Source organism: Leuconostoc gelidum subsp. gelidum KCTC 3527, assembly GCF_000166715.1.
Lineage (GTDB): Bacteria > Bacillota > Bacilli > Lactobacillales > Lactobacillaceae > Leuconostoc > Leuconostoc gelidum.
In genome coordinates this window covers 57,672-115,342 of record NZ_AEMI01000003.1, presented here as the reverse complement: position 1 = coordinate 115,342, position 57,671 = coordinate 57,672, and the positions used below count along the sequence as shown (strand labels likewise).

Genomic DNA, 57,671 nt, shown 5'->3' with positions numbered 1-57,671 from the left:
CATTTTTCAGCCATTGCCCATCTTGATGATAATTCGTGTTTTTATTGTTTTCATAGTTAACTTCAACCAAAGGATGCTTTGCTTTTTTGTCAATCACACCACTTAATTTTACTGCCCCACTTTTCGAGACATTGGCCCTAATAATAGTATTTGAATTCTCTTGTTCAACCAAATAACGGGTCATATGTTGCTCAGCTTTATAACTGCTACCATATCCATGCAAAAAAAGCGTGGGGACAATCGTACTTTTAGTGACATTTTCAGCTGATTGAGTCACCCTTTTGTTAGTATGAGCATAGCCTATTAAAAAAATGAGCAATACAAGTACTGCTAGTATTAAAATTTTCTTATATTTTGTCAGCATTATGATTATTCTTTCGCCTCACATTTGTCATGCCTCATTTAGCAAAACAACATGCTCGCCTTTAACTTTTAAAGTGTTCACATGCATTTCGCCCCAGGCACACAAGCCATCAAGTAATTCTCCCAGTGTCTCTCCGTATTCACTTAATGCGTATTCTACTTTCGGAGGTACTTGATTATATGACTTCCTATCTACAATGTCAGCCTCTTCCAATTCGCGAAGTTGTTGTGTCAGCATTTTTTGACTTATGCGTGGGATTTTTCTACGCAATTCACTTGGTCGTAACGCAGAATGACGTAAATTACAAAGTATAATCGGTTTCCATTTGCCACCAATCACTGCCATGGTCGCTTCTACGCCGATATTATAAATTTTGTCTGCCAATTTTTGTCGCCTTTCTCTTGCTATATCTAAAAATAACATTTAAGTATGTATAGTACAAAAAAGTATGTACTATGCATAAGTACTTTTACATTATAAACTATATACACGAGGAATAGGAGGCAGGAATGATATGATTAATTCATTAACAGATACTGTGCTACTTAACAACGGGAAAAAAATACCAGGTGCCGGTTTAAATCGCGATGATATTTTTATTACTTCAAAAGTTTGGCAAAATCCTCGCTTTCAACCACAATCTTCAAAATTTAAAATTAGATTATTTAGAGCTATCCCTGATTCATTGGCCGGGTAATGACGCATTTGAACATACATGGCACGCTTTAGAGGATTTGTATATAAAAGGAGAATTCAACATAACAGAACAAGATACAGGTTTTTCAATCATAAATCACATTGGTATCACTGTTAGTAATTTAGAAAATTCAATCATATTTTATGAAGCATTAACAGGAAAACAGATAACCAATAAAGATCAAATTGGCGGCAAACGCATGGCCGAGACACAGGGCTTGGACAATACATTAATTAAATTTGCCAATCTTCATTTAGGTAATGTCAACATTGATATTCTAGAATACGTTGAACCAAAACCAAGCCAAGCGCATTATTCAAATGAACAAATCAGTGCCATGCATATGTGTTTTGAAGTTGATGATATCGATGCTGCGGTTGCTCGCTTAAAAGCCATTGGTATCCATCCCGACGGTAAACCCATCTTTTTTGAAAAACAAGATGGATTGAAAAATGGATTGGGTACCGGCGTCGCTTATTTCACTGATCCTGATGGCACAAATCTTGAATTAATTGCACCAAAGGGCCCATTTACTCGCGGATAATCATGATATGTTAGTTTAGACAACATTAAATTTTGTCTATTTTATAAAACGATTAGCAGTTATTCTTCTCATATCAGAGGCGAATCGTTAATCATAGTAAAACAGGTGTTTAGTAACCAATAAGAGCCATTTATTCTATGATTTTTATTCACAGTTCTAACATTATAAAACCCGATGACTTGCACATTATGTGCAAGTCATCGGGTTTTATTTGTTGAATCGATCAAAATAAATCATCTGCTACGTTCGTGAACCGCATTAAATACGACGATACTTAAATTCAAACCAGCAATAATGAATAAACTCGTCATCATGTTTGCTAAGTGTTTCGTCGCAAATAACCCAGTCACGATTGGCATTAAGAAAAATGCCACACTACCAAAGAAAAAATAAAGGCCTGTTAGTCGACCGGAAAATTTTGAATTGTGTGCAATTAATTGACTCAATCCTAATTGTAGTGACCCCCCAGCCGCAGAAATACCAAAAATAAAACAACCCAAACTAGCAAGGCGCATCTCTTGGCTTGAAACGATCACAGCCAATCCCACTATTGTTCCAATAGCCGTTAGGACAAGTAACCTGGCTTCGCGTATCCACTTTTGATTAGTAATTAAAAATAACAATCCCACACCAACTAATGATCCAATACTATAAAAAGTCATTAGCAAATGTGAATTAACCGTTGTAAAAGACTGCACAACATGAAAGTATCGCGTGACCCACTGCGTAAAATGAAGCATCAACCACATCGAACTAAAACCATAAATTAAGAAAAGTATTTTTGTGATATCCCACTGCCATTTAACTTTATTTTTAATGACTTTTGACGTTGCTTGAGTTTTCAAAGTATAAAATTTTTCAGATTTAATAGACAACATGGTACTCAGATTCACAATCAAAATAGCTGTTGCTAACCAGTATAACCAGCCAAACCAAATCTTTTGATTAATTAGTGTCACTAATATGATAGGCAGCAAACCTTCACCCAATGAAATCATAGCTTTTATTAAGACATTACCACTCGATTTACCGTGATTAATCTCTAATAATGTTGGATATGCAACTGCATCTAAGGCTGCATTCGCTAATCCTGCCAAAGTTGTCACAATAACCGCCAAAAAAATAGTATGTGTTAATGGTAATAATGTAAAAAACAAAATATACGTGATCGCTGCGATACTAAGCAGTTTTTTTCGATCTAAATGATCTGATAGTTCTCCTAAGATAGGATAAGCGATGAGTTTTCCAATACCAATTGACGACACAACAGCAGTTGTACTGGCAATAGAACTCTGCCACAATGTACTCAATTGTTGGACAGTCTGTGCTAAAATGATTAACGCAAAACCTTGTACGATATAGCTTAAATAAATAACTAATCGCACTTTAAAATGGCTGACCTGATATTCAGCCGTTGTTCGCTGCTTTATTTCTGTCATTTAAACTTCCTTTATTAACTTCATATACTTAATTTTTATACAAAAAACGATTGTCAAAAAATTATATATTCAATATGATTTTTTTGACAATCATTAGTAAGATATTCGGTTATTCTCTTTCTTAATGTATCATGTTTCATTGGATCATAGCGATATTGTACATCAGTCCAATGATCAGAACTGTATAACCAGACCGGCTTTTCCAATCTTTCTCGTTTTTCTGTTGCATATCTTGGAAAGACATGGGCGTGAAGAAAATTATCTGTATTCCCTAATATATCATAGTTAATTCTGTCAGCATGACACACGTCCAATATCGCATCACCCAAGATACTCATATCTCGTAAAAACGACTGTCTTTCATCTATATTTAACTCATTTAAGGATGACACATGGCGTTTTGGTAGTAGAACAGAATAACCAGGTAAACATTGTACATCGCCAAAAACTGCGTAACCGCCTTCTAATTCTGTCATAACCATTGGATTACTACCATTGATAGCCGATCCAATACGATCTTCGAACCATTGTTTCATTAATTTTCACCAATATTTTCAGTGACAATGAGACTTGTTTCACGTGAAACACTATCAAGTCCTACTGAAATTCTGACCACAACTTAACAATGGCTTGCACGCCTTCATCTCCATGTGTTTGACTTAACTTAGCAAAAAGTTGCTCTGCCAACTGCGCACCGGGCAAATCAAGTTGCATATCAGCTGCTGAATCAAGCGCGATTCTAAGGTCTTTTAACAAATGTTTAACATAAAATCCGGCAGAAAAATCACCTGACATCACACGTGGCATATAATTTGTGACTGACCATGAACCTGCTGCACCACTACGCCACACATTATAAGCATCCGTCATGTTCAACCCAGCTGCTTTTGCGTAAACCATTGATTCTGCCATTGTAATGACTGTCGCGGCAACACCAATATTATTACTCATTTTCATGTGTTGCCCTTTACCAGCCGATCCTGCTAACACAATTTGCTGCCCAATGTCTTTGAATATTGGTAAAACTTGATCAAAAGTTGTTGATGATCCACCAACCATGATAGATAAAGTGCCATTTTTAGCACCTGTATCGCCACCAGAAACGGGCGCATCTATCACTTGAACGCCAAGTTCCTCACCCTTTTTAGCCAATTTTTCGGCTAATTTTGGCGTGGACGTTGTCATATCAACTAAAATAGCACCAGTTTTAGCACCTGCAAAAATACCATCTTCTCGCATCCAAACATCTTCAACATCTTTTGGATAACCAACCATCGTAAAAGTAATCTCTGAAACTCGCGCAACATTTGCTGGCGTATCAGCCCAAACAGCACCATGAGAAATAACATTAGCGGCCTTGGATTGTGTACGATTATAAACAGTCACTTGATGACCAGCATGTAATAAATTATTGACAATGCCTGTTCCCATGACACCAGTTCCAATAAAACCAATCTTCATTTTGTCACCTCAAAATTTCGTTTTCAGTGTGCCCACCATTTGCCATGATCACAGCATCATCTAGCGCAATTTCAACCATATTTTTGATAGCCGTATTCGTATAAAATGCAATATGTGGTGATAAGTAAAAGTTATCTAATTGAATCAGACGCTGAATATTTTCCGGCAACTCCGCAACTGTCTGTTTTTGATCCATAAATTCATTCTCATTTGGCGTCACATCAAATGCAGCACCATAAAGTTGCCCAGATAGCAAAGCTGCTTCCAAAGCAGCCATATCGACAATGCCACCACGGGCCATATTAAGCATAATCGTGCCTGGTTGAACCTTCGCAAAAAAGGCTTGATCTGCCAATCCTTGCGTTTCAGCATTTAACGGCGTATGAAAACTAATCACATTGGCACGTGATAAGGCATCATCCAAAGTTGTATATTCGACGAATGCTTCATTTTGGGCATGATAAACAGGATCCACAGCCAGCACTTTGGCACCCAATGCATGCAAAATTTGTGCAAATGCTGTCCCAATACGACCAACACCAATCACTGCAACTGTTAATTGATAAATTTCTCTTGCTTGACCACCTGCAGCCCAAGTATAATCACCCGTTGCCATCGCGCGGTCAAATCTTTTGTTGTTACGTAAGATATTAAATAATTGTGTTAGTGTATATTCGGCAATCGCTCGGGGTGAGTATGCAGCGACATTTGACAGACGAATGTTGTTACTAAAAGCAGCTGGTAAATCAAACACGTCATACCCAACTTGGCGTAAGGCAATTTGCTTGATACCATAACTAGCAAGTTTTTGATAGATAGGAGCTGGCACATCAGTTGTTTGTTGTGTCGTGACAGCGTCAAATCCCTGTGCCTTATCAACATTATCTACCGATAATGGTTCAAATAGCGTCACGACTTCATGCCCTGTCTTAGCCGCCCAAGCATTAACGTAAGACACTTCTTTATCCACACTATTGTACATTAAAATTTTCATCATATACTCCTTTTATTTATCCTAACACTAACGTTATCATACACTTTAAATTAAAGGCTTGCTTCTCATTATTTTACTTTTCCTAAGAAATACTTCTTCTTGCCACGGCGTACCAAAACAAATTTGCCATCATAATGCGCTGATGGCGAAATTTCAGTAGCCACATCTGTTATTTTTTCACCATTAATTGTAATTGCGCCATTATTGACATCTTCACGTGCTTGTCGCTTAGACTGATCCACACCACCATCAACCAAAAAGTCAATAATGTTCTTGCTTTCAGCGGTAATATCAAAACTAGGAACACCACCAAAAGCGTCAGCAATTTGTGCCGCTGACAATGTTGCAACATCACCACTAAACAGTGCTTTTGATAATTGTTCAGCGTCAGCAACAGCTGTTTGACCATGAACAAATTTGGTGACTTCTTGTGCCAAACGACGTTGTGCTTCACGTGCGCCAGGGTTAGTATCAATTGCTTTAGCTAATGCATCAATTTCTTCACTGTTCAAAAATGTAAAGTATTTCAAATATTTGACGACATCAGCATCGTTTTGATTCAACCAGAATTGATAGAATGTATAAGGCGATGTCTTTTCAGGATCCAACCAGATTGCGTTTCCTTCGGATTTTCCGAATTTTTTACCAGTTGAATCAGTCATCAGAGGAATGGTCAAACCAAAGGCTTTTGCCGCATTACCTTCAAGTGAGTGAATCAAATCAATACCCGATGTGATATTCCCCCACTGGTCAGAGCCACCAATCTGTAATTTCACATCTTCTCGACGCCACAATTCATGAAAATCAATGCCTTGCAGTACTTGATAAGTGAATTCTGTAAAAGAAATTCCTGTTTCCAATCGTGAAGCCACAACATCTTTTTTCAACATCACATTAATCGAGAATAGCTTACCATAATCACGCAAAAAATCTGTTAGCGTTAGCTTTCCGAGCCAGTCATTATTGTTAACAATGCGTGTGTCATTATCACCGAAAAGTTTTGTAACCTGTGCTGTAATACCCTTTTCGTTTTCAGCCAGTTGTTCTTGCGTGAGTAGTTGACGTTCTGTTGTTGGTCGCGGATCACCAATCGCACCTGTCGCGCCACCTATGATAATCACTGCCTTACCACCAGCATTTTGAAAGCGCTTCAATACCATAAATGGAATTAGATGACCTAAATGCAATGAATCGGCCGTTGGATCTGTTCCAACGTAGGCCCCAATTTTGCCACTTGCCATTGCCTCCAGTAAACCCTTTTCATCAGTGATTTGATTTAATGCCCCACGCCACTTAAGATCTTCTATAAAATTCATGTTTTTCTCCTTATTTGTCAATAGATAGCAAAAACCGCCCTATAAATTAATATAGGACGGTTTTAACCGTGGTACCACCTAAATTGTAAGTCATCGGACCTACCACTTAAAATGCCTTATCGCGGCATACGTCATATTTTTTTCGTTGTGTAACTCGAGACAGCGGTGGGTTAGTTTACAGCAACCACTAACTTTCTTTGACGCATCCATCTGCCTTTTTAGCAACTCATGATGTTTTCATTATACCAGATAATATCAATTAGAGGTGATTTCTCCAATTTTTATCAAAATTAACTCTCTCGCAACATCTCAATCTTTCATAGGTGTTAATTCGACATAACTACCACGTTCAACGCCAGAAAAATTAATGCTTAGCAAGCGATGATGTTCAAGTAAGATAATAGCGGTTGAACGCTTTAACGTTGATGATATCATGCCACCTTGCCCATCACCGCCACCATTACCATTTAGAAACTTACTATCAACCGTAATTGTTGCTGGTCGAAATTTGTCGCGTTGTATCGTTTGACGTTTAATATCGTGAATCTTAACTTGATAACGTCCTTCGGGAATTTGTCGATTGACTACATAATTTCCCGGTGTTGAAATTGTATAAACATCATTCCGTTTCATCAAAGGTTTAAATTCAGCCGGTTCAAATTTGACTGCCTCACCTTGACCAACATTAAATGTTGTTGTTCGATCAAGGGCTAAACCAAGATAACGATCGCCACGCTGACCATCAGATAGCACAGGTGTATTCGCTAAACGATCGGATAGTATCGTGATATCGTAGATCCCAGTAGTTAAACCGAGTTGCGTAATACCTTTTACACCACCCACGTTTTCGATGACACTTGATATTGCAGTATTTTTACTTTGACCCAATAACTGTCGTGGCCCTTCTGGCATAACGTGATTTTTAATAATCGGCACTAACTGCCACAAAAAAACACCAAAACCACAAGCAATAATAGCTGTGATAATCCATTTTTTATACATCTGACACAATCTCCCCATCGGACAAATCAATAATTTTATCAGCTAATAGCGTTAAGTCTTCTAAATTATGACTGGCTAATATAATCGTTGCCCCACGTTGCGCTTCTTCTGCCAAAAGTTCACGTATTTGTATCACACCTTTTTGATCGATTGCATTGGTAGGCTCATCCAATAAAATTAAACTAGGTTTTTCAAATAAAGCCTGTGCTATAGCACCACGTTGCTTCATACCTAAGGAAAACTTTGCAACTTTACGTGAATCATTTGTTGTCAAACCAACACGTGCAATCGTCTGTTCAATATCATCATCAGTAGCAACTTTTTTTATTTGCGATAATAATTTTAAATTTTTGGTTAATGAGAATTCAGGAGCCAAATTATTATTTTCAATCAGCAAACCAAGACTTGGTGGAAAATCAATGTTTTCACCTAATACCTCACCATCAACCACGATACGCCCAGAACTCACTCGTATTAAACCAGCTAGCGCCCGTAGAAACATCGTTTTTCCAGCACCGTTTCGACCACGCAAACCATATATTTTACCAGCTTCAAAAATATATGACACATCTTTTAAAATTGTTTCTTTTTTTATCTTAACCGTTATATTTTTTACTTCTATCATTTAGATTACCTGTTTTTTTCTGTATATATAGCCTAGACCCGCATATAATCCTGTAATAATCATTAGCATGATGATAGTTTTACATGTATTTAACTCTGAAAATCGGCCAAATAAAAATAATATGGGCAGCAGTATCGGTGTTTTGACAAACAATCCAAATCCTATCATGCCAACCATCATAGCCAAACCACTAACACTACTGAAATAAGATTCAACTATACGTTGTAATAGATGCCACATCACATAAAAACATATGACACCAAGCCATCTATAATCAATGCCTGTTTGTTTTGTCAAAAAAATCTGACTAAGAATAATGGCAAATGTGGTAACAATAACAATAATTGTAGAATGTAAATAGCTTTTGATCATCACTTGTAAACGATTTTTATGTCTCACAAAATAGTTCAGTCCCTGACCTGTTTGCATACGCTCCTCCCAACCAACAATTAGTATAAATGGTGTTAATTGAGATACTAGTAAAGCAATCTGTTGTACATAGGTGATAGTCGATTGATTCATCAAATATATTGGCGTTTCATGCGTCAATTGTTGCCCAATAACAAAAAGAGTACTCAAAATAAAACATATCACTATTTGATATTTCGTTATTTGTACCATTGCAGCCACTTTGCTTTCGATTCACCAATAAGGTAAATACCAATAATTACAAATATCCAAATCCCCATCATAAAGTAGGGAATAACTATCGTCACATCTGGCCATTCTCCAATCATGCTCACAATCGCATAATATTGCCAAGGTAATGGCACTGTCAGGCTTGTCGTCGCCATTACCACAATAGAAATAAGCGTTGCTACAATTAATGCCAACCATCGTTTATTCGTGCCATTATAAATCACCATCATCAAGATATGCATCATGGTTAACGACAAAAAAGCAGTAACTAATTGGAGCGACCATAGCAATAAAAAAATATTGAATTGATTGGCAGTCATTGTAATAACTAGTACTCGTATCATACCCATAACACCAATAATTATCACAAAAATGATCGCATCTCGTATACCTTGTCGCACATTTTTCCTAAAAATAGCGACGCGATTTTTTTGTCGCATTAATTTCTGCAAGTCTATTGTTATATTTTTAATTGTTATGGCCAAGAAAAGTGGTACAAAAAGTGTCCACCACACCAGTGCATCTAAATAACGACTGGCTTCATAACGCGACCAGTCTCCAAAATCATATACCATCCCAAATTTATACCAAGTAAAGAAAAATATACAAAAAATAATGGCAGTCACACCTAACCATCTTATAATTTTTTTACTCATGATATGTGCCACCTAACAAAATAACGATAAACTAAACTATTAAACACGATAGCCCCAATTGTTATGACCACATAACCTAGAATAATGTGATTTAAATAAGCTGGTATCAATGGTTGCATTAACTTATTGATACTCAGACTACCACCAGCCCAGAAAGGTAAGTATATGGCCAATGTGAGTAACACAAGTTGATATAATTTTGTAACGATTAACCCTAGTGAAACCAAAACCGTTCCAAATATAATGAACAACCAAGTATTCCCCAAGCTATACAATATATCAGTCATTAAGAGATGTTGCCAGCTCCAGACGCCCCAATGCCAGATTAGATCTGATTTTAATGGCATGATCACCTCTGGACCTATGGGATCAGCATAGCTTTTTGTAATCACTAACCTACTACCAAGAACAATAAGATGATTAAGTAATAATGGACCAATGAATAATAGACCACTTGTCATACCTGAACCAATATATAATTGTTGCAAATATTTCTTATATCCCAGTCTTGCCATAATAGCAACATCAAATCCTGATTTTTGATCGCTGATCTGATTGATGGTCACACCACCTAATATAAAAAGTGGCAAAAGACTATACATCGCTGTGCTCAAAAAACTAAATGCACTTTCGCCATTGCCTACAAGAACAAAGGTCATACGTAATATCGTATGACCTCTGTATAATCCATAATTAAACGGATGTATTCCTAAAAAAGTTAACACCATAATAGATGTTGTTATTATTAGCAATACTTTATAGGAAAGACTAGCAATAATTCGCTTTAAGAAAAAATTACTAATCATACTGTTTTCTCCTTAATTCATGTTGAATAATACAAAATAGTATAACATTTGCAATTCATATCCTATGCCCATTATTCTATGTCGACAAATTTATCATTATATGTTAAACGCTCATCTATTTTTATGATACAATAAGTGCTTATTGTTATAATTAAACTTTGATCGGAGAAATATTTATGAAATTCAATACTATCCAACACATTTTACAAACTATTCGAACGCGACATAACCTCACACAAGTTGAATTTGCAGAGAAAATATTCGTTTCACGTCAAACCATTTCTAATTGGGAACGCGGTATTAGCACCCCTCCCATTACAGCACTTACCATTATTGCCAAAACCTTCAACACGCCACTACCAGAAATTGTGTCTGCCTTAGAAGGGCAACAAACTGACAAGGCTCACACTGCTGAACGCCAACTGCTTGTTGATGCTTTTTTGTCTTTGCTATACCGTCACAACGGCGTGTACTGTGACATTGATCTCATTATTCAAGAGACTGGTATTGCACATCAACATGCAATCAAATTATTTAACTCACCATCAGCCATACTCCAATACATTGCAAAACAAGTTGATGCTCAAGTCATTGCAGCCTTGTCAACCAGTACAGCAACAGATCCTTTTGAGATGATTGCTGATTATGTTTTACCCGTATTATATGACAATAACCATACTTTAAAGATTCTCTACACTGGTCACTATGCCAATGGCGAATGGCTATATTTCTTAAAAAAAGTCTACATTAAGTGGGCAACCCCATTCTTTGAAAATTACAATCTCGGCACGGCACCAGTGAGTCGAGAATTCGCCATTGATCTCACAGTTAAGACCACACTGGCAATTATATCTACTTGGCTCACACAACCAATACCCACTAAACCCGCTGATTTCCGCCAGACATTCCTCCATTTGACACACACCCCCATTGCACAAATTGTTTCACCATAAGCAACCTAACATCTAATCACAGTAATACCTATCTTAACTTTGGCACACTTTATACCAATTTAACCGCCGTTTCCTAAACTCAAACCAACTAAACACTATATGATCTTAAATTCGGTCTTTTGGTTGTTGTTCATTTTGGCCTGCTATTAACAGGTTTAACTTGCAAATATCCCTTTTTCTTGTTACCATTACTTTACTATTAGTGGGAGTAATTCAAACAATATGCTAAATAACAGAAAAATTAAAAAAATCGCGTGGTCACGTGTCACAACACATTTTAAGGCAGCATTTTTACTATCATTAGTTCCGATGATATTCACTGTATTTGGTGTGATGTCGAATCACAATTCTCGTGATGTCACTTTTTCACAAGATTTGAATCCAACAACACAAAAAGTAACCGATACAGCAAGCAATATGGGGCACCTTTTCCAAGACAATTGGCTTACCATTACAATTGTGAGTCTCATTGTTTTGATTATTGTTATAGTCATTGGCATATTGATGACAGCCATCAGTGATTTCTTTTCTGAAAGTTCGGTTAGTGGCTTTATTGATTGGCACGAAACTGATAAAACACCCGATTCACCAATTAAAGCTGGTTTTAACTTGTTAACTAGTACTGCATTCCAAATTGCTTTTCTACGTGCCGTTTATACGTTATTGTGGACATTGCTGTTCATCATACCTGGGATCATCAAGAGTTTTTCATACTCACAGGCGTTGTACTTATACCGTGATGACCTACGCGCTGGGCGTGATATTCAGTCAACCAAATACTATATCGCGCAATCTCAAAAATTAATGACCGACTATAAAGGCCAATTATTCATGATGTATCTCAGTCTTATCGGCTGGTACTTCTTAGGTTTTTTCACTTTTGGTCTCGCCAATTTATTCACTTTACCTTATACACTGGCTATTCAAGCCGAATTTTACATCGCATTACGTGGTGAACAACCTACAAAAACAACCGTATTATAAAAACCGAGAATTGAAATTCTCGGTTTTTTTGTGTCATACATACTAAAACAACTTGTCAATGACGCAATATCCACATTTGGTCATTATAGCCCTGGACAAATGTTGTTACTTCAGTTAACTTATCATGTAATATAACATTTCCAAATCGTAACAAAGCATTAGGATAATGACGTAGCTTACGATTGGTAAAGTCTTGACGAGCTTGTTGACAGCCCAAATCATAATCGTTTGTTTGTTGTTTTATTTGCTCTCCAAAATTGCTATACGCACCAGACTCATACTGCTTTTTAATATACGCATGCAAATTAATCATTGTGTCACCTCGTCTGCTGACAATCTAGGGACATGCTTCTTATGTTGCACAATAACTATAACCATAAATGGTATTACCATGAGTGAACAACTCAGTAAAAATTTCAAAAATTCGTTACTAAAATTCTGCTTCAAAATCATTTTCTGTACGATGCCAAACAAATAATATCCCGGGGAAAATTTTTGGACAGCCGTGATTGCTACTATAACGTTTCCAGATAACCATGTATCAAGACGTACCATGAGCATCCCAAAGACCATACTCAATGGCATACTGAGCGCATCAAGTGTTCGACTATCCACAAAAATACCTAACAAGAAGCCAATAGCACTCAAGTAAATACCCATCAAAGAAAACAATATAAGCATAGTAGCAATATTTAAATTGAACGCCAACGACTTCATCAATAAACCAGCCGCTATAATCACAACACAAATGGCAAAGTTTAAAATAATTTGTACTGCCATTTGATCCATTAACCAACGTCGCATACTGTAGTTTGATGTGCGGGCCTGCAGCTGATAAAACTTTCTAGTGTGACTAATTTTTTTTGAAAAAGTTACCACCGCATTTCCAGCAATGCCAATTGCACATGCAGCACTCACCCACAAGTAGGCGTTTGACATCGTGAAGAATCCCGATGATTTGGCCATGCTAATCATCATACTATACCAAGCCAGTGGAAAAATCAGTGTAAACAACAGGAAACGCTTATTACGAGATGTTTCTTTAATATCCAACCAGATAATCATCCTATGCTACCCAACTTCCTGATTATTAATACGATACCATTGCTCAATTGTCTGGTTGTTGGCATGTATTGTTGCAACTGATACATCTTTGTCAATCACACCATTTTTTAACAAAACAACTCGCGTAAAATATTTATCGATTTGATTAAAATCATGCGTAATCGTTATCACACTGCCACCAACATGATCTAGATAGTGCCAAAAGAAATCAATTGATTCCAGATCCATCCCCACTGTTGGCTCATCTAAAATTAAGAGTTTTGATGGTTTAAGTAAACTAATTAACAATGCCAATCTTCTTTTTTGACCACCAGATAATTGGCTAATAATAACTTGTGACTGCCCATTGAGATTAAATTTTTTAATCATTTCAGTCACAAATATTGGTGAATATTGTCTTTGAATTTGAGCTGATAGCATCACGTGTTCTCGCACTTTTAAGGATTCAATCAATACATTCTCTTGTGACATCACACTCAGATCATCACTTGGATTAAAAAAACGTCTCACTTGTCCGCCATCAGGTTTAACCAAACCAACAATTGTGTTAATAATTGTCGTCTTTCCAGACCCATTAGCACCTAACAAAGCAATGCGATCACGACCATACACTGACAAATTAATGTCTTTAAGCACTGTCTTTTTGAATTTCTTACTGATATTCTGTAACCGGATAATCAGTTCTTCATTGCTCTGTTGACCTGATAATAAAAAATCCAAGTCAACTGCTAAAATCTCTGCCAATGAAATCAATTTATCAATATCTGGTTCAGCATCACCATGTTCCCATTTAGATACGGACTGCCGAGACACATATAATTTCTGAGCTAAAGCCTCCTGTGACAAACTCTTTTTTTGTCTCAGCAAGCACAATTGTGATTTAAAAACATTTTTCATATGCCATTTCTCCTATCATCTTTAGATTGCACCACTTATGAATTTGATTATACATGAAATAGCATTTTTTGAAATCTTATAACTAATATTGCTGTAACCCTTTATTTGCTGAGATTGCAACTGTTGGTTGCAACGCGTATTTGACAAGAGTGATCACGCAATTGGTAAAAATGTATAGCAATCGGTTGACACATTGAACACAAAACCTTATAATATTTTATGTAAGCGTTTACATAAAACTAAATAAAGAAAGGTTTCATTATGAATTCTACTAAAAGCAGACTGCGTTCTTTCAAAAACGCATCTTATCTTCAAAGTTCTACAAGTATGTTACTGTTTTTTGCCTCTTGGGGCATCTGGTGGAGTTTCTATCAACTCTGGTTAACATCCCCAACAAGCAACGGCGGTTTAGGCTTATCTGGCGCGCAAGTGGGTACAATTTTTTCAGCTAATTCTTTATTCAGTTTGATACTTATGTTTGTATACGGTGCAATTCAAGATAGGCTGTTTATAAAAAGATACTTACTAATCTTTAATGCTATCATCTCAACTCTAATCGGCCCTTTTTTCATCTGGGTATACGCACCACTTTTAACCAACCATTTTGTGATTGGCATGTGGGTTGGCGCTATTGTCTTATCTACAGGATTCTTGTCAGCAGTTGGTATTTTAGAAGCTGTTACAGAAAGATTCAGCCGTGTTTTTTCTTTTGAATATGGCCAAGCACGTGCATGGGGATCTTTTGGATATGCAATTGTTGCTTTACTAGCAGGGCTTCTATTTGTCATTAACCCCCAATTGAACTTTTGGTTCGGATCTATTTTTGGCATTCTTTTGCTTGCCAACCTTATCTTTTGGGTGCCTAAAGAAGAACGTGATGCTAAACAAGCCATCTCAGACTTAGCACGCGAAGATTCAATTCCAAAATTGTCAGATATGCTACATTTACTCAAATTACCAGAACTATGGCAAGTTATCATCTTTATTATCTTCAGTTGGACTTTTTATACGATATTTGATTCGCAAATGTTCCCTGACTTCTATACAAAGTTATTCTCAAGTCCAGCTCTGGGTCAACATGCATATGGCACCCTTAACAGCATACAAGTATTTTTTGAAGCGATTATGCTAGGTGTTGTTCCAATTATAATGAGAAAAATTGGTGTCAAACGTACATTGATGATTGGTGTAGTTATTATGTTTATGCGTATCGGCCTCTGTGGTTTTAATACGAACCCGTACACTGTTTCTGCTATTAAAATGTTGCATTCATTAGAGGTACCAATGTTTACGTTATCAATTTTCCGCTATTTCACACTACACTTTAACACAAAATTATCTGCCTCATTATATATGATTGGGTTTCAAATTGCTGCTCAAATAGGTCAAGTTATTTTATCCACACCATTAGGAATACTACGAGATCATGTTGGTTATCAAAACACATTTCATGTGATTTCGGTCATGGTTTTATTAGCTGGTATTTATGCTTTCTTCGTTCTTAAAAAAGATTCTCAAGATGTTAATGGTACGCCATTAGCCAAAATATAATCATAGTCAAAACCAATATTAATTTTCATACAAAGGAGTCAACAAAAATGACAAAACAACTAACCGAAGAAAACTTCATTCCTATAACTAATACACGTTACAGGCCAAATTATCATGTTGCCCCAACAAATGGCTGGATGAACGACCCCAATGGCTTCGTGTATTTTCAGGGCTATTATCATATTTTTTATCAACACTATCCTTATGCTGCACAATGGGGACCAATGCATTGGGGTCATAAGCGTAGCCGCGATTTAATTCACTGGGAAGATTTACCAATCGCGCTTACGCCCGGCGATTCTGAAGATACTGATGGTGTATTTTCTGGTAGTGCCATCGTTAAGGACGGCCGTCTATGGCTTGTTTATACAGGTCATCACTACTATGGCGATAACGATCCAGAACACTTCTGGCAAAATCAAAACCTAGCTTACAGTGATGATGGTATTCACTTTACTAAGTATGCGAATAATCCTATTATTTCACAGGCTCCAGACGACAGTTCACATCATTTTCGAGATCCAAAAATATGGGAACATAATGGATTCTATTATATTATATTAGGTAATCAGTCAAACAATGGCTTCGGACGCGCTATTTTGTACCAATCAACAGATCTTTTTGAATGGCAGTATTTAGGTGTTTTAGATCAATCACAGTCTATCGCAGCTGAGGGAGATATGTGGGAATGTCCTGACTTTTTCACATTGAATGGCAAAGAAATTCTCCTAATGTCACCTATGAATATTCAACCACAAGCATATAAATTTAAAAATTTATACCAAACTGGCTATTTTATTGGTCAGTTTGACTATACGACGCAAAAATTTGAGCGAAATCACTTTCAAGAACTAGATCACGGACATGACTTTTATGCCTCACAAACAATGCTTTCCCCCGACGGACGACGCATTGTTATTGGTTGGGCCGACATGTGGGAAAGCAAGTTTAATGAAAAATCTGATGGTTGGACAGGTTTATTAACATTGCCAAGACAATTAATTTTAAATGATGACCATCTTTCTATGCAACCTGTTGCGGAAACGAGTAGCTTGAGACAGGAGACACTATGTCAAGGTACCTTATCACCAACAACAACATTATCTCAGCATAACAGTGCTATTGAAATTAAAGCAACATTAGCTACTAGCACTGTCTCCCTATATGTAAAAGATGTCTTAAATAATGACATTATCTCGCTTCATTTTGACAAAGATACACATACTTTTGTCCTTAACCACATAGATCACCCAAATGATCCAAGATACGCCTTTGTAAATGAACTAGATCAACTAGACTTTAATATATTTGTGGATCATAGTGTGATCGAAATATTTGTTCAACAAGGTGAAGCAGTATTTACAGAAAGATTTTACATCACTGGAACACCTGTCATATCGTTGGTCTCGGATGATAATAGTACCATATCAGGTCAATTCACAACATATCGCCTTGATAGTCAGACGATTTAATATTTTAATCCACACTTTTTGTAGTATACTTTAATTGAAATGACATGCTTATCAATATGTTGATAAGCATTTTTTTAATTAATTATAAATGGAATGTAAAATAATGAGCTATAAACTTGAAGATGTCGCAAAATTAGCGGGTGTATCAAAAACAACTGTATCACGCGTTCTAAATAATCGTGGCTATTTAAGCCAAAAAACAATTGATAATGTATATCAGGCAATGTCCCAATTAAATTATCAACCAAACGCTGCCGCCCAACAGTTACAAAAGAAAAAAACACATATTATCGGATTACTTTTCCCTGCAATTGCGCATCCTTTTTTTGGTGAGCTCGTGGAATTATTGGAAAAAAAGTTATATCTCAAAGGATATACAGTAATTGTGGGCGATTCAATGTATGATGAAAAAAAAGAAGAGCACTATCTCAGACAGTTGCTCTCTCATCAAGTTGATGGTTTGATCGTGGGAACGCACAATTTTAATATACAAACCTATAATAAATATAGTGGGTTACCCATCGTTTCAGTTGAACGTATTCTAAACGATGAGATTCCGACTATTTCCGTAGATAACTATCATGGTGGTGTTTTAGCCACACAATATTTAATTGATCAAGGTGCTAAACACATAGTCCATACCAGTGGTCACACTTACCCAAATATGCCTAGTAGTCTTAGACATCAAGGTTATATCGATACAATAAAAAAACATCATTTTACACCGCATCATTGGGAAGTAGAATTTGAACTATCCCATGGCGAAAAAGACATTATCTTTTCTAGATTATTAGACGAACATCCCAATGTCGATGGTATATTTGCTGGTAATGACGTTGAAGCTGCACAAATTTTATCCTTAATTCAACGAAAGTATACAAACGCCAATAATCAGCCATTGGTGATTGGATTTGATGGCACAAATTTAATACGCACTGTTTTACCAAACATGCCAACAATCGTTCAACCTATAAATGATTTAGCAGATACTGCCGTGACTGTTTTAGAAAACCGTATGATGAATGTACCAACACAATCTACTTATATGCTAGATGTGACTCTTTATGAAGGGATTAACCAAAGCTAACTAGGTTAAGCAATATTGATAGGCTGCAATAAACATCCTTTTTACCTAAACTTCGGCGAGGCTGTGTCATGTTTAGTCGTTGGCTTCGTGACGTCAACTAGCATGGTATTTGGGTTGCGGTACATTTTAAGTATAGCTTGCCCAACGGATAAATTATGATAATCAGCTATGTTTTTTAAGCTGACAATCTGTTGTAACTCATCAGGATGATTTAATTGATGAATCAGTGCACTACCAAATTGACCGCTTAACTGTGCAGGTATATCTAAAGGTGATTGTGTTGAAACCACAGAATAAATACCATACTTACGTCCCTCACGCAGTATTTTAAACAAACCAGTATCATTAAGTTGTTTTTGGTTCTCTGGCATATAACGATGTGCTTCATCAAGAAAAATTGTGATTGGAAAACGAATCGTACTAGCCATTCTGATGGCCAGCAGCTTTTTGAGTAGGAGTGATAATACTAATCGGCTAACATCACTACCCGTTTTCAACTGACTGACATCAATGACAAGTGTGCGTTGCTGGCTCCGACGTTCAGAAAATAACTTTAAAATATAAAATATATCTGTCTGTGTTGCCCGAGGTACAATATGATTGTGGTGCATATTGAACACGCGATTTAAAGTAGGCTGTCTCACACGAGATTGCCCACTTAATAGATCCCCCCATTGTGATCTTACCGCTTCATGGTCAATTTCTTGGCCTAATAAATCATAATCTGCCTTTGAATCACCAAATGGTACAGCAAACTCTTGAATAACTTGTGTCATCAACAATGTCGCATCATAATCACGTCCAAAAACTGATAATTTTTGTTGCTCCTGATCAAATGTCGTTAGTTTTTTATTGATTTTGATATAGGTGCCATTATTTTTGATGACATTTTTCTGAATCTTAAGTGATTCAATTGCCATAGCTAATTTTGGGATTAAACGATCGTTTTTGATACCTAATATGTTTCCAACATCTTTAGCTTCTAATTCTGCAAAATCTAAATTAGCATCTTCTCCCAAAGTATAGGTAATGGCATGGGGTATTTGACTATATTCACCTGTTGCATCAAAAATAATACTCGTTTGCTGAGATTGCTGTAACGATTCGACCAAAGATAATAATGATGTCGATTTGCCATTACCTGTCGCACCAACAATCATTAAATGGTGAGATAATAACTCATTGGGATCAAGGGATAGTGGTTTATTCGTCCCACTTTTTTTCACAAAGTTGTTTAAAGCAATATGATTTATCACAACGTTCACCTCTTGCTAGTTTATTTATTATACCTGCCTCGATCGTACATCTTGATATGATAACTCATATACTCATATTGTCACGACGGTCATAGTCCAAGTATAAGCGTGATAGCTCTGTTAAAAAAGGTACCATATTTTTAGAAAGCGGTTGATTGGATGATAAGAAAGATAATTCGTGCTTTAAATCAATAGCAATCATTTCCTCATCTAACCCGCCACGTAATGCCTTATCGGCTATACCTAAAATTTCCTTTTCCATTTCGCTAAGTGTAGCATCTGTTACTAATACAGACATATTGTCCCATAATTGTTGTTTCTGACTATTCATAATTCTTCTCCTACTTGATATACGCCACGTTACAGGCCCAAAAAGAATCGGCCTGGTATGCTGATGTCAGGGTTTTCAAGTTGACGCCAGAGTAGCAAGCCATTTTCTGATAAAGTTTGCTTGATCAATAATCCTCTCAAATCACGTACAACTTCTTTCTGAACTTTGTTTGCATTGACATTTTCCTTAATGCTAATACATGCGTGATCAACTATTTGTTGTTCATTAATTTCGCCATCTTTAAATGCCATTAACACAGCTAATAACTGTTCTTTTTCCATAATTCCCCCTTCTTCAATTAAATATCTTCTTCAATAAAAAAACCTATACCTCACCATCTCAGACGCTACTTTCAAACACCGCCATCAGATTTTAAGTATAGGTAACCCCTAGTGAGAACTTTGTTTCATTTTTTGTCAGCCCCTAACACACATTATAGCAAAAGCAAATAGCCAAATTTACACAAGTTTTTTGATTTTTTTGGCCAATATATATTATTGACTTTTTTCGTAAATATGTTAGTGGTGATTTGGTGTTCTTTATCTGTATCGTTTCAATACCCATATCTTAATTGATTGAGTTGAGATATTTTTTTCATCGTTTGTTGCGCGTTTTCTGGTAACACGATATGATTTTTTATCATAACATTTGATACATCAAGATTCATTCGGCTAAATACCAAGGGTATAGATCCTGATTCGTTTTTAATTTCATTAAAGTACACAGCTAGAACTTGTTTTAAAGCATCATATGCCGTGCCGTCTAGTTCCTTGAGTAGCTGTATTATAAGTTCTAACGCAACTTTCCCTCGTTCTTGTCCACCTGTATACCATTTTATCTGTGTCATAATCGTTGCCCCTTATTTAGTAGTATGTGATTGATTGAAATTCATTTGGATTTCAATCAATTTGTTCTTATCGTAGAGACCGTATTATTCTATCAAATTTTTGTATTTCTAACGTATTTCCTTTTCATGAGTACGATGCTAACAAAAATTGAAAAAATAACTACCTTATCAAAATCAACAATCAAATAGTCATGCGATATAATATTCATTAATACTTGAATCGTACCAATTATACTAAAGACCAGTACAAAATTTTTTACAAAGAATGCCTGTCTACTAGTCATTCTTTCCCCAACTTTTTCAAATAAGTTATACATACTTTTATCCCCTCATATTTAATATTACTATATGTATAAAGTATATCATTTTTAATCTTCTATTAAAAATCACATTTCATTAATATTTTTTGATAACCAATTATTTTGATCTGAACTATTTGGTAACAAATTGTTCAGACACATATTCTGCATATAATTTATGACTATCTAACAGCTCCTGGTGAGTACCAGATCCTGTCACTTCGCCATGCTCAATAAAGTAAATTTTATCCGCATCAACAATTGTTGACAAACGATGTGCGATAACTAGTGTTGTTCGGCCTTGCATTAACTGCTCAAGTGCACGTTGCACCATTGCTTCTGATTCCGAATCCAAGCTCGCTGTTGCTTCGTCTAACATCAAAATCTTTGGATCTCGCAAGAAAGCACGCGCAATAGCCAAACGCTGACGTTGTCCTCCAGAAACTTTTACCCCACGCTCACCAACTTGAGTATTTAATTTTTCCGGTAGTTGATCCACAAAATTATCCGCATAAGCTAATCGTAAAACTTCCCACAAACGTTCGTCTGAAAACTGTTGTGGCAATCCATAGGTTAAATTATCACGAATTGTGCCAGCCATAATTGAAGAATCTTGTGATACAAAACCAATTTGCGAACGCCAAGAATTCAATGAAATATCTTCAATGTTGTAACTACCGATATTCATATTTCCTCCAGTAGGTTCGTAAAAACGCTCAAGGAGCTGGAAAATCGTTGATTTGCCGCCACCTGAAGGCCCAGCGAACGCTACTATCGTATTAGGCTTAGTTTCAAACGAAACATCATGCAAAATTGGCTTCCCTATTTCATATTCAAAATCAATATGATTAGCTTTTAAAGTTAAGCCTTCAATGTCAACTATCTCACCTTTATCGAGTTCTTCAATTGGTTCATCAAGTAATCTAATCAAGCGATACGTTGCCCCTTGTGTTTTGGCAAGCGTCGAACCAAATGTACCAATATTAGCCAAAGCTGGCATAATTTGGAACAAATACATGATAAAACTAAACAACGTCCCCATTGTTGATTCACCTTTAGCAACGCGTAATGAGCCAACGACTAAAATCAAGGCAAATAAGCCCATCATCACCATGGTCATGATGGGTCCCATCACACCATCAATAATTGCTTCTCGACGACCAAATTTAAATAATTTTTCAATTTGGTCAATGCCATGCTTCAAAACATGCTGTTCAGCACCTGAAGATTTTACTAACCGCATTTCGGCAAGGGTTTCTTGTGATCCCCCACTAAAATCAGCCATTGCATCTTGCGTCCCTCGACCAACTTTTGATCCTAAAATCATCACTGGTGTGACTAATAACGCTGTAACTGGTACAGCAATAAATATCCAAATTGCCATGTGCCAATCCGTTGTAAACATTAAGACGACTGCACCAACCATTGAAATCATGCTTGTTAGAAAGTTAGGTAGTGTATTTGCAACTAGTGTTTTCACTTGTGATGTATCATTTGTTAAACGAGAAGTTGTTTCACCGGATTTTACGTTATCAAAATATGGTGTTTTAAAAACAACCAATTTTTGCCAAATAATTTCACGCAGATTGCGCACCAATTGCTCTCCAGCGACACCTGTCAAAAAATTCCCGATAGCAGATACAATCGCACCGCCAATAAACAGTGCCAAAACAATTACCACAATCGTTTGGTCAATATGAACATTTTGTAAATCTTTACCACTGAATGTATTAATTAGTTGTCCAGAATATTTTGGTGTCATTAAGTTGGCTGCTACACCAATAACTGAAAGTAAAAGTCCTGGAATCATGAGTTTAAATTGTGGATGTGCTATTTTAATAATTTTCCAAAGACCAGAAATCTTTGCTTTAGGCTTCTGTTTCTCCTTGCCCGTACCAAATGTCCGTTTCGCCATTATCTTCTCTCCTTCAATCTCATCCAAATCGATTCACCCACGACATACTGATTGTAAAGTAAATTCAATTCATTGTTATCTATTTCCAATACGCTCATTTTCATTAAAAATCTTCATGCTTGTCACGATCAAAAAAACTTCGTAGTTGATGCTCTTCTATTCGTTTACGGTATGCCGTTTGGTCTTTACGAAACTTCTGTAGACGCGTTGTATCAACAAAATGGTCAAAATGGTGTTGTAAATGTTTGTCCATTTTGCTACGCATGTTGGTCAAGTATGCATCCGACATAACATGTTGATTTAATTTACGTAAACTTTCACCAAACTGTTCGCGTTCATCATCATCAAAAATTTCGAACAATTCTGCTTGAAAATCAATCTGCTTATTGTCTAATAGCTGTAAATGTTTTTGTCCTTCAGAAGTGATTTTGACACGCACGACACGCGCATCATTTGTATCTTTCACACGCTGAATATACCCATCGTTTTCTAATTTTTTAATAATTTGCGTCACCGATGCTGGTCGTATAGCCAAAATATCAGCAATGACACCGGCTGTTAAGTCATTGTCTGTTTCCGCTAAAACCCGAAGTAAGCGCCGACTATTGTCTGGACGCTGATTCCCACGCTGACCGTACAGACTGCGTGCCACAAACCAAATCGCTGGTTGATGAACTAAAGTTGTTAATTCTTCAAATATTTCTCTATCGTCCATAGTATTACTCCTTGATATTTAGTTAGTTTTAATTTTTATAACTAACTAAATGATACGACTTTTATTTAGTTTAGTCAAACATAACTAAATAAATTTCCCCATGTATCAGGCAGTTTTCATCACAACAATTTTTCTAAAGTAAAATTGTTTTAACAAAATAAAGCGCAAAATACTTATAAGTATTTTGCGCTGCTTATTTATCGTAATACAATTACTGCACAATGTTTCAAGTACTATTTGTTGCACAAAAGAATAACGGTTTTAATTAGTAATGGCCATTATTCAACGCCTTTTGTTGAGGAAATCATATCTAATTGTTTCAATCTTTTGCCTATCATGACTATTGTTGACAGAGATGCAGCAATAACGATAATAGAAGCTAATATAATACTAGTATGAGTAATATATGGATAGTAAATAATCTGACTAGTATTAAATGTTGTCACATATTTTGACAGGAACCAATATCCAAATGGCATGCCTAAGAGCCAACCAATTGTCGTAATGGTGAGGTTCTCAATAATTGTTAAGTTTCTTATTTTTTTACGTGAGAAACCTAATATTTCCAGTGTTGCATAACTTCGAGATCTTTCTGTGAAACTTAGAGAACCTAAATTGTATAGAATAACAATGGTCAAAAGAATGCCAAAAACTTGAACCATAAGGAAAATGCTATTTAGATTGCTAACCATAGCTTCTGCATTTTGTTTTTGCTCTGTTAAACTAACAACTTGAGTTACAGCAGAACTATTTGCTATAGATTGACTAAGATTAGTTTGATGAGTTAAAATTGCCGTGGCTTTAAATGGCATCCCCTGATTTTCCCAAGTTTGTTGTGTTAAATAAATTCCTTGAGGCGCATGAGACTTTACAATACCCTTCACTTTTAACTTTAAAGTTCTATTACTGAATGATGGACGTAATTTTATTGTGTCATTAAGTTTAATTTTAGCTGCCTTCGCAATACCTTCACTAACATAAACACCTCCGTTATCGATTTTTTGATGCGTGAGTGTTTTTAAATTAATTTGTGACCCTGGACTCAGTATTGTCAATGGACGATCAAACTGCGCATTTGGTGATAAACTAGTATAAACAACTTCGATTTTCGATCCATTAATTTGATTTGTAATTTGATTAATTTCGGATTGACTGGCCATATGACTAAGATTAACTTTTTTAGTATAGGTATATTCATTACCGTAGGTCTGATTAACTTGATTAAGCATAGCATTTTTGGTACCAAATCCTGTCATTACCAAGGCTAGTCCACCAATAACGCCAATTAACCCCATTATCATTTGTACTTTATTACCTAGATTATCTCTAATAGACCAGCGGTTACCAAAGGGAATTTTATGCCAAACATGTGGCAAATTTTCCATCCAGACGCGTTTTCCTATTTTAGCGGTACTACCTTTACTAAAGGCTTGTGCCGGCATGAGCCCTTTATTGACTTGTGCCGCTAACAGCGCCGACACAATACAAATCAGAATGACACCTAAGGCCACGTAAATTGGTGTCATTGTATAAGCAATTTTCCAATCGGGTAATGAGAACATAGGTTTTTGTGACTGCATGACAAAATTAGACAATAATGGCGCACTTAATATGCCTGCTATAGCCCCAATGATACCAACAAATAATCCATACATTGAATAGTAAACTGATAGTATAACATTAGAATATCCTAGTGATTGTAACGTGGACATGTCATGTTGTTGGTCAATAATCTTGCGAATTGTTGTATACATTGCCAATACAGCTAATAAAATGAAAATAACTGAGAACAAAACAGAAAGATTATGGATTTGTCCGACTCGATCAACGGCTGTTGAAATTCCTACATCTGATTGTCTTGTTTGTAATGTTATATACTTATTACCAACAATTTTTCTGATTTGGTTTTCTAATTGAATATTATTTCTGTTTTTAAGATTGATTACATTGTTTAGTAATGGCAAGTGGAATTGTGTTGTTAATGTGTTTTCACTGATAAAACCATAACCATAATTTTGTTCTTGGGGTGAAATAAAATCATTTGAACCAGTGTAGTACATTTTATCGGGCGAATTGATTAAGCCAACAATTTTTAACTTAACTAAACGATCATTATAATTAATACTAATAAAAGATCCTTTGTTCAAATTATTCTTTTTTGCAAATTTTTCATTCAAATATAAACCATTCGAGTTTGAATTGATTTTTTGACCATTTAATTGGTGTATTTGAGAAACATTCTGATTACCAGGTGTATACAATGATAAGTATCGCTTATGACTTTGTAAATTTGTAGTTGCACTAATATTAGTCTGAACTGAAGACTGAGAAATATTATTTAGATTTTTAATTTTAGTTACTTCATTGCTAGTTAAACTACTTGTTTGTAAAGTAGTATCAGCCAAATTAGTTTTTATCGTGTAGCTATTAATATTTTGCTGCATACCATTCCAAGTACCCTCTAATCCAGCATAGAAAAGTATACTTAGAAAAGCCATCAAAAAGACAGAAAAGAATTGTGTCCAGTTTTTAAAAACAGTTCTAATTAACTTTTTAGTTAAAAATCTCATCCCCAATCCACCTCTTCAACTTCTAATGGATTTATATTGTTAGTAATCTTTTCAACTTGTCCATCTTTAATTTTAATCACGCAATCAGCAATCTTTGCTACTAGGGGATTATGAGTCACAATGATTACCGCGGTGTCTTTACTTGTGCTATCTTTTAAAATCTTAAATACTTTTTGGGAGGTTTCAGTGTCTAGCGCTCCTGTCGGTTCATCGCAAAGTAAAATTTTAGGCTGTTTTGCTAGCGCTCGTGCAATTGAAACACGTTGCATTTCCCCACCAGATAATTGATCCGGAAAATTATTTTTTCTCTTTAATAGATCTACTTTTTTTAGGTAGTATTCACTTACATCTTGGTATTTTTTGTCTTTAAGTTGAGCTGAAATTGCAACGTTTTCAAATACGGTTAAATTAGAGATTAGGTTGTAGAATTGAAACACAAATCCAACAATATCTTTTCGGTATTGTGTGAGTTGCGCATCTGATTCAGTATTAATATCATAATTATTATAGGAAACAGTGCCTGTGGTAGCTCGATCCATGCCACCTAAAATATTTAAAGCTGTGCTCTTTCCAGAGCCACTAGGACCTAATATAACGGTTAATTGATTTGCTTCAATGTCAAAACTGACATCATTTAGCGCGTGTGTTATTTCTGACCCATTTCTATAGGTCTTACTAATATGTTTCAAACTAAGCATTGTATTTTCTCCGGTATTCATTAATATGTCCCCCCCATCTTTATCTACATGTATAATATGTTCATACATTTTTCTTTGCGTATATAGGTATAATATATGTATAGCTTTAAAAAAGAAAGTAGGGTGTTTTTTTAAACTTACTTTCCAAAAATAAACCAATGAGGTCAAAATGGATAATCATATTCTTAACGAATGCCCTATTCAACCCGTAGTTGATATACTTAGTGGCAAATGGACATCATATATTTTATGGGAAATTTATAACAAAAATAATCATTATGGTAGTATTAAAAAACAATTACCTGGTATTAGTACAAGAACTTTAGCCGTTAGACTTAAATTTTTAGAAAATAAAGGTATTCTAAGTCGTACCGTATTCAATACAAATCCACCAACCGTAACTTACGATTTAACCAATAAAGGTTTAACTCTTGCACCTATTCTAAAATCAATGAAAACATGGTCAGAATTGTATCAATGATGAATTTGTTTAACCAATAATTATTTTCATATTGTTGTTAATAAAGTCAATCCGAAGGAGCTGAACTATACAATTTTGAATTTAATAATAGAAATGAATATGTTCAAAATTTTACTTTAAATACCAATTCATTTTTAGATAATCCTACCGTTTCCTATCGTTTAAATTCAGCTTGTATCACTAGTGAATTATTTGGAGATTTACATTGTGACTGTAAGTGGCAACTAGATGAAGCGATTAAGTTAGTAAAAAAACAAGGATTTGGAATAATTACGTATCACGCTAATCATGAAGGAAAAGGTCATGGATTGCGTGCTAAACTATCAACATTTAAATCAAATGGGAAAGTTAACGCAACATATCAAAACGTTGGAAAAAATAAAGAAGATGTTCGCAATTTTTCCACTGCCGTTGAAATTCTTAAATATTTTGAAGTTACTAACGTTGAATTAATTGGAAACAATTATAGTAAAAGAAACTATTTAACAACACATGGAATTATTGTTAAAAGTCAAACACCGCTCATCTACAATTTGGAAGTACACGGAAGCTACTATAGGCAGTCGAAATCCCACATATGCGGCGGGCTCACGATATGAAAAATTTACTAATTACGGTTTGGATGGTTCGAATAAAACGATAATTTGTCTTTCAAACGCACTTCCCAAGCTTTGAAGACTTACTTCTCAGAATCTTAAATTATATTCATTGGTTCAACACTGAAAGAATCAGAACAAGTGTCTAGAAAAACATGTACCAAATATTGACTTAGTAGCAATATAAGGGTGGGCATAATTATGCCCAGTAGAATCGAATAGTTTTTCTCTTATGACTTTAATTAATATTTCTTTGTTAATTTCATTATTCATAAATTTTATATACTTTAATGTTTGTTTCATTACATTATTATCATTAAATTTATTGTTCTGTCGACGTATTAAAAATACTATGATTATTTTTAGAATGAGTTCGTTCATTTATTGATACCAAACTTGTTGATTTAAAATATTTTCTATCCGTTTATAGTTCCCCCTTCATTGCTAACTTTTGATAAATTTATAATTAGAATTATGGCTTTAATAATTATTAAAATTTGATTATGATTAGTTTTTGTGTTACGTTTTAATCACCAAATAAAAAAATATGGAATATGAATTTCGATAAATCAACTATTTCTTTTGATGAACTTATTACAGAAAAATTAGATTCTATTGTGGGAGGATACTTTGTTCAATGGGCGGATTCTGGATCCATTGTTCCGGGTCGTGAAGTAACTGGTGGTGAAAAATAAAAAATATTTAAATCGTATATTTTTCTACTTACAACCCCTCATTTTTTATGAGGTTGTTTATCGTTTTTTACCTTTACTATCTCAATTCATAATCAAAAGCCTTCATCTTTCACTATTTAACGATTCACTTTCCTGGCTAATCAATATTTTTCTCTGCTACTTATGTCCAATAGGCATTGGTTATTATATATTTTTTCAAAAAAATTTTTTTGAAAAATTGGCAATAGGAAAGCTGATTATAACCATTTTTTTGGGTTCGATAACAATTTACAGCTTTTATTGGACATTCAATAACATTAGCTTTAGCTCATCTGCTAATCAAACATTTGTAAACAGTACATTATCCAATCCTTCAAATTTTGCTATTCAGTTACAAATTTTAAAAAGCGTGTTACTTGCCCCTTTCTTAGAAGAACTTTTTTTTAGAGGCATTATAATGAAAACCTACTTCAAAAATTCAAATTTTGGGCTTGACATCTTAATATCATCATTACTATTTGGATTAGCACATTCGCATAATAATTTTATTGAAGTAATTCCTTATATTGCTTTTGGAATTGGGTTATCTTTGACATTTCGAATCACAAAGAAATTGCAATATCCGTTGATAATACACATCATTAACAATGTAATTTCTTCTCGGGAGCTATTGTCACTATATTTTTTTTAACTACCATTTCACTTGGACAGAAGTTTAAGCAATAATTGGTTGGTATATTAATTTTTGTAATCGATATCTTATCTCAAATTTTGACCAAGTAAGTAAATAAAAATAGACCAACTCATTTACTTCTGAACATGATAACCATAACGCTAAATTCTAGATATATTTCTTTTATCATAAACTAGTACTCCTAGATAAAATAAAATACTACTAATTACATTATATGAACACTTGTTCCTTGAATAAAATAAAAAATCAGTGCGTACATTTTTCTTGTATTCACTGATTTTTATCATGAATATTTATCATTACTAAACTACCTAATTGCTAACACAATTCTTCCAGCATCCCAATCCATATTATAATCAACACTAAGATTATTCTAACTGGATTCAAAGATTCTAACAGAACCTTTGATTTTCCAATTATAAGTATCGTAGGTATTAACTTGATCTGCTCGTTAGTCAATAGCTCGAACCTTTTTTGTCTAGAGCCGAATCGATTATTCAATTTTCATTTTGCAATTTGCAATTTGCAATACTGATGCATCCATTGTTGAACGAATTAATGTGTTTAACCACATCTAAAATAAGATGGTCAATCGATGAAAATCAAAATTGATAAATCATTTCTCGCTTTAATAATGAGTTAAAATTTTCACATTATCGTATGAATATCTCATTTTTTAATAGAAATGTGCTATGCCATGCCAATATTATCACAATTAATTTAATGTCCATACTCCAATCATTAACATCTCCTAAATGTTTGGTGAAGTTTGGACGTTGATTGTAATCAAGCGACGAATGCAATTCGTCTTGCAATAGTGGCTTCAGTAACGGTTGCACAATTAACAAATGGGTCTTACCATGTTATTTCAGATGTTCACCTGACAAAACCACCGCAATTGCTTATCAGATTGTGCGTGATACAATTTCATTTCCTTCTTTTAGTCTTGCGATCTCTTTCTGTATCGCATTAAATTCAGCACAACTAAAAGGCTTACCATTGACATCAATGCCAACGATTTTGGTTTTTTTTCATCCAGCCAGTAACAGTTTGAACGACAAAATGATATTCATTAGCCAAAGCGTTAGCAGAACGTCCCTCGTTATAGAAGGCAACAATTAACGATTTAAATTCAAATGAGTATTTTTTAACTGTCATAAAAAAGCGCCTGGACTTAATTATCTCGGATTATGCCCTAGAAATAAAACAATCCAAATTTTCAGTATGCGAACAAAAGTTTATTTGACCTAGAGTTAACTCTAACGTGTATACTATGGATAAACTGGAAAAGAGGATATATAATGACGAAGACATTAGTGAACTACCAAACCTTGAAAAATTCTTTTAACCAAGAGGTCTCAACACAATTACAAATGATTGATTCTGTTTCTAAAAATGGGAAATCTTTAGTTATTCAAACCGATCCTATTACGGTTGAGGTAGAAGTAAATAATAACGATGTTGAAACTATTACTATTACATCTAAACTATTAAATACACCATTGTATGACGAAATTTTTATAGCGTTAGAGAAAAGTTTAAATTGTTCGTCTGTTAAATTCTATAACGCCTATAAAAGTGCAATAAAAAACGGCACTGTTGTTACTGCAGAAAACAACAATATTAAAGTGGTTCATGATGCTCGCAATGGCCAATTAAACGTCAAAATAAGGAAAGAAAATTAAAGATGACATATCCAGATGAAGTAGTGACATTTACTATTGGACAGGTTGCCAATTTAAAAAAAATTAGTACGTACACATTAAGATATTATGATGAGAAGGGGCTATTACCAAAAGTTATGCGTGACCAAAATGGTACACGTCACTTTACCAGAGAAGATTTGCAGTGGCTTGATATGATTAAATGTTTAAAAAACACCGGTATGACCTTGGAACAAATCAAATATTTTGTTGATTCAACATATCAGGGCGCAAAAACATTAGAACAACGAATTGAATTGTTAAAAAATCAGGTAGAAAAAATAAAATTAACAATTTTAGAACAACAAAATTATATTGAACAAATTAATAAAAAAATTAAAATTTTGACTAATGAAAAATAAACAAAGGAAGATATAAAAAATGAACAAGGGACGTGTTGAAGCTTATACCGATGCCGTAATAGCCATAATATTGACTATTATGGTTCTAGAATTTAAGACCCCTGAAACTGCACAATGGGAGGAAATAACAAAACAATTACCTTATTTTTTAGCATATATTGTTAGTTTTGTTTTTATAGGAGTAGCTTGGTATAACCATCACTACATGTTCACACTCGCTAGTAGAATAACCAAAAAAGTATATTGGGTTAATAATTTATGGCTCTTTAGTATGTCACTATTACCAGTTGCTACTGGCTGGGTAGGAAAATTTCCACAAAATGCTAATCCTGAATATTTTTATCTGTTTATATTTACCTTTTGGAGCCTAACATATCGTTGGCTGTCAAATACAATTAGAAAAACATCAGATCATCTTAATACGACAGTAAGTCAAAAAATTGAAAAAATGTTACCTTTTCGATTTCTTAACTCTTTATTTTTTCCGTTATCTGTTGGAATAATTGCTACTGGCATTTATTTTTACCCTTTACTTGGCATTACAACAACTTTTATAGAATTAATTATATTAGGATTTTTAACTTCTCCTGATAGTGATAAGATAAAAAATGTATCTTAAAAACACTTTAAAAAGCGACATAACTTAAAAGTTATGTCGCTTTTTGTAGCTTATTATTCACTAGAAATGCGTGTCGAACGAATAAAATTGATCATTATCGAACTCATAATCTGCGGATGAATCCAATGCAAAAAATGATGCCCATTCATTTTAACTGCCACAGAATTTTTACTCATATTAAAATATGGATTTCCAAAATTTAAATAATCATTAACATTCAAAGTAGAGATAAATGATAACGATGGTATATTGTCAGGCAACTTAACACTTTGCATCTTTTTAACACTGTCTTCCGAAACCTCAGATTCTAAACCAGAATATAATTCAGAATCACATCCTTTGTATCAACCACGTTTATCGTACTATCATCTATTCCATAAGGATTCATACTCAGGATAGAATATATCAGACAACAATTCAATAGATGGTAAAAAAATACATCCTTTAATTTGTTAGGCTTGTGGATAACTTTTTACATCTATTATGTTTTCTGCGTGTCAAGTTAACCTACTATTAGGGCAACCAGAGTATATGCTTATCCAAAAAACCTGATATTGTCATACAAACCGTAGAACCAATCACTACGATTTAACTGCTTTAACAGAACTTTACCGTCATCTGATGATTTATCATACATTGACAACTTTTGGAGAGCGTTTGTAATTGTTTTTACTTCCTTGTACCATAACGAATTTGGTTCGTTCATTTTATTAACAGTATCTGATATTATCTTTTTTTCCTCACTATTTAAATTTGGATGTTCTTCTAAAAAGTTTAGTAAATATTTTCGTTTATCTGTTTTAAACATATTTCCCCTTAATTTTCAATGTATCATTTGGCTGAATAGTTTTTACTCAAAATGATGTCAGCACCCTAATTTTTTAATGTTTATCTTTAGCCATTCAACGAATATCTTGATGCCAAAAATCGCGCATAACTATAAACTGTCATTTTTTACCTCATTAAATGACACTATACCAACCCAAGTATATCATGACATTAAAAAGAGCAAATTATCCTATATAAAATATTCATTTTGAGAAAAAAATTTGTAATGAAAATAAAATTTCTATAGTGATCGTTTAATAATTAATTCACTAGATATATTTGTTTGTTGTTGCGGATATATGTCATGTTCTATCATTTCAATTAAATTAGACACAGCAACTTTTCCCATTGTGGTTGCATCTTGTCGTATAGTTGTGATTGGCGGGTTAATTAATTCCGAAATAACCCAATCATCAAAAGCTGCTATGCCAAGCTGTTCTGGGAAAGATATGTCAAAGGAAATTAATATTTTTACAATCTTCAATAGTAAATCGCCCTTTATAACATATATGGCAACTTTGTCCTGCAGAAGATTCGTTTTCTCCATTAATAGGTCGTAAATATCTGAATCTTTCATATCGTGATGCATTTCAATAATATCAAAATCTATATTTTGTTTTAATGCCACATCCTGTGCAGCCTTAATTCTAGATATGCGGGAGTTATTATCGTCCACTTGCTCACTTATGACTAGTATTTTTTTATATCCTTTTCGATAGATGTATTCTGTCATAATATGGGAGTATTTATAGTTGTCGGTTAGAACTTCTGGCCAAATAGAGGGCCTAATGCTTCTGTCAACAATGATCGTGTGAGTACCATTAGATTTTAGATAATTATATTGCGTGGCATCCTTGTTAATTGGTTGTAAAATAATACCATCAACTCGCATATCTAGCAATTTATTAATTTGTTGCTCTTCTCTACTAATAGAATTACTTGAGGTCATTAAGATAATCTGATAGTTTTTATTATGAGCTATTTCATCAGCGCCATTAAATAATAAAGAAGAAAACATATTGGTCATATCTGCTACAACCATACCAATTAAAAAAGTTCTTTTTTGTGCAAGAGATTGTGCCTGAGAATTAACACGGTATCCAATGGCCAAAATAGTCTCTTCTATTTTTTGCTGTGTCTTAGCAGACATTCTTTCTGTATGCCCATTTATATATCTGGATACAGTTGTTTTTGACACCTGAGCAAGATCAGCAACATCACGCATGGTTTTATTATTTTTCACTTAAATATACCTATAATTGATTATATATTATTGAACATTCTTCTATATTCATTTTATCACATAAATGTTTCATCCTAATTATTTGACTAAAAAAGACCAACAACGTTATTAACGCTGCTGACCTTTTACATGGATGATGCCATAAAATTTTAATTGATTCGATTAACTGGCCAAGTTGGATTTTCGTTAGAAAGAACTTTGACGACTTCTTTTGCTGAATCAAGTGCCATTCTATTCATAGCATTAACTGTATTAGAAGCTATGTGTGGTGTTAACAACACATTATCTAGCGTGTACAAATCATTAGTTAAAGGTAATGGTTCTTGATCAAAAACATCTAAAGCAGCACCACTAATATCATGATTTTTTAGTGAATTAATTAGTGCTTCTTGATCTACTAATGCACCACGACCAAGATTAACAAGGTAGCTAGATTTTTTCATGCTTTTTAAAGCAACGCTGTCAATAAAGTTATTTGTGTCATCAGTAACTGCCATATGCAATGTGATAATGTCTGCATCGGATAGTAGTTCTTCTTTACTAACTAGCGTGCCAACGGTTGTCTGGGTAACAAATGGATCGTAAATAATAACCTTCATACCTAAAGCATCAGCTTTTTGTGCCACTTTTTTACCAATGCGGCCATATCCTGCAACGCCAAGCGTTTTTCCAGCTAAATCAAAACCTAAATGATTATTTTTATAGTTAAAATCACCCAGCCTCATTTTTTCGGCAATAGCTGTGATGTTTTTCGACATGTCAAAAATTTCGGCTATTGTTACTTCAGCAACAGTGTCTGCATTAGCGTTTGGCGTTATTGTGACCCAAATTCCTTTGGTTTCCAGAAAAGAATAATCAACGTTATCGTAGCCCACTCCATGTCGCGCAACAATTTTTAAATTTGGTAAATGTTGGACAATAGCATTATTAAATGGATCTGTCATTAATATGATACCGTCCACATCTTTTGCTTTTTCCAAAATTTCATCATCAGAAAATGATGCTAACTCAACAATATTAATATCGTTGTCTTTTAAATATTTTTTACCAACTTCTGCTAGTCCTTTTGGTATAGCGACTGTTTTATTCATAAAATTTTTCCTTTCATCTTTAACGAAGTAAGTAGCCACCATCTACTGGAAGCGTAATCCCAGTAATGTAGTTTGAAGCACTACTTGACAAGAAAATAATAGCACCCATGAGTTCTGATGGATCAGCCCAGTGTCCTGCAGGAATATGAGAAAGAATTTCAGTATTTCTTTCTTTATCTTCTTGTAGCGGTTTTGTCATTGGTGTGTCAATATATCCGGGAGCAATAGCATTTACCTGAATATTAAGAGGTGCTAGGGCATCAGCGTACGATTTCGTTAAACCAATAACGCCGTGCTTACTAGCTGTATATGGGAAAATATACTTGCCAGCACGGAAAGATTGCATGGAACCGATGTTTATAATTTTACCGCCGTTCTCTTTATTCATAACTTTAGCAATTTCGTGTGACAAATAATAAACTGCGTTTAAATTTAAATTAATAACTTTTTCCCAGTCCGCGTCTTTAAATACTTGCCAATCATTTCTGATTTGTATGCCAGCATTGTTAATCAAAATATCGACTTTACCAAACCGTTTGATAACTTCGTTTGCCACAGTTATAGCGGCGTCTTTTTTTGTAATATCTAATTGTAAGAATTCAATTTTACCAGTAAATTCAGAGGCAAATGATGCCATTTCCCTCACGCCTTTATCGTCATATGAGACCACTAATACGCTTGCCCCAGAAGACAATAGCGCTTTGGTGTAGTAAGATCCAAGACCACTCGCACCTCCGGTTACGATGGCTACTTTTTCTGTTAAATCAAATACTTTTTGACTAAAATATTGTTCTTCTTTTTCCATTGTATATTCCTCGTAGTTTTATACTTTTGACGTTTTGAAAACATTGATGTCATTTAGAATATTCTCCATAGTTGACGGATATTCCAATGCGATAGGCAAATCATCAGAAAACAGTTTAATGATTTTTTCCCAATTAATTTCACCATCGTAAAACGGTGTGGTATCGACTGAATCTTGAATTTTTTTATAGTTTTTTAGATGAACAAATCTAGTGTACCTGCTTAGAGAAATTGAGCAGTTATAAACATCTTGATCTGTAAAAATCCAGTTCCCAATGTCATTGACAAAACCGATGTTGATATTATTTTGATTTGCTGTTTCAAAAAAATCATTTAATAGTTCAATATCACTATTAGCACGTGTTTGATCATTTTCAATATTTAATTCTATATTGGCAGGCAATATTTTAGACAGATAGGACAATTCTTTGAACATACTACTATGCCAGTCACCCAATGTCATTTTGAGATGTTTAACACCCATGAATTGTGATTCACCAACATATTGAAACAACTTTGGATTAAGATGTTTGTTCAAGAATAAATTATCTGGTACAGAATAAAAAAATTCTGTGTTTTGTTCTAGATAAATTTTTCGAATTGCTACTAATTCTGAGAAAGTGTCTGCGTTAAATTCTCTTCGAATTTCAATGTTAGAAACTGATAGCTGATTAATTAAATCATTAACGAGTTGGGACTGCGATCTCCCCTTTTCAAATTCATCCTTTAATAGCAAAGTATTTAAAACAATATTTTGTCTATTCATCTTTTATTCCTACTTTCACTTAATAATTATTGTGGTATCGGTTAACCATATGTAACAAATAAAGTATAATACTACTTAAATAAAAAAACAAGAGTAAGCGTTTACAATGTTTATTTAATAATGTATTGACTATTTGTGAATATTGTAATATAGTTTTATTTGGTTCGGTTAACCGCGTCCATAGAAAGGAATAAAAATGGTTAATACAATTATTGGAATATTATTGATTTTAACGTTTCTAGGTTTCGTGTTCTTCGTAATGAGAGGTGGCAATATTATGCTGGGGTTTTTGGTTATGGCCATCCTCTGGACCATAATTGGTGGCATTCCTTTAAAAACGGCAATAGTTGAGATCTTTTCAAAGCCAGCCCTTGATTATGGCTCAACAATTATGGTCATTATTTTTGGTTCTTGGTTTGGCCGTATTTTAGTTGACACAGGAATTGCAGGATCGATTAGTTATGAAACCGTAAAGGTGAGTTATAAACACCCAGTCATCGCATCTATTTTAATTTGTTTAGTGACGTCACTTATTTTTACTAGTTCATATGGTGTAGGCGCTGTAATAGCGCTTGCTGTCATTTTAATACCGGTATTAACCTCTTTAGGGTTACCAAAACACATTGCTGTAGTTGCTTTTTCACTATCTATTGGGTCAGCTATGTATGTTAATATCGTAATCATTAAACAACTACAGATATTTTTTCCAAAGGTTGTTTATGGTGCAAAGTATTTGGCGTTTGGTTTTTCAGCTATGTTTATTCAACTCGCTGTCGTAACGTTGTTTATTTTATTGCATTCACGAACAATTCACAAAAATGAAGCGAAACAAGATGAATCTCAATCACAAAATAAATTCAACGTACCAAAAATTTCATACGTTATGCCTGTCTTTCCTGTTTTCATGAATTTAGTATTTGGATGGGAACCAATTCCTGCATTGATGCTTGCTATAGCTATAGTTTTGTTAATTACAGGGAATTTGAAAACATATAACCAGGCATTAAACATTATTAATAGTTCAATAAAAATTGCCATCACTGATATCTCAGGACTAATAATAATGCTATTATTTTTAACAATGTTCAGTGCAACGGCCGTTAAAAATGCTGCTAAATTCAGTGGTGTATTAAATTCTATTGTTCCCAATAGTCCTACTGTGTTAGCTATAGCTATCATAATATTATCCCCATTAGCTTTATTTAGAGGCCCTCTCATGGTGTGGGGATCTGGTTCAGCAACAGTTGCAGTGTTAGCAGGTACTGGAATTTTTAATCAATATTTTGCTTTTGCTTTAATGTTAATTCCCTCCGTTTCAATCGCGATATCTACATGTATTACGCAGTCGTGGAATTTATGGTTAGTTGAGGACTCAAAAATTCCTGTTAAAAAGTTTTTAATAACAGGTGTGCCCTATGGATGGCTGTCAGCTGCGTTAAATGTGATATTAGCTCTATATATGTTTAAGTGACAATTGAGGATATAAACTTATGAAAGAAAATATAATTTTTGGTAGTTATCAACGAGGCATCTATATGTTGAGGTTTGACACGGATTCAGGCCATTTATCTGAACCGTTTCTCTTAACAGATGTGGATTCAGCAACATATTTTGATATATCAAATACTGGGACTGTTTACACGGCGATTGCAGAAAAAAGCATGGGAGGAGTTGGGGTATTTGATTTAAAAAATAAGACACTTCATAATCTTACGAAGCATCTATCGTTCTCCCCTGCCCCAGTGCACATTAATATTCAAGGCGCATTGTTATTAGCTAGTAACTATAATGGCGGGAGCTTAAATATTTATAAATTGTCATCAAATAATTATTTAGAATTATCGGACACATTTATTAATGCCGGAACAGGCACACTGCCACAGCAAAACACCTCACACATTCACTTTGCCGGTATAATGCCAGATAAACGGTTGATAGTATTGGATTTAGGAACGGACGAGGCTATCATTTTTGATATATCGGAGTCGGGTAAACTATTAAATCGTGTCAATGTATTCAAATTTCCCAATGGTTTTGGACCGAGGCACCTATGCGTTACTAATGATAATCATCACGTTATTGTGCTAGGAGAGCTGTCAAGTGAAGTTGCTGTTTTAAGCTATGTTGAAGGCTCTTTAGTTCTAGAACAATTGGTGTCTACAATTCCTGACCAATGGGTGGGAGAAAATGGATGCGGCGGGATAAAATTATCATTCGATCAAAAATTTCTATATGTTTCAAATAGAGGTCATGATTCAATATCTGTATTTAAATTAGAATATACATCATCTAATTTAAAATTGAATTTGATACAGAATATTAGTTCTTTTGGCATGTTCCCGCGGGATATTTCATGCGACACGAGTGGTGAATATCTATTTTCCGCAAATCAAAAATCAAACTCCATTTCAATGTTTAAAGTGTTGGATGGGCGGTTAGAGTATATAAAAACTAAAAACAATCTAGATATGCCGGTTTGTATCAAGTTTATTTAAGTAGTTAGTTTGGAGCCAACGCGTGAACAAGCCGGCTGATGAAATGGTTTATTGTTCTTGGTATGATAAAGCCTAAGTGTTGGCTAAAGTGGCTTTATTTGGAATAACACATTAGTTAACAATTGGAACACGACGGACTTAAATAACACCTACTAAAATTGGCGCCAGTTTTTCAGTAGGTGTTATTTTTAGAATTAAAAAATCCTGTACTTAATTATCTCGGGTTCTGTTCTCAAAATAAAACAGTCTAGATTTTCCGTATACAAGCATTTCTGTATATATTTAGGTGTCTTTTTATATACTAAGAAGTACTATTTACATGCTAGCTACATTCAAGGCGTCCAAAAAGAGGCCGCTAAAAATCTAAAAAAGTTATTTTGGAAACACTTCTTTTTTAATTTATTTTTTCCGCTATTAATTGCATTTGGTTTAATATAGCCATAATTAAGAGAAACCGAAATAAAGTAACTTAACATAATGAATATTATTTGACACATACAGTAAAAGACACAGCAAAGAACTTTAATTTATCTTACCGAACAGTATAGTACAAAAAAATATTTATTTAACGATGTTTCTATCAATTTTAATTACTTTCATAACCAATCATTTGATGGTAATACATTATTGCTTGTATCCTAATCACGTGATAACTTTTGATAGAAATTTAACGGTAAATTTTGCTGAGCTTATTAGTGCAATTCGTATTTACAAACTTTTTAATAAAAGTTACTATGAGTTAAAGTAATCTTGTAACGTCAAATAATCCACTACTTTCTTGTTTTCAATAACAACAACATCTGTTGTCACATTTTCAATAAATCGCTTATCGTGTGATACTATTACCAACGCCGCTTTGCTGTCATTAATGTATGTTGTCAAGGCCACTACGCCATCATAGTCAAGATAGTTGGTTGGTTCATCTAATATTAGCACGTCAAACGCTGAAATTAAGCACAATATTAGTTGTACTTTTAGCAACTGTCCTCCACTTAATTTATTTGGACTTCGAGTTAACATTTCTCGATTAACTCCCAGAGCCCCAGCAACTTCTAAAATAATTTCCTCGCGAATCCCTGATTTATTCATAAGTTGTGTTATTAAAGGAATTGACGAACACCAATCTTGATTTATATTTTGATGGAAATAGTTCACGTGTACATTTTTTTCATCTAATTTTTGAAATAATTTATCAAGTAGCGATGTTTTTCCTACGCCGTTATCACCAAGCAAAGATAAAACATGTCCAGACTTAATATTGATTTTAAATGGTGAATTTACTAAATAGTTTTCATTAACCTTGACATTGATAAACGACAACTGCATCGATATTTTTCCGGAATTTTGATAATAACTTAGTATCTTTAATCCTATTTTGGTAAATGGCTTCGAATCATAATGATTATCATTGAGCGCTTGTCTCATGTTTTTTGCTGAAGTCGCTAGTCGATTCTGAACTTTGTCATATTTACCAGCCAGACCTTTAGCTTTTTTGTCTGAATTTGATATGCCTCTTACTTTTTTGGATCGTTGAGACTTTTCCTGGAGTCGCTGAACTGATTTGCGTTGTTGATTTTTTTGCTTTTTTTGTACTTCATACATCTGAAATTCTTTATGTCGTTTCTTTTCGTACTCTAGCTGAAAATCCTCAAATTTTTGCTCATATAGTTCAGCCCGACGGTTTTCAATCAATAAGATGTTATCAGTAGTAGAGTCTAGAAAGTCAAAATCATGACTAATCAAGAGTACTATACCAGAAAAATGCCTAATCAATCCAGATAACACCTTAATGCCATTCTTATCTAAATTTGAAGTTGGTTCATCTAGCAATAAAATATCAGGATTAGAAAATACAGCATCTTTTAATCGTTGCAGTTGTAACTCACCAGGACTATGGTAATCTTCCCAATCATTAAATTGCGAGACTATTTTTACTTTGCCCTCTAATGATATCGTTCCTTTTTGGGGTAATAATCTACCACTAATTAAATTTATTAATGTTGTTTTACCGACTCCATTATCGCCAACAATGCCGATATGACCTTCTGAAAGCCTGAAGTTTATATTGTCAAATACAATATTACCTTGATCGAATTGAAATGAGATATTTTTTACGTCAATCATCATGTAAAACCTCCAAGAATCTTTTGTCAGTTAGAGAGTACAACAAACTAACAACCATTAGTCCCGTTAATATAATTAAACTAATCGATTTGACTGGCACTGTTTTTGAAGCAATCGCTGCTAAAGGTGCAGTCACCATCAGTAAGGTAAATATTGTCCCCAGAGTAGTTCCTAGAATTTTGTTATCAATTTTTTCTTGTAGTAGTGTGATAAGAATAATGCCAGTGAAACTGTTAAACAAGCTGTACAAAGCCCAAAAACAAATCAATCCAGTAATCAAGATTTTCTCACTATTAATGAATTCATATAACAATGACAATAAAAATAAAGCTCCACTCTGAATCAGTAGTAACAAACGATAGTGACCTTTGTAATTCATGATCAAAGTATGCTTACGTTGAATAACAAGTGTGGCTATAACACTAGCAACGGAAATGACAATTTGTTGAAGGGAAAAAGCATACTTGATATTTGGTATTTTGTAATTTAAGTATAATGGCTGAATATACCAAAAAGTCCAATACAAAAAATTCATTATCAATGCATATGGAATAACCGTTTGAATTATAGGCTCATGCAATATATTCCTTAGCCCTTTGAAAGTACTGCTAACTGCTTCGTTAAACTTAAAATTTACATCACTATTATTTATCACATCAGGAATTACATTTTTTGCAGTTGAAATATTTAAAATTCCAATTGCAGATAAAATTATTAAAAATATAATTAATATAGTTGATGATTTTAAATCTAAATAAGTTATCATAACTGCCAATAACGATCCTGACAGAATGCTAGAAATTCCAGAAACAGCAGAAAATCCTGCGTTGTTCTTTACTCTTTCACCTTCATTTTTAGCAAATTTATATGTTGATACCTCTACTGCTGATGAATAAAAAACTGAAATTAGCGAATTTAAAGTTGAAAAAATGAGTAATAGCAATATTATACCGTTAATACGCGTTTGAAACAGTGAGAAAAGCAAAATGCCAGTCACACATATACGAATTAAAGATACCCATTTCAAAATTTTAGCTGGGTTCACCATATCAGCAACAGCTCCACCAATAGGTCCACCACCTATCTCGATAATTTGCAACATGCCAAGCAAGGCGACCATATCTTGTCGATGTAATTTTACCGCAAAATACCAAATTAAAAATAAATTAAAAGTTTGTGTAGCGACAGTTACAACACCGTCATTTAAAATTATTTTAATAAAATTTTTATTCATATAAAAGGAGTTCCCCTATACTTTTCACGCAACGCAACGTTTTTGGTTGTACACAACTCTGGAAAGTAAAATGGAACAAATTGATTTGAAATCAGAGGCTGTAACTCAGGAGAGTAAACTCGAGTTGTAAATCCTTTTGAACTGTTGCCAACTGTTAGATAGTAAAACGTTGGTTGTAAACTGTTACTCTTTCTTTCCTCAGAATTAATTCGGACATTCAGCAAACTATTGTCAACTCGGTTCCAAAAATCTTTACTAAATCCATGAGGTATCATTACTTGCGATAAATTATACCAATTTTCACCGCGAAAAGTGTGAATAGCTTCTAAAAGAGCATGGTTCATCGCATTTCTTTCATCAGTATTGGTGCCAAATCCGACAGATAAAAAAGGAAAAGTAGTTGTCTCCAAGACCGCCATAATTGTTGAATATGAAAATTGATTGGATTCCAGTATTTCAAAAACACGAACCGATTTTATAATTTTTTGTTTTTTTAATTTATCAAACACACTAGATTTCACTCGTATTTTTTCAATAATTTTAGACCGTCCAAACCACCAAAACATTTTTGTGTGATGTTCAATAATTTCAGATTTACCTTTATTTAAAGCTGTTATTTTATTGATATCATGAGAATATCCTTCAGAACTAGACCAATGTAGTTGATTTTTTTCATGCAAATCATAATTTGATTTAAATAATACCAATTCTTTTGGAAACAAAACAACATCCGATGGATCACTAACGTTTTTAAGCTCAACATATTGTTTTTCTAAATTATACCAATTTGTATCTCCAATAATTTCTAAATTTCTATAAAAATCTGAATTTGCTTCTCCTCTCATTTTTATTGGAACGTAATTGGTCATATCTCTTTCTTCCAATAATTCAGACAAAGCATTCGAGTATGCAATGTTATCCGTTGTATGAGTGGCCGAAGGTCTGAATGACATATTATTTTTTTCTTTGAATGTTACAAAACCTTCAATTCCGAAATTAGGAACCCTCATTAAATTTATTTCTGACATTTAACACCTCATTTTAAATTAAAAAAATAAAAGAGAAGCGGCTAGTACGACTTCTCTTTGTATAAATATAAGCATTAACTATTAATTAGTTCAACTTCTTTGGTCATTACACTATATTTTTTAAGGAAAACAAGCTCTTGAGATAATAATCCAACAATGTCTTCTGTCAGTTTTGTGATACTGCCATGTCGCAAATATTCATGGACTTGACCTTCCATAAGAAGTTTTTCGTACGGCATCACTTCATATGCATTATATAAATCATAGATCAAATTTGACATTTTTGTATTTGCCGCACTCATTTCCTTGAGAATAAGAACCTCATCATTACTCAACTCAATGTCAGATTGAACCTCATCCAAATTTTTAAAGAAATCACCCAAATTATTATCTAGTGCCACTGAAGCGTTCCAACTTGTAAGTAAGTTTTGTTTTACATCTTCATACTTCGCAAATGCGAGAGTATGTTGTGTTGTTTTTTCTAATGACATAATTTCTTCAACATGAGCATTAGCAAGACTAAAATACGCATTAATTTGAAAAACATTTTTAACAACTGATGCATATGCCAAACGCAAATTTTCAATTTCGTTTTCTGCAATATTACAGCTTTTAGGACGAGCACCTCCACAATTAATTCCACCCATAATCAATAAACCTCACAATCATTATTTTTTCTAAACGTTCAATGATTATAATATAATTCAATTTTAATAAAATGTCAATTAATAATTTTTATATCTCATAAAAATTTCATTAATGTTGATTATTTGCTTTTGTATAAAATTTTAAACTCACTTCTAGGTGGCAAATGTTTGTCTAACTAAATGAGTTCTTTTGGCAAAACGATCACATTTTCTAACTAAAGTAACTATTATTTTGATTGACATTTAGTTTATCCGTCTTCGTACACTCTTCTCAATTTCTTTATTATTCACTAGTGATGCCAAAGCCCTTTTTGAGATGATTCAATTTAAAATTTATCTGACTTGATTTGATAGATCACTACGACCAGTTTGTTAACTAACACAGTGTTAATCTGCTCATAAATATTCCCCCTGCTATATTTAATAGCATTAAAATACTTTACCACATATTTATTGTGAAATAATGTGTTTTAATTTTTTTATGATGAAATTTAACCCTAATATCAATTTGGAGGTCTCGTTAGTGGCTTCCTTTTTTATTTCTACTATCTATATACGCCTATAGCGCATTTGATAGAAATGTATTAAAATTGAATTTATTTATTTTTTCTCTTGTGTTCATCATAAAGTGCAAGAATACTTACTTTATCCTTTGTGATAACAGCAAAGATGAGTCCTACAAAAGCAATCATCACTATAATCATATTTAATACTGTTAGATGCCTATAAAACCAAGTCATGTTAATTTCTCCAAAAATAATCTACTTTTTGTTGTTTAAGAGCAGGTGTAAATACAGACTTTTTGGTTACTTCCTAACAATACCGAAGCTAACTCCACCTGACATTCACATATGAGATTTAACTGTTTTTTCAAACCAATTCTTTTTCAATTTCTTTAACTATATCGGCAGATCTTCCGAAGACAGATACCGAGCGGTTAAATGCTATTTCTAATTTTTTCATCCCTAAACCATTGGTATCTTGTGCCACTTTATTAACAGCTATCGATTCAGGAAGTACCGCAATAAAATCAGAATTTCTAACTAAGGAAATAGTTAATTCACTATAATTATTCTCAAATATTTCAGGGAGTGCAACGTTTAAACGATTAAAAGTTTTAACCACTTGTTGATGAATGGGGCAATGGGTAGGTAGCAATATTAAATTAAATTTTTGAAGATCTATTGCTCTAACGGTCGCACTTTTAATCAAGGATGACATTTTAGTATTTGATTGTGAATAAACAATATAGTAAGGCTCTTCAAATAGTTTTTTTTGCACATAAGGTCCTACAATGTCATCACCAAACGCAGAATCAATAATAATGGCATCCAATCTTCCTTCGTTAAAGGGCATAATTAAGTCAATGCCTTTGTTCGTTACCTCTAACTTTTGTAACTCGTAAACTTTATTTATAAAAAAATCTGGAAAAATAAAAGAAGAGATGCTGTCGAGAACCCCTATGGTTAGGTTACTAAATGAAAAATTTTTATTATTAATTTCATCGATTGTTCTCGTTAATTCGTTCAGCATTCGTGTAGCAAAAACATAAAATATATGACCATCATATGTTAAATCTACCCCTTTGGCACTACGATTAAACAGTTGTGCCCCCACGTAATTTTCTAATTGATGAATTTTTTTACTAATGGCAGGTTGCGTTAGAAGGAGCACCTTACTACTCTGATTGATACTCTTTGTTTCACTGACTTTAATAAATACATTCAACATGTCAAAGCTTATATTTTCATTTCCAATCATGCCCTACCCTCTCTGAATATATAAATTCATGGCCTATAACATATTTCTATATCCCCCTAGTTTATACTGTTAATTCCAGTATAGCAATATAGATGATATATTTTAATCAAGCCAAAGAAGGTAACTTAATTTATCTGGAAAAATTAATTATCATGAGTTTTAGGAAGAAGAATTGAAATGACTAAAAAATATTTATTAGGAATTGTCCTATGTTTAATTGCTGTATTTTCTTGGGGTGGTATGTTTCCTATAATGGCCCCCGCATTGAAAATTATGGATCCATTTTATATTACACTGTTTCGTTATGGCATAGTTGCCATTATCTTTGCTATCATTTTGCTATTTGTAGAGGGTAAATCAGCTTTTAAATCTGACGGCAATTTTTTAAAGCTATGGTTATTTGGGACATCTGCTTTCGCCGGATTTAGTTTTTTAGTATTCCTTGGACAAAAAACTGCCGGCCCTTCTGGTTCTATTATTGCTTCCGTGATGATGGCAACTCAGCCCTTGCTTGGCGTATTAGTAGGCTGGGTTTATCGTGGTGTTAAACCTACAATTGTATCTTTAATTTCGATGATTGTCGCCGTTATTGGGGTGTTCATGGTCGTTACTAAGGGTGATCTATCCGTTCTATATAAAGGTGATAATACTATATTTGCACTTGTACTCATTTTGCTTGGTGCACTATGCTGGGTAATTTATACTACCGGTGGCGGGGACTTTAAGCAGTGGTCAATTCTACGCTATTCAACATTAACTAGTATTTATGGCGTTCTCTCAGTCATTGTTATTCTGTTTGTCGCTACATTGATGGGCTGGCTATCAGTGCCAAGTTTTGAACAAATATCCGGCGTGAGTGGCGCGTTAATTTACATGATTTCATTTGCTGGTGTCATTGCTGTATTTGCTTGGAATCTTGGTAATCGTATTGTTGGACCCATTAATGGTATCTTGTTTATGAACTTAGTGCCCATTACTTCATTTGTCATTAGCATTGTAAACGGCTATAAAATATCTGGTTTTGAATTAGCTGGCGTTTCAATCACTATTCTTGCGCTAATTGGTAACAACATTTATAATCGCGTCGCACAATCTAAAGTATTGAAAAGTTAGATTAAAATTTATGATATCGAAAAAAATAAGCGAACTGTTAGTTATTATAGACTAACAGTTCGCTTATTTTTCCCTATTAAACGGTGAGAATCTTTTCTACCTTCTATCAAAATTTACTAGCATTTTCATGGCGAAACAGTTATCGGCTTATCATTAATTAAAAAATCTAATGTATCAATATGATTTATTAAAATAGCTCAACATTTTTTAATGCCCTATCAACCTCTAACTCAGCAACTGACGATGAGTCAAAACAAGTCCTAAAGTAGCTAAAACGACTAGCGTTGTGCAGAGATACATCCCCTGAAAACCAATCAAACTCACAACAATCCCCCACACCAAAGCACCTAAACCATATGCCACGTCAGTTCCGGATGAAAAGATGGCAGTTGCACGGCCACGCTGTTCTGAAGTCACATCACGTAAAACAACGGCATTCATCAATGGCATTAACAAGGCAAATCCCAAACCATCTAGTGCCCCCGCTAACAATAGTAATTCAATTGTGTCACCAAATGCAATACATATGTAGGCTGCAGCAATCATGACAATCCCAGCTAAAATCAACACAAATGATTTAAAATACAGATACATCCTACCAAACCAAATTCTGGCCAATGCACCTATAACGGCTTGTGCAGTGAAACTCAAACCGACAACAGCTGGCGACAAGTTTTTTTGCTCACCAAATTGAATCAAAAATGCTGCTACTGCAGCATTTGCAAAAGAAACAACAAAAATCAACAAACTAGGCACCCAGATACTTTGTAATCTGATCAGTGCCTTAAACCCAGTTTTTACTTGTTTTGTTTTTTGAACTTGTGTGTCACTATCATAGCTATCTTTGATGAACAAGGTAAGCAGAAATGCTAGGCTAACAAGTAACAAGCTAAAATAAAAAAGTGACTGAAATCCTAAATTTTCAACAATCATTAGCCCAATTGCTGGGCCAATTGCCGCTGGTAAAGTTTGTGAAATACTGAAATATCCTAATCCAATTGATAACTTTTCTTTTGGTATTTTATCAGCCACCAATGTTGCTACTGCAGTTGACTGTGTGCCATTCCCTATGCCTTGCACCGCACGTAATATAATTAAACTCACAATGGTGCTCACAAAAATCAACATTGAAAAATCAATCGCTAATATACCTATGCCAATCAACACCAGTTGCTTACGCCCATAACTATCAATTAACTTGCCAACAGGTATCCGCGCAGCTAAAGCAGCTAGTCCCCAAATGCCAACAACTAGTCCTGACATCACAGCATTCCCACCTAATCGTGTGACATATAAAGGTAAAGTACCCATCTGCGTTGTTACAGCGGTCATGACCAAAAAATTAATGACCATTAGCAACATCATATCTTTAGAAAAAAGGCGTGTTGCCTGTCTGTCTCGTGATATTTTCTCCGTACCAATTGTTTCACTAACACGTTCTTGTTTAGATTGCATCATACTTCTACCAGTTCAACATCATCAAAATTTTTACCGGATAAACGTGCCAAAAACTTCTTTGTCCGCTCATCTTGTGGCGTATTAAATATAGCTTGTGGTGTCCCTTCTTCAACCACTATTCCGCCTTCCATGTAGAGAACACGATCTGCTACTTCATAAGCAAATTGCATTTCGTGTGTGACAACAATCATGGTATGGCCTTCTTGTGCTAATTCTTTCATAGCCGATAGCACTTCACCAACCAACTCCGGATCCAATGCACTAGTTGGTTCATCAAATAATAATAGCTCTGGTTTCATCGCCATGGCACGAGCAATCCCCGCACGCTGTTGTTGCCCACCGGACAACTGCACCGGATAATAATCCGCACGATCAGATAAACCAACTTTTTCTAACATTGCTAGCCCAATTTTGACAGCCTCCTGATGAGGCGTTTTTTTAACACGGACCAATCCCTCAATGACATTCTGCAGTACAGTCATATTATTGAAAAGCGCATGTCCTTGAAAGACCATTGCTGTTTTCAAAATCAGATCGCGCGTGTTACGATGATCTTTTTTCGTAAAATCCTTGGTCACATCGTTAATTTTAATTTGACCTTTATCAGCCTGTTCCAAGGTATTCAAACATCTCAAAAAAGTGGTTTTACCCGAACCTGATGGTCCTAGAATGACAATAACCTCACCCTTGTGAAGCGTGAGATCAATACCTTTTAAAATTTCTTTTTGATAAAAAGATTTGTGCACGTCTTTAATTTCAATAAAACTCATGGCTAGCCTCCTAGTTCAAAACTATATTTTCTGACTCGCCGTTCGTCACAATATCACGTGCATTGTCTAAAGCAGTAATTGCGATGTCACGTACGGCTGCTTGTGTAAAATAAGCAATGTGTGGCGTTATTAAGACATTATCAAATGCCATAAGTGCTTGATAATATGGATTAGCTGTTATCTCAAAAAATTCTTCATCCTCCAGAGCATCAAGTGCCACACCTTTAAATTTTCCTTGCTGCAGATGCTCGATTAATGCATTTGTATCGATGATACTACCACGTGCCGTATTGACTAGAATGGCATCTTGTTTCATCAAACTCAAATTATCAAAATCAAATAAATGGTAAGTTTTTTCGTTGAGTGGGACATGGATACTAATCACATCACTGGCTGTTAATAATGTTTTAAAATCAACACTTTCAATGCCTAATTGTTCAAGCTCTGGTTTATTCGTACGTGAATGAATTAGCACACGGGCCCCCATGTATTTTAACGTTTTTGCAACTAAACTACCTAACCGACCTGCACCATATATGCCAATGGTCAAATCGGTCAATTCTTGTCCAATAAAATCTTTTCTGTGAGCTACTTGCCGTTGATATAAATATATTGGTATGTTACGTAACAACATAATAATCGACATAATGGTAAAGTGCGCCACTGATTCAGGTGAGTAGTTAGGGACATTGGTGATACTAAGATGATATTTTTCAGCAAAAGTAAAATTAATATTATCATAACCCGTTGATTTAACTGAAATTTGTTTCATCCCATTTTGAGCCAGCTGAACATACAAACTTTCATCGGTTAAAAATGCTTTCCCTGGGTAAAACACAACAGCATCATACTCACGTGTTAATTCAATATTGTCGTAACCAATTGGTACAGATAGTGTTTTAACTGTGACATTATTGCTTTTAGCCCAATGATCAATGAAGCTTTTTTCTATATCTGCTACATTATAGAAAAGTATTTTCATATGCAATTTCTCCCTACTTCAAAATACCATTTACTTTTTTACTTTAGCAACGGCTGCTGCTTGTGCAATGCGTTGAATCCCAGTTTCAATTTCTTCTACCGATGGCAATGTGAAGTTCAACCTAAAATAACGTTCATAGCCCTGGCCAGCTGCACTCATAACATTACCAGGAATAACACCTACATGGCGCTGATCTAATGCATCATAGAAAACGCTTGAATCTATATCATCATTGAGTTTAACAGAAATGAAGTAACCACCATCAGGTACAACAAAAGTCATATCTTTTGTCGCATACTTTCGCAATGCACCAACCATGGCATCTGCCTTAACCTTGTATAATTGGCGTAAATAAGCAATATGTTCATTAAAATCATAATCATCAATTAACTGACTAGCAAGATACTGCCAGTATAGATTAGCAAACGAATCAGCCACTTGCTTCACCAATACTAATTTATCAAACACTGCTTTTGGTGCCAGCAAATAGCCCAATCGTGAACCAGGTGCTAAAATTTTTGAAAAAGAACCCGCATAAATCACAATTCCTGTGGTATCCAACGACTTGATTTTAGGAATTGCTTCGATGTCTGAATAAAGCAAATCACCGTATGGATCATCTTCATAAATCATGACCTGATGTTTCTGACAAATATCATAAACCTCTTGTCGCTTCTCCAAAGACATTGATGTGCCAATTGGATTTTGAAAGGTTGGAATCAAATAAAGTAACTTAATTCGATGTGCCGTGTCAGCAGATAATGTTGCTTCTAAAGCCTCAGTATCAATGCAACCGCTAGTCATATCAAATGGTAATCCTTGTGCATGACCACCATAAGACTTAATTGAATTGACAGCGCCAATAAATGTTTGTTCTTCAGTGAGTACTGTATCTCCCTCATTAACAAATATTTTAAATACCAAATCCATCCCCTGAGTTGATCCAGAAGTAATCAAGATATCATTAGAGACAACATCTAAATTTTGATATTGATGTAAGCGCGACTTAAGTTGTTCTCGAAGTTTCGGAATACCTTCAGTCTCACCATACTGCATAAATTCGACTGCATGCTGACGATAAATCTTATCAGAAAGTTTGGCCAGTTTTTCGATTGGAAAAGCTTGATTACTTGGATAACCATAGGTTAATTTAATATAATCATCAGCCGTTTGAACATGCTTAGCCTGTTCGCGCAGAGGGCTTGGGATTAAATTAGACACGCGTGATGCAAACGAATAACGCAATTCTGACATATAACAAATCTCCTTCTAAATTAAGCAATAAATTAATTGACAGTGAAACGGTTCAAAAATGTTTTCGTACGCGCTTCTTGTGGGCTTTCAAATATTTGTTGCGGGGTACCCTCTTCAACAATGACACCATCAGCCATAAAAATAACACGATTACTGACCTCATAAGCAAATTGCATTTCATGTGTCACAACAATCATGGCAACACCAGCATCTTTAACTGCTTTCATAACTTTAAGCACTTCGCCAACTAATTCCGGATCAAGCGCAGCGGTTGGTTCATCGAATAATAGTACTGTAGGATGAACAGCTAAGGCACGCGCAATTCCTATCCGCTGCTTTTGACCACCAGAAAGTTGTGAAGGGTAATAATCACCATGATCCGGTAAACCAATAACCCGTAATAGTTCTTCTGCACGTGCTTCGGCTTGCTGAGTACTGTAGCCATGTACAATGACCATCGGCTCCATGATATTTTGTTTTGCTGTTTTATTTAAGAATAGGGCATAATTCTGAAACACCATCCCCATACTCCGACGTAACTGTAAAACATCATTTGCACTCGCTTGTCCAAAAACCACTTCGTGATCATTAACCGTAATAGAGCCTGAATCTGCTTCTTCCAAAAAATTCAAGCACCGTAGAAAAGTTGTTTTTCCTGAGCCTGAAGGCCCCAAAATTGTAACTACTTCTCCCTCATTGAGTGATAGGCTGACACCTTTAATGACTTCATTATCGTTAAAACTTTTGTGGACATCTTTAACTTCAATCATGATCAAGACCTCTTTATTTTCTTGTCCATACGCACTTCTAGAAAGACTGCACCACGCTCAATCACGATAGTCATCATCCAGTAAATTAACGCCGCTGCAATGTAAGCTTCGAAATACTTATAGTTTGAACTGGCAGCTTGCGTGGCGGCCGAAAAAATTTCAACAACTGATACTAACGAAGCAATGGCTGTCCCTTTAATCAAATTAATAAACATATTAATGATCATCGGTAATGCTACAGGCATCGTCTGAGGTATCAAAACACGGCGAATCGTTTGTAATTGGGTCATGCCCAAAGAACGTGCGGCATCAAATTGTACTTGTTTAACTGATTCAAATGCACCTCGGAATGCCTCACTCAATCCGACTGTAGCCATTAAAGATAAGCCAATAATAGCTAAAACACTCATTGGTAAATCACCATATCGGATATGCCAACCAACTGCTTTAGCAAAATGGTTGAAATTTTGAGATGTAATCAAAAAGATAACCAAAAATACTAAAATAAGGGGAACACCTTTTAATATCGTAATCACTATTGAAAACAATTGTGACAACCCCGGCACTTTATAGTATCTGACTAGTGCCACCACCAATCCCAACATCCCACCAATAATCAAACTAACTACTGCCATGTATATTGTGATCGGTACATAACGAATAATTTGTCCCATAACTTGAAATATAAAGCCTATATCAAAGTTCATCTGAAACCTCCGTTAATCCTTAGGTACGTAATCGCCCTTAAGCCATTGATTACTTAACTTTTTAAGTGTCCCATCCGCTTTTAATTCTGCCATCGCTTTGTTAACAGCTTTGATGAACTTAGGATCCGCGTGCTTATTAAACAATGGGTAGGCGTTAGAATGGTTAACTGCTTTACCATAAACCAAGTTTGTTTTGAACTGACGGTTCAATAAATCAATTGAATACTTTGGCGCAGGATAAACATTAAACTGGCCTGAGTTTAATCCTTGTGCCACTTGTTCCATCGTATAGGTACCGCGTACAACAGAATAAGCATCAGCATTTTTCTTTAAATAGGCATCTGTTAAAGTTGCTTGGTTGGTAGAATTAGTCACATACAATTTTTTACCTTTAGCATCGGCAAATGAATCTAGCACACCAGCAGATTTTTTAGTAGCTAATAATGTATCCCAGACAGTATAACCAACTGTGCCAAATTTAAAGTTCTCTTTGCGTTCGGCATTTTGTTCAACTTGATACATAGCCATTGTTGTTTTACCGGCCTTTAAATTAGTAATCATCGTTGGAAAATCAGACAATGTTAACTTGAATTTATACTGTGGTAACTTTTTATCAATTGCCTGAAGTAATGCAATATCCATACCCGCCGGCTTACCATCTTTATCTAAGTAAGCAAAGGGTTGTCCATCGTTTCCTGAACCAACCTTAATTATTTGCACTTTGGAAGATGACTGACTGCTTGTTCCTGTGTGGCGAAAAAACATAACGCCAATAATAGCAATGATGATGACTCCTAGACCAATCCATAATCCTTTATGACTTCGTGTTTTATCTTTCATAATCGTTCTCCCTATACTTAATCTCTTCTTAAACTTAATGACAGTGTTTTCTGCTTAACTCGTTTTTGGCGTTTCAATGACAGGTATGACTGGATTAGTAGCCACAATTGGCATCTGACGAGAGGAATAGTTACTTCGTTTCTCAATCCAACGGAACAACCTTTCCAAAATAAAACTTAAAATGATAAATATAATCATGGCACTAATGTAAGCTTCTACAGTATGAAATGTTGCAGTACCCAAAGCTTTAGCCTTTCCAACAACATCTATCACACCAATTGTGAACGCCAGTGATGTATCTTGTAGCAAAGAAATCACCATTGTCGCAAAACTTGGCATGGCAATAATCACTGCTTGAGGGAAAATAATTTTAAAATACATTTGCCTCTTGGTGTACCCTGAAGTCAAAGCTGCTTCGCGTTGTGTGGCAGGAACACTTTCTAATGCTGCACGAATAATTTCCGATAAAAATGCTGCCATATTTAAGCCATAGGTGATAAATAGATAGACGAGCGCGTTAACGTCGTCTGCATCAATACCAACATAACCTAGGAAAAACGGTAGCCCGTAATAAACCAAAAACATTTGTATCAAAATTGGTGTGCCACGGATAAACGAGGTAAAGACTGCCGCAATTTGCTTCAAAAATGGTGTATTCTCCATTCTGACATATGCGATTCCGGCACCAACAATCACACCAATTATTGTTGATACCAGTGTTAGTAGTAATGTCACTGGCAAAGCAGATAGTACATCAGGAAAATATTGCCAGATAAGGTGTGGTTGAAAAAAACTATTCATAAAACGCCTCCTACTGCATCAATGAAGATATTATGAAAAATAACTAATCATTTCTAATTCTACTGATTATGTTTATATAGCTATTAACCGGTTAAATAACAATAAAACAATTACAACATTAACTAGAGATTAAAAATAATCATACACGAAATAAACACAATAAACAATAATTACGTTAAATTTGTTCACATTGCACAAATTAAGCAGTTTCAACTTGGTCAATTTTAAGTGTCATCATTGTAATAATTTCTACATCAAAATCAAGAATACAGTGATTATTTTAGTTAAATAAACGATTAAAAAATAAAAACCAATCATTTGGACATGGATTTGTCCAAATGATTGGTTTAGTTTAACTTAATATTTATCAAAATAATGCCTACTTTTTTTCGACATTTTCTTTTAATTTTTGTATATAGCGTTTACCCATTTTTGTTTTAGTTAAATACATATAATACAGAAAATAAGTTATTCCAGCAACACAAATAGATAATATCATCGCCAAAAAAATATTTAACGATCTATTTTTTAAAAAAGCTGTTGCCATTAAAATAAACGATATTAGCGCTATATTTGTAGCACGATATTTCGGTAAGTAAATTTTTTTTGCTTTTTTCATTAATACATTTTCCCTTGTTTTGTCAGAATTAACCAAACACTTAACTAGCAATCATCAAGACAAGTCTTTCAGTACCGTGTGGTGATGTTAATTAGTGCAATCTGACTTAAGGATATTAAAACACTACAACTTTCTGGACATTTATTTTGTCCAAGTTATCGGGTTTACTTCAGTAAAACTGGCGTTTTTTAGTTTGAATAAGCTGTATTGTGTTAAGAATTAAAACGTCTGGCCCCAACCCATAATAAGCCCGCCTCCGAAATTTTTACTTTGAAATTCATGACTATTAATTTTTAGATAAAGTGTGCCAACGTTCTTAGAAAGTTTCTGGCTTACGGCTAAAGGTGTTAATTCTCCTCTGAGGTCTGAAATTATCCTAGAAAAGGATGACTTCTTTTCTAGTTCTTTTTTAGCATGACTTAAAATTTCTCGTTCGTCCTGACTAATATTATCTGCTAATAACTTATTGATATCAGATAGAATGTTGTTTTCTGCGTTTTCTTTCATAAAGAACCAATCCTTTCATTTCTACGGAACCCTAATCCTTCTGCATCTACACTCCATTATAACTCTGCCACCACAGCTTGAAGAGGACTTTTTGTTACTGTATAATAAATAAAATTATTTCATACAACCTAAAAAGCAAATTAACTTATGATTTCTAATAATTAGTTTACTTCTTACTTGATAAATTTAAGATACTACTTATGAGTCCTGCCCATAAAAACATGTCCTTAACTTGGATTTCTTTTTTATTTGATACGTAAACATAAAATAAAGTTAGTATGAATTGTAAAATCATTAATGATACGAACACACTATTTAATGCTTCTATCAAGCAACCCTATCAATAAATCATTCAAAAAAGAAACAAGTTATGACGTTGATGTTAGGTATAACAGAAACTTTTTCATCTTTTTCCCTCCATTTTAGTATCCTATACCCGTTTTCAGAACGTATAATTGAAAACACAGGATTAACATTTAAAACGTCGGCTATTTCTTATTTACTGCTATTTGAAGTAATTATGAACATAATGAGATTATATTATACCCACTGAGATATGCCAGCTGTGTATCAGCTCATATTTTAAAATCTTTAAAAAAATTACCTTTACAGTGTTCAAAAAATAGAAGGGTATTATTATAATTTTTCAGTATATTTATCAACCCGTTTTTTTCCAATACTCGTACATGACAAAAAAAGCATGTCCAAAATATATAAAATTACAGCATTAATAAAAAGAAAGCCAGTCAATACCAGAAACATTTGGATAGAAATGGCTACAGCCATATTTGGTAGTATCGCTGCCACGAATATGGCTATATCTCTTATAGCAACTTTACAAATCATACTTTTTCTCATAACCATCAATAACACCTTTCAAATGTGAGCCCCCACAATCACGTTCATCAACTTGCGGTATGTAATTAATTTTTTTGATAAACATTTATCAATCCTTAATTATAGTTTACCAAATTGCAACCCCTAATTTTTCACATATTTACTCATTATTTGTGCTGCAATATGTTAGTGACTTTTGTTGTTTGTTGTGGTAGGTCCGGCTTTGATAACACGTTCATGAATACAAAAAAATATTTGTTAGCACTGCCATTCGTGCTAACAAATATTGTTCACCATTTAATTAATCTGTTTAATTGACACAACTGAAAAGATAATTCTTATAATTGACAATACTAGGAAAATGACATCTACTATAAAAAGTGGTGCACTTATTGGCCTTTGTAGTATAAGTACTGATAGTATAACTGCCATAATACCAAAGTATATATCATATTTTTTATAAAAATTACGATCTATTGCGATTTTTTTTATTTTTTCCCACTACCTTTTATTTCTGACATACTGTGAACATATGGCTAGTAACCTGTTAATTGTACCATAACACCTTTAATTTTTAGTTCCCATAATGGCACTTCATCAGACGCTTTAACTATGCTCTAAACTAATGATATGAAATCTAAAAAAAATTTATTATTGCTCTGGATTTGCAATGATCTACT

The 57,671-nt window shown here is 34.4% G+C and carries 62 protein-coding genes and 2 pseudogenes (1 of these 64 only partly in view); 18 read left to right on the top strand and 46 right to left on the bottom strand.

All coding sequences use genetic code 11. The features are described 5' to 3' along the window. Both EUI_RS0101570 and EUI_RS0101565 read right to left on the bottom strand, forming a co-directional pair. Window positions 1-364, bottom strand: partial view of an alpha/beta hydrolase gene (locus EUI_RS0101570; protein ID WP_010015607.1) — the 5' end (the start) only. Its footprint begins 494 nt before the window's first position; the window shows 364 of its 858 coding nt (coding positions 1-364); it begins with the start codon at window positions 362-364; its stop codon lies beyond the left edge, outside the window. A gap of 27 nt (window positions 365-391) precedes the next feature. Further along, a complete protein-coding gene (locus EUI_RS0101565) occupies window positions 392-748 on the bottom strand; it encodes a winged helix-turn-helix transcriptional regulator (protein ID WP_010015606.1) in 357 nt (118 codons plus the stop codon). Window positions 749-878: 130 nt separating this feature from the next. On the opposite strand from EUI_RS0101565, the gene EUI_RS0101560 reads away from it, so the two are divergent. Both EUI_RS0101560 and EUI_RS0101555 read left to right on the top strand, forming a co-directional pair. Beyond that, window positions 879-1,061 (top strand): hypothetical protein, encoded by a 183-nt coding sequence (locus tag EUI_RS0101560; protein WP_010015604.1) that lies wholly within the window; start codon window positions 879-881, stop codon window positions 1,059-1,061. A 61-nt stretch (window positions 1,062-1,122) separates the two neighbouring features. Continuing rightward, window positions 1,123-1,605, top strand: coding sequence for a VOC family protein (locus EUI_RS0101555; protein ID WP_029508489.1), 483 nt, complete (start codon window positions 1,123-1,125; stop codon window positions 1,603-1,605). 233 nt (window positions 1,606-1,838) lie between these two features. Here EUI_RS0101555 and EUI_RS0101550 read toward each other — a convergent pair whose 3' ends face one another. The 10 genes from EUI_RS0101550 to EUI_RS0101505 form a co-directional block, all read right to left on the bottom strand. After that, window positions 1,839-3,044: an MFS transporter gene (locus EUI_RS0101550; protein ID WP_010015601.1), complete on the bottom strand. Its 1,206-nt coding sequence runs from the start codon at window positions 3,042-3,044 to the stop codon at window positions 1,839-1,841. Window positions 3,045-3,097: 53 nt separating this feature from the next. Beyond that, window positions 3,098-3,580 carry an HIT family protein gene (locus EUI_RS0101545; protein WP_010015600.1) on the bottom strand — a complete coding sequence of 161 codons (483 nt, stop codon included), beginning with the start codon at window positions 3,578-3,580 and terminating at the stop codon, window positions 3,098-3,100. Window positions 3,581-3,641: 61 nt separating this feature from the next. Beyond that, window positions 3,642-4,505 carry an NAD(P)-dependent oxidoreductase gene (locus EUI_RS0101540; protein ID WP_010015599.1) on the bottom strand — a complete coding sequence of 288 codons (864 nt, stop codon included), beginning with the start codon at window positions 4,503-4,505 and terminating at the stop codon, window positions 3,642-3,644. 4 nt (window positions 4,506-4,509) lie between these two features. Then, entirely contained in the window at window positions 4,510-5,499 is a 990-nt protein-coding gene (locus tag EUI_RS0101535; RefSeq protein ID WP_010015597.1) for a D-2-hydroxyacid dehydrogenase, read from the bottom strand. 68 nt (window positions 5,500-5,567) lie between these two features. After that, window positions 5,568-6,815 (bottom strand): tyrosine--tRNA ligase, encoded by a 1,248-nt coding sequence (tyrS, locus tag EUI_RS0101530; RefSeq protein WP_010015595.1) that lies wholly within the window; start codon window positions 6,813-6,815, stop codon window positions 5,568-5,570. Between the two features lie 309 nt (window positions 6,816-7,124). Continuing rightward, complete coding sequence (locus tag EUI_RS0101525) at window positions 7,125-7,817, bottom strand: hypothetical protein (RefSeq protein ID WP_010015594.1); 693 nt, start codon at window positions 7,815-7,817, stop codon at window positions 7,125-7,127. Next, window positions 7,810-8,442 carry an ABC transporter ATP-binding protein gene (locus EUI_RS0101520; RefSeq protein WP_010015593.1) on the bottom strand — a complete coding sequence of 211 codons (633 nt, stop codon included), beginning with the start codon at window positions 8,440-8,442 and terminating at the stop codon, window positions 7,810-7,812. Before EUI_RS0101520 ends, EUI_RS0101525 begins: the two co-directional genes overlap by 8 nt. Continuing rightward, on the bottom strand, window positions 8,443-9,063 hold the full coding sequence (locus tag EUI_RS0101515) for a hypothetical protein (RefSeq protein ID WP_010015592.1): 621 nt from the start codon (window positions 9,061-9,063) through the stop codon (window positions 8,443-8,445). Next, window positions 9,051-9,737 carry a hypothetical protein gene (locus EUI_RS0101510; RefSeq protein WP_010015591.1) on the bottom strand — a complete coding sequence of 229 codons (687 nt, stop codon included), beginning with the start codon at window positions 9,735-9,737 and terminating at the stop codon, window positions 9,051-9,053. The genes EUI_RS0101515 and EUI_RS0101510 overlap by 13 nt, the downstream gene beginning before the upstream one ends. After that, window positions 9,734-10,543 carry a hypothetical protein gene (locus EUI_RS0101505; RefSeq protein WP_010015590.1) on the bottom strand — a complete coding sequence of 270 codons (810 nt, stop codon included), beginning with the start codon at window positions 10,541-10,543 and terminating at the stop codon, window positions 9,734-9,736. The genes EUI_RS0101510 and EUI_RS0101505 overlap by 4 nt, the downstream gene beginning before the upstream one ends. A gap of 176 nt (window positions 10,544-10,719) precedes the next feature. Here EUI_RS0101505 and EUI_RS0101500 point away from each other — a divergent pair, with 176 nt between their 5' ends. Next, the gene (locus EUI_RS0101500) at window positions 10,720-11,496 is read left to right on the top strand and encodes a helix-turn-helix transcriptional regulator (RefSeq protein WP_010015588.1); all 777 of its coding nucleotides are present in this window, start codon (window positions 10,720-10,722) and stop codon (window positions 11,494-11,496) included. Window positions 11,497-11,718: 222 nt separating this feature from the next. After that, the gene (locus tag EUI_RS0101495) at window positions 11,719-12,480 is read left to right on the top strand and encodes a DUF975 family protein (protein ID WP_010015586.1); all 762 of its coding nucleotides are present in this window, start codon (window positions 11,719-11,721) and stop codon (window positions 12,478-12,480) included. 55 nt (window positions 12,481-12,535) lie between these two features. Here EUI_RS0101495 and EUI_RS0101490 read toward each other — a convergent pair whose 3' ends face one another. Genes EUI_RS0101490 through EUI_RS0101480 form a run of 3 tightly spaced genes read right to left on the bottom strand, consistent with a single transcriptional unit; the run spans window position 12,536 to window position 14,442 of the window. Continuing rightward, the gene (locus tag EUI_RS0101490; RefSeq protein ID WP_010015585.1) at window positions 12,536-12,793 is read right to left on the bottom strand and encodes a hypothetical protein; all 258 of its coding nucleotides are present in this window, start codon (window positions 12,791-12,793) and stop codon (window positions 12,536-12,538) included. After that, window positions 12,790-13,545: a hypothetical protein gene (locus EUI_RS0101485; RefSeq protein WP_010015584.1), complete on the bottom strand. Its 756-nt coding sequence runs from the start codon at window positions 13,543-13,545 to the stop codon at window positions 12,790-12,792. Before EUI_RS0101485 ends, EUI_RS0101490 begins: the two co-directional genes overlap by 4 nt. Before the next feature lie 6 nt (window positions 13,546-13,551). Further along, window positions 13,552-14,442 carry an XRE family transcriptional regulator gene (locus tag EUI_RS0101480; RefSeq protein WP_010015583.1) on the bottom strand — a complete coding sequence of 297 codons (891 nt, stop codon included), beginning with the start codon at window positions 14,440-14,442 and terminating at the stop codon, window positions 13,552-13,554. Between the two features lie 261 nt (window positions 14,443-14,703). On the opposite strand from EUI_RS0101480, the gene EUI_RS0101475 reads away from it, so the two are divergent. The 3 genes from EUI_RS0101475 to EUI_RS0101465 all read left to right on the top strand — a co-directional run bounded on the left by EUI_RS0101475 (window position 14,704) and on the right by EUI_RS0101465 (window position 18,552). After that, the gene (locus EUI_RS0101475) at window positions 14,704-15,993 is read left to right on the top strand and encodes an MFS transporter (RefSeq protein WP_010015582.1); all 1,290 of its coding nucleotides are present in this window, start codon (window positions 14,704-14,706) and stop codon (window positions 15,991-15,993) included. 47 nt (window positions 15,994-16,040) lie between these two features. Continuing rightward, window positions 16,041-17,465 (top strand): glycoside hydrolase family 32 protein, encoded by a 1,425-nt coding sequence (locus EUI_RS0101470; RefSeq protein WP_010015581.1) that lies wholly within the window; start codon window positions 16,041-16,043, stop codon window positions 17,463-17,465. Window positions 17,466-17,568: 103 nt separating this feature from the next. Then, the gene (locus EUI_RS0101465) at window positions 17,569-18,552 is read left to right on the top strand and encodes a LacI family DNA-binding transcriptional regulator (RefSeq protein WP_010015579.1); all 984 of its coding nucleotides are present in this window, start codon (window positions 17,569-17,571) and stop codon (window positions 18,550-18,552) included. A 41-nt stretch (window positions 18,553-18,593) separates the two neighbouring features. On the opposite strand, the gene EUI_RS0101460 is transcribed toward EUI_RS0101465, so the two are convergent. From EUI_RS0101460 to EUI_RS0101415, 8 genes are all read right to left on the bottom strand, one after another. After that, window positions 18,594-19,808 (bottom strand): ATP-binding protein, encoded by a 1,215-nt coding sequence (locus EUI_RS0101460; RefSeq protein ID WP_010015577.1) that lies wholly within the window; start codon window positions 19,806-19,808, stop codon window positions 18,594-18,596. A gap of 64 nt (window positions 19,809-19,872) precedes the next feature. Beyond that, the gene (locus EUI_RS0101455) at window positions 19,873-20,139 is read right to left on the bottom strand and encodes a hypothetical protein (RefSeq protein ID WP_010015575.1); all 267 of its coding nucleotides are present in this window, start codon (window positions 20,137-20,139) and stop codon (window positions 19,873-19,875) included. A gap of 29 nt (window positions 20,140-20,168) precedes the next feature. Then, a complete protein-coding gene (locus EUI_RS0101450; RefSeq protein WP_010015574.1) occupies window positions 20,169-20,420 on the bottom strand; it encodes a hypothetical protein in 252 nt (83 codons plus the stop codon). Between the two features lie 272 nt (window positions 20,421-20,692). Beyond that, window positions 20,693-20,986, bottom strand: a complete 294-nt coding sequence (locus EUI_RS0101445; RefSeq protein ID WP_010015573.1) for a bacteriocin immunity protein — start codon at window positions 20,984-20,986, stop codon at window positions 20,693-20,695. A 432-nt stretch (window positions 20,987-21,418) separates the two neighbouring features. After that, window positions 21,419-23,200, bottom strand: coding sequence for an ABC transporter ATP-binding protein (locus EUI_RS0101435; protein WP_010015571.1), 1,782 nt, complete (start codon window positions 23,198-23,200; stop codon window positions 21,419-21,421). Window positions 23,201-23,303: 103 nt separating this feature from the next. Continuing rightward, window positions 23,304-23,915 carry a MarR family winged helix-turn-helix transcriptional regulator gene (locus EUI_RS0101425; RefSeq protein ID WP_010015569.1) on the bottom strand — a complete coding sequence of 204 codons (612 nt, stop codon included), beginning with the start codon at window positions 23,913-23,915 and terminating at the stop codon, window positions 23,304-23,306. Window positions 23,916-24,193: 278 nt separating this feature from the next. After that, complete coding sequence (locus EUI_RS0101420) at window positions 24,194-26,485, bottom strand: ABC transporter permease (protein ID WP_010015567.1); 2,292 nt, start codon at window positions 26,483-26,485, stop codon at window positions 24,194-24,196. Further along, window positions 26,482-27,204 carry an ABC transporter ATP-binding protein gene (locus EUI_RS0101415; protein WP_010015566.1) on the bottom strand — a complete coding sequence of 241 codons (723 nt, stop codon included), beginning with the start codon at window positions 27,202-27,204 and terminating at the stop codon, window positions 26,482-26,484. Before EUI_RS0101415 ends, EUI_RS0101420 begins: the two co-directional genes overlap by 4 nt. Before the next feature lie 148 nt (window positions 27,205-27,352). Between EUI_RS0101415 and EUI_RS0101410 the strand changes: the two genes are divergently transcribed. The 5 genes and pseudogenes from EUI_RS0101410 (at window position 27,353) to EUI_RS10945 (ending at window position 29,625) form a co-directional block, all read left to right on the top strand. After that, window positions 27,353-27,664: a winged helix-turn-helix transcriptional regulator gene (locus EUI_RS0101410; RefSeq protein ID WP_010015565.1), complete on the top strand. Its 312-nt coding sequence runs from the start codon at window positions 27,353-27,355 to the stop codon at window positions 27,662-27,664. Window positions 27,665-27,783: 119 nt separating this feature from the next. Continuing rightward, a pseudogene (locus EUI_RS0101405) lies at window positions 27,784-28,263 on the top strand (GTP cyclohydrolase II); the annotation flags it as partial. A gap of 86 nt (window positions 28,264-28,349) precedes the next feature. After that, a pseudogene (locus EUI_RS10950) lies at window positions 28,350-28,409 on the top strand (hypothetical protein); the annotation flags it as partial. 405 nt (window positions 28,410-28,814) lie between these two features. Continuing rightward, the gene (locus EUI_RS10550; protein WP_010015562.1) at window positions 28,815-28,955 is read left to right on the top strand and encodes a hypothetical protein; all 141 of its coding nucleotides are present in this window, start codon (window positions 28,815-28,817) and stop codon (window positions 28,953-28,955) included. Next, window positions 28,942-29,625 (top strand): CPBP family intramembrane glutamic endopeptidase, encoded by a 684-nt coding sequence (locus EUI_RS10945; RefSeq protein ID WP_408605575.1) that lies wholly within the window; start codon window positions 28,942-28,944, stop codon window positions 29,623-29,625. The genes EUI_RS10550 and EUI_RS10945 overlap by 14 nt, the downstream gene beginning before the upstream one ends. A gap of 1,008 nt (window positions 29,626-30,633) precedes the next feature. Here the strand turns inward: EUI_RS10945 and EUI_RS10710 are convergent. Next, a complete protein-coding gene (locus tag EUI_RS10710) occupies window positions 30,634-30,786 on the bottom strand; it encodes a transposase (protein WP_010015560.1) in 153 nt (50 codons plus the stop codon). A gap of 143 nt (window positions 30,787-30,929) precedes the next feature. Here EUI_RS10710 and EUI_RS0101380 point away from each other — a divergent pair, with 143 nt between their 5' ends. From EUI_RS0101380 to EUI_RS0101370, 3 genes are read left to right on the top strand one after another with little or no spacing between them, the layout of a single operon-like run. Next, a complete protein-coding gene (locus EUI_RS0101380) occupies window positions 30,930-31,313 on the top strand; it encodes a hypothetical protein (RefSeq protein WP_010015558.1) in 384 nt (127 codons plus the stop codon). Window positions 31,314-31,315: 2 nt separating this feature from the next. Continuing rightward, entirely contained in the window at window positions 31,316-31,693 is a 378-nt protein-coding gene (locus tag EUI_RS09970) for a MerR family transcriptional regulator (protein ID WP_010015557.1), read from the top strand. 19 nt (window positions 31,694-31,712) lie between these two features. Beyond that, on the top strand, window positions 31,713-32,312 hold the full coding sequence (locus tag EUI_RS0101370; RefSeq protein ID WP_010015556.1) for a TMEM175 family protein: 600 nt from the start codon (window positions 31,713-31,715) through the stop codon (window positions 32,310-32,312). A gap of 53 nt (window positions 32,313-32,365) precedes the next feature. On the opposite strand, the gene EUI_RS0101365 is transcribed toward EUI_RS0101370, so the two are convergent. From EUI_RS0101365 to EUI_RS0101340, 6 genes are all read right to left on the bottom strand, one after another. Beyond that, window positions 32,366-32,587, bottom strand: coding sequence for a hypothetical protein (locus tag EUI_RS0101365; RefSeq protein WP_010015555.1), 222 nt, complete (start codon window positions 32,585-32,587; stop codon window positions 32,366-32,368). 260 nt (window positions 32,588-32,847) lie between these two features. After that, entirely contained in the window at window positions 32,848-33,120 is a 273-nt protein-coding gene (locus EUI_RS0101360; RefSeq protein WP_010015554.1) for a hypothetical protein, read from the bottom strand. A 261-nt stretch (window positions 33,121-33,381) separates the two neighbouring features. Continuing rightward, on the bottom strand, window positions 33,382-34,383 hold the full coding sequence (locus tag EUI_RS0101355; protein WP_029508487.1) for a LacI family DNA-binding transcriptional regulator: 1,002 nt from the start codon (window positions 34,381-34,383) through the stop codon (window positions 33,382-33,384). Between the two features lie 149 nt (window positions 34,384-34,532). Beyond that, the gene (locus EUI_RS0101350; protein ID WP_010015550.1) at window positions 34,533-35,474 is read right to left on the bottom strand and encodes a phosphoglycerate dehydrogenase; all 942 of its coding nucleotides are present in this window, start codon (window positions 35,472-35,474) and stop codon (window positions 34,533-34,535) included. 19 nt (window positions 35,475-35,493) lie between these two features. Next, window positions 35,494-36,279 carry an SDR family NAD(P)-dependent oxidoreductase gene (locus EUI_RS0101345; protein WP_010015549.1) on the bottom strand — a complete coding sequence of 262 codons (786 nt, stop codon included), beginning with the start codon at window positions 36,277-36,279 and terminating at the stop codon, window positions 35,494-35,496. Window positions 36,280-36,297: 18 nt separating this feature from the next. Continuing rightward, window positions 36,298-37,044: an apurinic/apyrimidinic endonuclease family protein gene (locus tag EUI_RS0101340; RefSeq protein ID WP_010015548.1), complete on the bottom strand. Its 747-nt coding sequence runs from the start codon at window positions 37,042-37,044 to the stop codon at window positions 36,298-36,300. Window positions 37,045-37,240: 196 nt separating this feature from the next. On the opposite strand from EUI_RS0101340, the gene EUI_RS0101335 reads away from it, so the two are divergent. Further along, window positions 37,241-38,515 (top strand): gluconate:proton symporter, encoded by a 1,275-nt coding sequence (locus tag EUI_RS0101335; protein WP_010015547.1) that lies wholly within the window; start codon window positions 37,241-37,243, stop codon window positions 38,513-38,515. Between the two features lie 19 nt (window positions 38,516-38,534). After that, window positions 38,535-39,539, top strand: a complete 1,005-nt coding sequence (locus EUI_RS0101330; protein WP_010015545.1) for a lactonase family protein — start codon at window positions 38,535-38,537, stop codon at window positions 39,537-39,539. Window positions 39,540-40,271: 732 nt separating this feature from the next. Here the strand turns inward: EUI_RS0101330 and EUI_RS0101325 are convergent. From EUI_RS0101325 to EUI_RS0101300, 6 genes are all read right to left on the bottom strand, one after another. Next, entirely contained in the window at window positions 40,272-41,666 is a 1,395-nt protein-coding gene (locus EUI_RS0101325; RefSeq protein WP_010015543.1) for an ATP-binding cassette domain-containing protein, read from the bottom strand. After that, window positions 41,656-42,897 carry an MFS transporter gene (locus EUI_RS0101320; protein ID WP_010015542.1) on the bottom strand — a complete coding sequence of 414 codons (1,242 nt, stop codon included), beginning with the start codon at window positions 42,895-42,897 and terminating at the stop codon, window positions 41,656-41,658. The genes EUI_RS0101325 and EUI_RS0101320 overlap by 11 nt, the downstream gene beginning before the upstream one ends. Then, window positions 42,894-43,925 (bottom strand): YcaO-like family protein, encoded by a 1,032-nt coding sequence (locus tag EUI_RS0101315; RefSeq protein WP_010015541.1) that lies wholly within the window; start codon window positions 43,923-43,925, stop codon window positions 42,894-42,896. The genes EUI_RS0101320 and EUI_RS0101315 overlap by 4 nt, the downstream gene beginning before the upstream one ends. 74 nt (window positions 43,926-43,999) lie before the next feature. Continuing rightward, window positions 44,000-44,572 carry a hypothetical protein gene (locus EUI_RS0101310; RefSeq protein ID WP_010015539.1) on the bottom strand — a complete coding sequence of 191 codons (573 nt, stop codon included), beginning with the start codon at window positions 44,570-44,572 and terminating at the stop codon, window positions 44,000-44,002. Between the two features lie 596 nt (window positions 44,573-45,168). Then, window positions 45,169-45,312, bottom strand: a complete 144-nt coding sequence (locus EUI_RS10540) for a hypothetical protein (protein ID WP_010015538.1) — start codon at window positions 45,310-45,312, stop codon at window positions 45,169-45,171. A 130-nt stretch (window positions 45,313-45,442) separates the two neighbouring features. Then, window positions 45,443-46,333, bottom strand: coding sequence for a LysR family transcriptional regulator (locus tag EUI_RS0101300; protein WP_010015537.1), 891 nt, complete (start codon window positions 46,331-46,333; stop codon window positions 45,443-45,445). Window positions 46,334-46,510: 177 nt separating this feature from the next. On the opposite strand from EUI_RS0101300, the gene EUI_RS0101295 reads away from it, so the two are divergent. After that, entirely contained in the window at window positions 46,511-47,446 is a 936-nt protein-coding gene (locus tag EUI_RS0101295) for a DMT family transporter (RefSeq protein ID WP_010015536.1), read from the top strand. A 225-nt stretch (window positions 47,447-47,671) separates the two neighbouring features. Here EUI_RS0101295 and EUI_RS0101290 read toward each other — a convergent pair whose 3' ends face one another. From EUI_RS0101290 to EUI_RS0101245, 10 genes are all read right to left on the bottom strand, one after another. Continuing rightward, complete coding sequence (locus tag EUI_RS0101290; protein WP_010015535.1) at window positions 47,672-48,901, bottom strand: MFS transporter; 1,230 nt, start codon at window positions 48,899-48,901, stop codon at window positions 47,672-47,674. Continuing rightward, window positions 48,901-49,674: an amino acid ABC transporter ATP-binding protein gene (locus tag EUI_RS0101285; protein ID WP_010015533.1), complete on the bottom strand. Its 774-nt coding sequence runs from the start codon at window positions 49,672-49,674 to the stop codon at window positions 48,901-48,903. The genes EUI_RS0101290 and EUI_RS0101285 overlap by 1 nt, the downstream gene beginning before the upstream one ends. A 10-nt stretch (window positions 49,675-49,684) precedes the next feature. Beyond that, window positions 49,685-50,656 (bottom strand): D-2-hydroxyacid dehydrogenase, encoded by a 972-nt coding sequence (locus EUI_RS0101280; protein ID WP_010015532.1) that lies wholly within the window; start codon window positions 50,654-50,656, stop codon window positions 49,685-49,687. 30 nt (window positions 50,657-50,686) lie between these two features. Then, window positions 50,687-51,910, bottom strand: a complete 1,224-nt coding sequence (locus EUI_RS0101275) for an aminotransferase-like domain-containing protein (RefSeq protein ID WP_010015531.1) — start codon at window positions 51,908-51,910, stop codon at window positions 50,687-50,689. A gap of 32 nt (window positions 51,911-51,942) precedes the next feature. Further along, window positions 51,943-52,680 (bottom strand): amino acid ABC transporter ATP-binding protein, encoded by a 738-nt coding sequence (locus EUI_RS0101270; RefSeq protein ID WP_010015530.1) that lies wholly within the window; start codon window positions 52,678-52,680, stop codon window positions 51,943-51,945. A gap of 2 nt (window positions 52,681-52,682) precedes the next feature. After that, on the bottom strand, window positions 52,683-53,387 hold the full coding sequence (locus tag EUI_RS0101265) for an amino acid ABC transporter permease (protein WP_010015529.1): 705 nt from the start codon (window positions 53,385-53,387) through the stop codon (window positions 52,683-52,685). 12 nt (window positions 53,388-53,399) lie between these two features. Next, window positions 53,400-54,227 carry a transporter substrate-binding domain-containing protein gene (locus tag EUI_RS0101260; protein ID WP_010015527.1) on the bottom strand — a complete coding sequence of 276 codons (828 nt, stop codon included), beginning with the start codon at window positions 54,225-54,227 and terminating at the stop codon, window positions 53,400-53,402. 54 nt (window positions 54,228-54,281) lie between these two features. After that, window positions 54,282-55,028 carry an amino acid ABC transporter permease gene (locus EUI_RS0101255; RefSeq protein ID WP_010015525.1) on the bottom strand — a complete coding sequence of 249 codons (747 nt, stop codon included), beginning with the start codon at window positions 55,026-55,028 and terminating at the stop codon, window positions 54,282-54,284. Window positions 55,029-55,407: 379 nt separating this feature from the next. After that, window positions 55,408-55,647, bottom strand: a complete 240-nt coding sequence (locus EUI_RS0101250; RefSeq protein ID WP_010015523.1) for a hypothetical protein — start codon at window positions 55,645-55,647, stop codon at window positions 55,408-55,410. 219 nt (window positions 55,648-55,866) lie between these two features. Further along, window positions 55,867-56,154 (bottom strand): bacteriocin immunity family protein, encoded by a 288-nt coding sequence (locus EUI_RS0101245; protein WP_010015521.1) that lies wholly within the window; start codon window positions 56,152-56,154, stop codon window positions 55,867-55,869. Window positions 56,155-57,671 lie beyond the last annotated feature (1,517 nt).

What these genes read in the sequence shown, in the direction of transcription:
- EUI_RS0101340 (WP_010015548.1), bottom strand. Translation starts at nt 37,044, where the DNA reads ATGAATAGACAAAATATTGTTTTAAATACTTTGCTATTAAAGGATGAA.
- EUI_RS0101350 (WP_010015550.1), bottom strand. Translation starts at nt 35,474, where the DNA reads ATGAATAAAACAGTCGCTATACCAAAAGGACTAGCAGAAGTTGGTAAA.
- EUI_RS0101380 (WP_010015558.1), top strand. Translation starts at nt 30,930, where the DNA reads ATGACGAAGACATTAGTGAACTACCAAACCTTGAAAAATTCTTTTAAC.
- EUI_RS0101535 (WP_010015597.1), bottom strand. Translation starts at nt 5,499, where the DNA reads ATGAAAATTTTAATGTACAATAGTGTGGATAAAGAAGTGTCTTACGTT.
- EUI_RS0101265 (WP_010015529.1), bottom strand. Translation starts at nt 53,387, where the DNA reads ATGAACTTTGATATAGGCTTTATATTTCAAGTTATGGGACAAATTATT.
- EUI_RS0101495 (WP_010015586.1), top strand. Translation starts at nt 11,719, where the DNA reads ATGCTAAATAACAGAAAAATTAAAAAAATCGCGTGGTCACGTGTCACA.
- EUI_RS0101335 (WP_010015547.1), top strand. Translation starts at nt 37,241, where the DNA reads ATGGTTAATACAATTATTGGAATATTATTGATTTTAACGTTTCTAGGT.
- EUI_RS0101370 (WP_010015556.1), top strand. Translation starts at nt 31,713, where the DNA reads ATGAACAAGGGACGTGTTGAAGCTTATACCGATGCCGTAATAGCCATA.
- EUI_RS0101310 (WP_010015539.1), bottom strand. Translation starts at nt 44,572, where the DNA reads ATGGGTGGAATTAATTGTGGAGGTGCTCGTCCTAAAAGCTGTAATATT.
- EUI_RS0101315 (WP_010015541.1), bottom strand. Translation starts at nt 43,925, where the DNA reads ATGTCAGAAATAAATTTAATGAGGGTTCCTAATTTCGGAATTGAAGGT.
- EUI_RS0101325 (WP_010015543.1), bottom strand. Translation starts at nt 41,666, where the DNA reads ATGATGATTGACGTAAAAAATATCTCATTTCAATTCGATCAAGGTAAT.
- EUI_RS0101410 (WP_010015565.1), top strand. Translation starts at nt 27,353, where the DNA reads ATGGATAATCATATTCTTAACGAATGCCCTATTCAACCCGTAGTTGAT.
- EUI_RS10540 (WP_010015538.1), bottom strand. Translation starts at nt 45,312, where the DNA reads ATGACTTGGTTTTATAGGCATCTAACAGTATTAAATATGATTATAGTG.
- EUI_RS0101510 (WP_010015591.1), bottom strand. Translation starts at nt 9,737, where the DNA reads ATGAGTAAAAAAATTATAAGATGGTTAGGTGTGACTGCCATTATTTTT.
- EUI_RS0101360 (WP_010015554.1), bottom strand. Translation starts at nt 33,120, where the DNA reads ATGTTTAAAACAGATAAACGAAAATATTTACTAAACTTTTTAGAAGAA.
- EUI_RS0101450 (WP_010015574.1), bottom strand. Translation starts at nt 20,420, where the DNA reads ATGGAAAAAGAACAGTTATTAGCTGTGTTAATGGCATTTAAAGATGGC.
- EUI_RS0101520 (WP_010015593.1), bottom strand. Translation starts at nt 8,442, where the DNA reads ATGATAGAAGTAAAAAATATAACGGTTAAGATAAAAAAAGAAACAATT.
- EUI_RS0101330 (WP_010015545.1), top strand. Translation starts at nt 38,535, where the DNA reads ATGAAAGAAAATATAATTTTTGGTAGTTATCAACGAGGCATCTATATG.
- EUI_RS0101560 (WP_010015604.1), top strand. Translation starts at nt 879, where the DNA reads ATGATTAATTCATTAACAGATACTGTGCTACTTAACAACGGGAAAAAA.
- EUI_RS10710 (WP_010015560.1), bottom strand. Translation starts at nt 30,786, where the DNA reads ATGACAGTTAAAAAATACTCATTTGAATTTAAATCGTTAATTGTTGCC.
- EUI_RS0101470 (WP_010015581.1), top strand. Translation starts at nt 16,041, where the DNA reads ATGACAAAACAACTAACCGAAGAAAACTTCATTCCTATAACTAATACA.
- EUI_RS0101500 (WP_010015588.1), top strand. Translation starts at nt 10,720, where the DNA reads ATGAAATTCAATACTATCCAACACATTTTACAAACTATTCGAACGCGA.
- EUI_RS0101420 (WP_010015567.1), bottom strand. Translation starts at nt 26,485, where the DNA reads ATGAGATTTTTAACTAAAAAGTTAATTAGAACTGTTTTTAAAAACTGG.
- EUI_RS0101320 (WP_010015542.1), bottom strand. Translation starts at nt 42,897, where the DNA reads ATGAATAAAAATTTTATTAAAATAATTTTAAATGACGGTGTTGTAACT.
- EUI_RS0101280 (WP_010015532.1), bottom strand. Translation starts at nt 50,656, where the DNA reads ATGAAAATACTTTTCTATAATGTAGCAGATATAGAAAAAAGCTTCATT.
- EUI_RS0101525 (WP_010015594.1), bottom strand. Translation starts at nt 7,817, where the DNA reads ATGTATAAAAAATGGATTATCACAGCTATTATTGCTTGTGGTTTTGGT.
- EUI_RS0101415 (WP_010015566.1), bottom strand. Translation starts at nt 27,204, where the DNA reads ATGAATACCGGAGAAAATACAATGCTTAGTTTGAAACATATTAGTAAG.
- EUI_RS0101540 (WP_010015599.1), bottom strand. Translation starts at nt 4,505, where the DNA reads ATGAAGATTGGTTTTATTGGAACTGGTGTCATGGGAACAGGCATTGTC.
- EUI_RS0101250 (WP_010015523.1), bottom strand. Translation starts at nt 55,647, where the DNA reads ATGAAAAAAGCAAAAAAAATTTACTTACCGAAATATCGTGCTACAAAT.
- EUI_RS0101300 (WP_010015537.1), bottom strand. Translation starts at nt 46,333, where the DNA reads ATGATTGGAAATGAAAATATAAGCTTTGACATGTTGAATGTATTTATT.
- EUI_RS0101515 (WP_010015592.1), bottom strand. Translation starts at nt 9,063, where the DNA reads ATGGTACAAATAACGAAATATCAAATAGTGATATGTTTTATTTTGAGT.
- EUI_RS0101545 (WP_010015600.1), bottom strand. Translation starts at nt 3,580, where the DNA reads ATGAAACAATGGTTCGAAGATCGTATTGGATCGGCTATCAATGGTAGT.
- EUI_RS0101445 (WP_010015573.1), bottom strand. Translation starts at nt 20,986, where the DNA reads ATGACACAGATAAAATGGTATACAGGTGGACAAGAACGAGGGAAAGTT.
- EUI_RS0101425 (WP_010015569.1), bottom strand. Translation starts at nt 23,915, where the DNA reads ATGGACGATAGAGAAATATTTGAAGAATTAACAACTTTAGTTCATCAA.
- EUI_RS0101260 (WP_010015527.1), bottom strand. Translation starts at nt 54,227, where the DNA reads ATGAAAGATAAAACACGAAGTCATAAAGGATTATGGATTGGTCTAGGA.
- EUI_RS0101505 (WP_010015590.1), bottom strand. Translation starts at nt 10,543, where the DNA reads ATGATTAGTAATTTTTTCTTAAAGCGAATTATTGCTAGTCTTTCCTAT.
- EUI_RS0101490 (WP_010015585.1), bottom strand. Translation starts at nt 12,793, where the DNA reads ATGATTAATTTGCATGCGTATATTAAAAAGCAGTATGAGTCTGGTGCG.
- EUI_RS0101550 (WP_010015601.1), bottom strand. Translation starts at nt 3,044, where the DNA reads ATGACAGAAATAAAGCAGCGAACAACGGCTGAATATCAGGTCAGCCAT.
- EUI_RS0101485 (WP_010015584.1), bottom strand. Translation starts at nt 13,545, where the DNA reads ATGATTATCTGGTTGGATATTAAAGAAACATCTCGTAATAAGCGTTTC.
- EUI_RS0101285 (WP_010015533.1), bottom strand. Translation starts at nt 49,674, where the DNA reads ATGAGTTTTATTGAAATTAAAGACGTGCACAAATCTTTTTATCAAAAA.
- EUI_RS0101365 (WP_010015555.1), bottom strand. Translation starts at nt 32,587, where the DNA reads ATGCAAAGTGTTAAGTTGCCTGACAATATACCATCGTTATCATTTATC.
- EUI_RS0101290 (WP_010015535.1), bottom strand. Translation starts at nt 48,901, where the DNA reads ATGCAATCTAAACAAGAACGTGTTAGTGAAACAATTGGTACGGAGAAA.
- EUI_RS0101255 (WP_010015525.1), bottom strand. Translation starts at nt 55,028, where the DNA reads ATGAATAGTTTTTTTCAACCACACCTTATCTGGCAATATTTTCCTGAT.
- EUI_RS0101295 (WP_010015536.1), top strand. Translation starts at nt 46,511, where the DNA reads ATGACTAAAAAATATTTATTAGGAATTGTCCTATGTTTAATTGCTGTA.
- EUI_RS0101435 (WP_010015571.1), bottom strand. Translation starts at nt 23,200, where the DNA reads ATGGCGAAACGGACATTTGGTACGGGCAAGGAGAAACAGAAGCCTAAA.
- EUI_RS0101475 (WP_010015582.1), top strand. Translation starts at nt 14,704, where the DNA reads ATGAATTCTACTAAAAGCAGACTGCGTTCTTTCAAAAACGCATCTTAT.
- EUI_RS0101465 (WP_010015579.1), top strand. Translation starts at nt 17,569, where the DNA reads ATGAGCTATAAACTTGAAGATGTCGCAAAATTAGCGGGTGTATCAAAA.
- EUI_RS09970 (WP_010015557.1), top strand. Translation starts at nt 31,316, where the DNA reads ATGACATATCCAGATGAAGTAGTGACATTTACTATTGGACAGGTTGCC.
- EUI_RS0101245 (WP_010015521.1), bottom strand. Translation starts at nt 56,154, where the DNA reads ATGAAAGAAAACGCAGAAAACAACATTCTATCTGATATCAATAAGTTA.
- EUI_RS0101345 (WP_010015549.1), bottom strand. Translation starts at nt 36,279, where the DNA reads ATGGAAAAAGAAGAACAATATTTTAGTCAAAAAGTATTTGATTTAACA.
- EUI_RS0101275 (WP_010015531.1), bottom strand. Translation starts at nt 51,910, where the DNA reads ATGTCAGAATTGCGTTATTCGTTTGCATCACGCGTGTCTAATTTAATC.
- EUI_RS10550 (WP_010015562.1), top strand. Translation starts at nt 28,815, where the DNA reads ATGAATTTCGATAAATCAACTATTTCTTTTGATGAACTTATTACAGAA.
- tyrS (WP_010015595.1), bottom strand. Translation starts at nt 6,815, where the DNA reads ATGAATTTTATAGAAGATCTTAAGTGGCGTGGGGCATTAAATCAAATC.
- EUI_RS0101455 (WP_010015575.1), bottom strand. Translation starts at nt 20,139, where the DNA reads ATGAATAGTCAGAAACAACAATTATGGGACAATATGTCTGTATTAGTA.
- EUI_RS0101480 (WP_010015583.1), bottom strand. Translation starts at nt 14,442, where the DNA reads ATGAAAAATGTTTTTAAATCACAATTGTGCTTGCTGAGACAAAAAAAG.
- EUI_RS0101270 (WP_010015530.1), bottom strand. Translation starts at nt 52,680, where the DNA reads ATGATTGAAGTTAAAGATGTCCACAAAAGTTTTAACGATAATGAAGTC.